Here is a 57,671-nt window from a genome sequence, read left to right on the forward strand (position 1 = left end):
GACTGGAGCCGCGACCGCTTCACCATGGACGACGGCCTCTCGCGCGCCGTGCAGACGATCTTCAAGCGGCTCTACGACTCGGGCCTGATCTACCGCGCCGAGCGCCTGGTGAACTGGTCGCCGGTGCTGCAGACCGGCATCTCCGACCTCGAGGTGGACCACAAGGAGGTCGACGGCGAGCTCGTGAGCATGCGGTTCGGCTCGCTGAACGACGACGAACCGCACGTGATCGTGGCCACCACCCGCGTGGAGACGATGCTCGGTGACACCGCCGTCGCGGTCCACCCGGACGACGAGCGGTACAAGGCGCTGATCGGCACCACGCTCTACCACCCGATCACCGGTCGCCAGATCCCGATCGTCGCCGACGACTACGTCGACCCCGAATTCGGTTCCGGCGCAGTGAAGATCACCCCTGCCCACGACCCCAACGACTTCGAACTCGGCCTGCGCCACGGCCTGCCGATGCCGACGATCATGGACAAGACCGGCCGGATCGCCGACAGCGGAACCGAATTCGACGGCATGGACCGCTTCGAGGCTCGCGTGAAGATCCGCGAGCGTCTCGAGGCCGAAGGGCGCATCGTCGGCCGCAAGTTCCCCTACAAGCACCAGGTCGGTCACTCGGAGCGCTCCGGCGAGCCGATCGAGCCGCGCCTGTCGATGCAGTGGTGGGTCAAGGTCGACACCCTGGCCAAGGCCGCCGGCGACGCCGTGCGCGAAGGCGATGTGAAGATCCACCCGGCCAGCCAGGAACCGCGCTGGTTCGACTGGGTCGACAACATGCACGACTGGTGCATCTCGCGGCAGCTGTGGTGGGGTCACCGCATCCCGATCTGGTACGGCCCCGAAGGCGAGATCGTGTGCCTGGGCCCCGGCGAGGAAGCGCCGGAGGGCTGGGTGCAGGACCCCGACGTGCTCGACACCTGGTTCTCCTCGGGTCTGTGGCCGTTCTCCACGATGGGCTGGCCCGACTCGACCCCCGAGCTGTCGAAGTTCTATCCCACCAGCGTGCTCGTCACCGGTTACGACATCCTGTTCTTCTGGGTGGCCCGGATGATGATGTTCGGCATGTACGTCAGCGACGATCCCGCGATCACAGCATCGCGGAGCGATTCCGTGAGGGGCGGTGGCCGGGCGACGGGTGGGCCCGCCGGTAAGGGCGGCCAGAAGCAGGTGCCGTTCGAAGACGTGTTCCTGCACGGCCTGATCCGCGACCAGTACGGCAAGAAGATGTCGAAGTCGCGCGGCAACGGCATCGACCCGCTCGACTGGATCAACTCCTACGGCGCCGACGCGCTGCGCTTCACCCTGGCCCGCGGCGCCCAGCCCGGCGGCGATCTGTCCGTCGGCGACGCGCACGCGCTGGCCTCGCGCAGCTTCGTCACCAAGCTGTTCAACGCCACCAAGTTCGCGCTGATGAACGGCGCGCGCACCGGCGAGGTGCCCCCGCGCGAGACCCTCACCGACGCCGACCGCTGGATCATCGACCGGCTCGACGCGGTGCGCGCCGAGGTCGACACCGCCTTCGACGCCTACGAATTCGGAAAGGCGTGCGAGGCGCTCTACCACTTCGCGTGGGACGAGCTGTGCGACTGGTACCTGGAGCTGTCCAAGGTGCAGTTCGCCGAGTCCGACGCACGCGCCGAGAGCACCGCGGTGGTGCTCGGCAGTGTGCTCGACGCGGTGCTGCGCCTGCTGCACCCGGTGATCCCGTTCGTCACCGAGACGCTGTGGAAGGCGCTCACCGGCGGCGAATCGTTGGTGATCGCCCCGTGGCCGCAGGCCGGCGGCGTCGCGGCAGACGAGGTCGCGGCCCAGCGCGTGGCCGATACGCAGCGGCTGATCACCGAGATCCGCCGGTTCCGCGGCGATCAGGGGCTGGCCGACAAGCAGAAGGTGAAGGCCACCCTCGTCGGGATCGACGAGGCCGGGCTCGGCGCGTTCGCCGACTCGGTGGCCAACCTGGCCCGTCTCACCGAACCGGGCGAGGACTTCGCCACCACCGCCGAAGTGCAGGTCCGGCTGTCCAACGCGACCGTCACCGTGCAGCTCGACACCTCCGGCGCGATCGACCTCGACGCCGAGCGCCGCAGGCTGGAGAAGGACCTCGCGGCCGCGCAGAAGGATCTCGACACCACCACCGCGAAACTCGGCAACGAGGCCTTCCTGGCCAAGGCGCCGCAGCCCGTGGTCGACAAGATCACCGGGCGACGTGATGTGGCCGCGGCCGAAGTCACGCGCATCGGCGCCCGCCTGGCGGAGCTGAGCGCCAAGTGAGCGACACGGGCCCCGGCGACCTCGACCCCGAAGACGCCGACTTCGGCGGCACCGACTACAGCGCGGCCCAGCTCAGCACCGGGCCGTCACCGGTCGACCTCGCTGAGATGGCCCTGGTCGAGGCCGAACTCGACAAGCGCTGGCCCGAAACCAAGATCGAGCCGTCGCTCACCAGGATCGCCACCCTGATGGATCTGCTGGGTAACCCGCAGAACAACTATCCGGCGATCCACATCGCGGGCACCAACGGCAAGACCTCGGTGACCAGGATGATCGACGCCCTGCTCACCGCCCTGCACCGACGCACCGGCCGGATCACCAGCCCGCACCTGCAGCTGGCGACCGAGCGGATCAGCATCGACAACGCGCCGATCTCGCCCGCCGACTACGTGGCGACCTATCACGAGCTCGCGCCCTATATCGGCATGATCGACCAGCGCTCCGCCGAATCCGACGGCCCGGCGATGAGCAAGTTCGAGGTGCTCACCGGCATGGCCTACGCCGCGTTCGCCGAGGCGCCGGTCGACGTGGCCGTCGTGGAAACCGGCATGGGCGGCACCTGGGACGCCACCAATGTGATCGACGCGCAGGTCGCGGTGATCACCCCGATCGGCCTCGATCACACCGACTACCTCGGCCCCGACCTCGAGTCGATCGCCAAGGAGAAGGCCGGGATCATCAAGCGCGCTCCCGAGGCGCTGATCCCGACCGACACCGTCGCGGTCATCGCCGAGCAGGAGCCCGAGGTGATGGACGTGCTGCTGCGCCGGGCCGTGGCCGAGGATGCCGCGGTGGCCCGCGAGGGCGCGGAGTTCCGGGTGCTGGAACGGGGCGTCGCCGTCGGCGGACAGCTGCTCACCCTGCAGGGACTCGGCGGGGTCTACGACGAAATCTTCCTGCCGCTGCACGGCGAGCACCAGGCCCGCAACGCGGCGCTGGCGCTGGCCGCGGTGGAGGCGTTCTTCGGCGCTGGCGCGGATCGCCAGCTCGATATCGAGGCCGTGCGAACCGGTTTCGCGACAGTGTCGAGCCCGGGGCGGATGGAACGGATGCGCAACGCGCCGACCATCTTCGTCGACGCCGCCCACAACCCCGCGGGTGCGCAGGCGCTGGCCGCGACGCTCACCGGCGAGTTCGACTTCCGCAAGCTCGTCGGAGTGGTCGCGGTGCTCGCCGACAAGGACGCCGCCGGGATTCTCGACGCGCTCGAACCGGTCTTCGACGAAATCGTCGTCACCAGCAACGGTTCACCGCGGGCCATGGATGTGGACGCACTCGCCGACCTGGCCGTGCAGCGCTTCGGCGACGAACGAGTGATCACCGCCGACACCCTGCCCGACGCGCTGGAGTCGGCGATCGCGCTGGCCGAGCAGGCGGGCGACGAGGGCGACGTGATCTCCGGCGCCGGCGTGGTGGTCACCGGGTCGGTCGTCACCGCGGGCGCCGCGCGCGCCCTGTTCGGAAAGGCTCCGGCATGAGTACTGTGCCTCCTCCCGCCAACGATCCGTGGAAGGGTCTGCGCGGAGTCATGGCGGGGACGTTGATCCTCGAGGCGATCGTGGTCCTGCTGGCGCTGCCGGTGGTCGCCGATGTCGGCGGCGGTGTCACCTGGTTGTCCGGGACCTACCTCGTGGTGCTCTCGGTGCTGATGATTCTTGGTGCGGGTGTGCAACGCAAGCCGTGGGCGATCCCGTTCAACCTGGGTCTGCAGGTGCTGCTGCTCGCGGGCGCGTTCATCCACCTGTCGATCGGCGTGATCGCGGTGGTGTTCATCGCGGTCTGGGCATTCATCCTCGTCCTGCGCTCGGACGTCCAGCGCCGCATGGACGCAGGTCTACTCCCCAGCCAGCGAATGCGTACGAAGTCCTGACGGCTGCTGGTACGCAGGTCTACTCCCCAGCCAGCGAATGCGTACGAAGTCCTGACGGCTGCTGGTACGCAGGTCTACTCCCCAGTCAGCGAATGGGCACCAAGTCCTGACCGCTCGAGGGCCCGATCGGCGTGCTGACACGGCCGACGCTAGGGTTACCCCGTGACTGAGCAGACGTTGGTACTCATCAAGCCGGACGGTGTCTCCCGTGGCCTCACCGGCGAGATCCTCGCGCGCATCGAGCGCAAGGGCCTCATTTTCCAGGCGCTGGAGCTGAAGAACGTGTCCGCGGAACTCGCGGCCGAGCACTACGCCGAACACGCCGAGCGGCCCTTCTTCGGCTCGCTCATCGAATTCATCACCTCCGGCCCGGTCGTCGCGGCCATCCTCGAAGGCCCGCGCGCGATCGCGGCGTTCCGTCAGCTCGCCGGTGGCACCGACCCGGTGGAGAAGGCCGTGCCCGGCACCATCCGCGGCGACTTCGGCTTGGAGACCCAGTTCAACCTGGTCCACGGATCCGACTCGCCCGAGTCCGCCAAGCGCGAGATCGCCCTCTGGTTCCCCGAATTTCCCGCCTGACTCCCAGCGGTCAGTAGCGCAGTAAAGCTAGTAGGACACCCGGTCAGGCGGTATCGAACTCCGCTCGACCGGGTCGCCCTCGCTCGCTGGATCCGCCGGATGAACGACGGCCGCGAGCGGGGCGGAGTTCGCGTGAGTTGCGCCGATGGCGATCCCCGCGCGAACCGTATGGGATACTGACTATGGATGTGTTCGACGCCGACCTGTCGCGCAGGTACGTGACGCGGCGGCGGACATGACCGGATTGACACCGCGGTTGATGCCGATCATCGCTGCCACGGACGGCCCTGTTGCTGGGGTTGCCCGCACCGGCACGCTGGATGAGCGCTCGAAAGCGCGGTGCCACGCCGTACAGCCAGGCGCCGTGTGACCGGTTGGCGCGCCAGACGATCGATCAAGGTGCGACCGGACACGCGGGGCGAGACCAGATGACCCTCGTACCATCGGGTACGAGGTGCACGGACGATGCCCCCGCGTCGGCCGCGTCACTCCCGTACCGGGGAAGGACGCGCCCGGGGGCCCGAGGAGACTTCGTGGCCGAAAAAGAGCCGCTGGACACAACACAACAGGATGCCGATCAATTGCCGGAGCGAATTCGAGTTCATGCACTGGCCAAACGGTTGGGAGTGACCAGCAAACGCATCCTGGCCAAACTGGCCGAGTTGGGCGCCGAGGCGCGCAGCGTTCAATCCAATGTCGACCGCTCGGTCGCCGAAACGGTGCGCGACGCGATCGCCGCCGCTGACGCCGAACCCGGCGCCCCCGACGAAGCACCAGCACCGACTACGCGCGCGAAGAAGCGCGCCGCGTCCACACCCGTCGCCGAGCAGCCGGCCGACACCTCAGCGGCGCCCGCGTCGCTGTTCTCCGCGCCGCACGTCGCGCGCACCGACGAGGTCTTCGCCGCGATGCGCGACGATGCGCACACCGATCTGTTCACCCACCGGGTGTCCGAGAACCCCGTGCAGGCCGAGCCGGTCACCTTCGAGGCGCCCGCCTCGGTGGGCATGCCGCTGTTCCTCCCGCCGGACGCCACCGCCGCCGAGGAGGCCCGCAAGCGCCGTCGCGCCGAGCGGACCCCGAAGAAGACCGAAGAGCCCGCCGCACCGCCGGTCGAAGAGCCCGTCGCGCCGAAGGCCGAGGAGCCCGAAGCCGAGGTCGACGACGAGTCCGCCGATCAGTCCGGTGACAACGACGCCGACGGCCAGCCGCGTCGCCGTCGCCGTGGCCGCCGTGGCCGTGGTCGCGGTCGTGGCGAGCAGTCCGCCGATGGTGAGGACAACGAGTCCGACACCGACGACGACGACACCGACGAGGCCGAGCAGCCGGCCGAGCAGGCCGGCGCCGAGGCCGAACAGGCCGACGACACCGAAGCCGAGACCGATGACGAAGACGGCTCCTCCGATGGCGCGAGCCGTCGTCGTCGCCGTCGTCGCCGCCGCAAGGTCGGTGGTGAGTCCGGCGACGCCGAGGCGGCCACCGAAGACGATCCGCCGAACACCGTCGTGCACGAGCGCGAACCCCGCAACAAGCGTCGCGAACGTTCCAGCGCGAACAATCCCGACGAAGTGCAGGGCATCTCCGGCTCCACCCGCCTGGAGGCCAAGCGTCAGCGCCGCCGCGACGGCCGGGAAGCCGGGCGTCGCCGTCCGCCGATCCTGACCGAGTCGGAGTTCCTGGCCCGCCGCGAGGCGGTCGACCGGGTGATGGTCGTGCGCGAGAAGGCGTTCGACCCCGCCGAACACGCGCCGGGCCACCAGACCACCACCCAGGTGGCGGTCCTGGAGGACAACATCCTCGTCGAGCACTTCGTGACCAGTTCCGGTCAGGCGTCGATGGTGGGCAATGTCTACCTCGGCAAGGTGCAGAACGTGCTGCCCAGCATGGAGGCGGCGTTCATCGACATCGGCCGCGGCCGCAACGGTGTGCTCTACGCCGGTGAGGTGAACTGGGAGGCCGCCGGTCTCGGTGGTCGTGAGCGCAAGATCGAGCAGGCGCTCAAGCCCGGCGATCAGGTGCTGGTGCAGGTGTCCAAGGACCCGGTCGGGCACAAGGGCGCCCGTCTGACCACCCAGATCTCGCTCGCCGGTCGCTTCCTGGTGTACGTGCCCGGTGGCACGTCGACCGGGATCAGCCGCAAGCTGCCCGACACCGAGCGCAAGCGTCTCAAGGAGATCCTGCGCGAGATCGTCCCGTCCGACGCCGGCGTGATCATCCGGACCGCGTCCGAGGGCGTCAGCGAGCCCGAGCTGGCTCGCGACGTCGAGCGGCTGCAGGCTGCCTGGCGCACCATCGAAGAGGCCGCCGCCAAGGAGACCAACGCACCGAAGGCGCTCTACGAAGAGCCCGACATGCTGGTCAAGGTCATCCGCGACCTGTTCAACGAGGACTTCGCCAAGCTGGTCATCGAGGGTGAGCGCGCGTGGAGCACCGTCGAGACCTACGTCCGCACCGTCGCGCCCGACCTGCTGGGGCGGGTCAACCGGCACGAGAACAACGGTGTCGACGTGTTCGACGCCTACCGGATCGACGAGCAGCTGGCCAAGGCGCTCGATCGCAAGGTGTGGCTGCCCTCGGGCGGCACCCTGGTGATCGACCGCACCGAGGCGATGACCGTCGTCGACGTCAACACCGGCAAGTTCACCGGCTCGGGCTCGTCGAACCTCGAAGAGACCGTCACCAAGAACAACCTGGAAGCGGCCGAAGAGATCGTGCGCCAGATGCGGCTGCGCGATATCGGCGGCATGATCGTCGTCGACTTCATCGACATGGTCCTCGAATCCAACCGTGACCTGGTGCTGCGTCGTCTCACCGAGGCACTCGGACGCGACCGCACCCGCCACCAGGTATCGGAGGTCACCTCGCTGGGCCTGGTCCAGATGACCCGCAAGAAGCTGGGCACCGGACTGGTCGAGGCGTTCTCCACCACCTGTGAGCACTGCCACGGGCGCGGCATTCTCGTGCACTCCTACCCGGTGGACTCCGGGTCCGGTGTCGAGGAACCGCGGGCGAAGGAGAGCGGTTCGCGCCGTCGCCGCGGCAAGGAACGCGACAAGCCGGCCACCACCGCCGCACCGGCGACAAACGGCACCGCACCGGCCGCCGAACACGCCGAGGAGGACATCGCGGTCAAGCGTGCCCACCCGGTCGTGCTCGCGATGGCAGGTCATCAGGACGACGAGCACGGCGACGAGCACACCGAGGCCGTCGAGGAAGCGCCCGCAGAGCCGACCAGGTCGCGTTCGCGGTCGCGTTCGCGCCGGGCGGGTCGTGGTGCCGCTGCCGCGAACACCGAGCAGAGCACCGAGGGTCCGCTCACCGGGGTCATCTCCGGCGAGGCGGAACCCGAGGCCGCCGAGGTCGAGGAGGAAACGGTGAGCTCGGCGCCCGCCGAGGCCGTCGCCGAGACCTCGGTCGTCGAGACCCCGCAGCCCGAACCGGCCGCGGTCGTCGAGACGCCGGAGCCCGAACCGGCTCCGGTCGCAGAGGAACCCGCACCGCGGGCGCCTCGTAGGCGTCGCGTAGCCCGGTCGACGGCAGCGCCCGCACCGGACAGCGCGGGAGCCGTGTTCGTCCTGTCGGCGAACGAGCAGCCGCCCGCAGCGGCTGTCGTGGACTTCGCCGCGGAGCCCGTCATCGTCCCGGAACGCAAGCCGCGCCGTCGTGCCGTGGGTCGTCCCGCGGGCGCTCCGGCCGCCGAATCGAAGTAACCCGACGCTTGCGTGCGCGGATCACCCCGCGCACGCAAGCTCTCGATTCGGGCCCTGACCGGCCGAATTGGGGGAGTGGATACCGCTCTGGTAACCTAGGTCGGTCGCTGCCCAGTGATTGAGCATCTGGCCGAACAGGCCGGGTGTATACCGCAGGCAGCAAACGTTCTTCCCCCGCTCTGCGGGGATGAGCCCAGAAATACGCGTCGCAGCTGCGGCGTGGACATGTGCAGGACCAATGTGAGTGGAGGAAGCCGACCGATGGCAGCGTACGCAATCGTCAAGACCGGCGGAAAGCAGTACAAGGTCGCGGTCGGTGACCTGGTGAAGGTCGAGAAGATCGAGGGTCCCGTCGGCACCGCCGTGGCGCTGACCCCGGTTCTCGTCGTCGACGGCGCCGATCTGACCACCGACGCCGACAAGCTGGCCAAGATCTCCGTGGCCGCTGAGGTCATCGACCAGACCAAGGGCCCGAAGATCCGGATCCACAAGTTCAAGAACAAGACCGGCTACCACAAGCGCCAGGGTCACCGTCAGCCGCTGACGGTCATCAAGGTCACCGGCATCAAGTAAGAATTTTCCCGAGGAGACGAAGCAATGGCACATAAGAAGGGCGCATCCAGCTCCCGGAACGGCCGCGATTCGAACGCCCAGCGCCTCGGCGTGAAGCGTTTCGGCGGCCAGAAGGTCAGCGCGGGCGAGATCCTGGTCCGTCAGCGTGGAACCCACTTCCACCCGGGCGTGAACGTCGGCCGTGGTGGCGACGACACGCTGTTCGCCCTCGAGGCGGGCGCGGTCGAGTTCGGCACCAAGCGTGGCCGCAAGACCGTGAACATCGTTGTACCGGAGCCGGTCCAGGCCTGACCGCCTGGAGCTTTCGCTCCCCACGGACACCAGAGCGGGTCAGGGATTTCCTGACCCGCTCTGTCGTGTTCGTCCACCCTTACCGAAAACGACAAGTCAGAAGGAGGAGGATCAACCCATGTCCAAATTCATCGACCGCGTCGTGCTGCATGTTCGTGCCGGTAGAGGTGGACACGGTTGCGCCTCGGTGCATCGTGAGAAGTTCAAGCCGCTCGGCGGCCCCGACGGCGGCAACGGCGGCAGCGGTGGCGACGTGATCCTGGAGGTCGACGCCAACGTCCACACCCTGCTCGATTTCCACTTCCATCCCAACGCCAAGGCAGGCAACGGCAAGCCGGGCGAGGGCAGCAACCGGGAGGGCAAGAACGGCGCCGATCTGGTGCTGCAGGTCCCCGACGGCACGGTCGTCGTCGATGACGACGGCAAGGTGGTCTGCGACCTCGTCGGCGCGGGCAACCGATTCATCATCGCTCGTGGCGGCCGCGGTGGCCTCGGCAACGCCTCGCTGGCGTCGAAGGCCCGCAAGGCGCCCGGTTTCGCGCTGCTCGGTGAAGAGGGCGACGAGGTCGATGTCGTTCTCGAGCTGAAGTCGGTCGCCGACGTCGGACTGGTCGGTTTCCCGTCCGCGGGCAAGTCGTCGCTGGTCTCGGTGCTGTCCGCGGCAAAGCCGAAGATCGCCGATTATCCGTTCACCACGCTGGTTCCCAACCTGGGCGTCGTGCTGTCCGGTGACACGACCTTCACCATCGCCGACGTGCCCGGCCTGATCCCCGGCGCGAGCGAAGGCCGCGGCCTCGGCCTGGACTTCCTGCGCCACATCGAACGCTGCGCGGTGCTCGCTCACGTCGTCGACTGTGCGACCCTGGAACCCGGCCGTGACCCGGTCTCCGACGTCGACGCGCTCGAAGCCGAGCTCGCCGCCTACAAGCCCGCTTTGTCCGGTGACGCCAGCCTCGGCGATCTGGCCGACCGCCCGCGCGTGGTGATCCTCAACAAGACCGACGTGCCCGATGCGGCCGAGCTGGCCGACATGGTGTCCGCCGAGTTCTCCGAACGTGGCTGGCCGGTGTTCGAGATCTCCGCCGTGAGCCGCGCGGGCCTGCGCCCGTTGACTTTCGCGCTGGCCGACATGGTGCGTCAGTATCGCGAGGATCACCCCAAGGCCGCGCCCAAGCGCACCATCATCCGCCCGATCGCGACCGACGAGACCGGTTTCAGCGTCATCGCCGATCCGGAGGAGGCGGGTGGTTTCATCGTGCGTGGCACTCGCCCCGAGCGCTGGATCCGGCAGACGGACTTCAACAACGACGAGGCCGTCGGCTATCTGGCCGACCGCTTGGCTCGCCTCGGTGTCGAAGCCGAGCTGGTCAAGCAGGGCGCGCAGCCGGGTTGCCCGGTCACCATCGCCGGTGTCACCTTCGAATGGGAGCCGATGATCTCGGCGGGCGTCGATATGCAGCCGACCGGCCGCGGTACCGACCTCCGGCTCGAGACCAACGACCGCATCGGTGCGGCCGAGCGCAAGCTCGCCTCGCAGGCGCGGCGCGGTCTGCTCGACGAAAACGGTGAGCGAAAAGAGTGAGAGTGGTCGCGTTCGGCGAAATTCGCTGTCGGACAAGACTATTGGATGGGCATACTGCGATGGGTTGGCGAGGTAGCTCGGTGATCACGGTGCAGGGAGTTGGACGATGCAGGTGGATTCGGAGCTGAGTCAGGGGCGCGCGGCGATCGTGTCGGCGCGCACCGTCGTGGTGAAGATCGGTTCGTCGGCGTTGACCAGCCTCGAAGGCGGGCTCGACACCGGTCGACTCGATCTGCTGGCCGACGCGGTCGAAGCCCGCATGCGGGCGGGATCGGACGTGGTGGTCGTGTCCTCGGGCGCGATCGGTGCGGGACTCGCGCCGCTCGGCCTGTCGAAGCGGCCCAAGGACCTGGCCACCAAGCAGGCCGCGGCCAGCGTCGGCCAGCTGGCCCTCGCCCACGCCTGGGGTACCTCGTTCGCCCGCTATGACCGCACCGTCGGCCAGATCCTGCTCTCTGCCGATGATTTCGCCCGTCGCGAGCATCACCGCAACGCCCAGCGCACCCTCGACCGGTTGCGTTCGCTCGGCGCGATCGCGGTGGTGAACGAGAACGACACCGTCGCCACCGAGGAGATCCGCTTCGGCGACAACGACCGCCTGGCCGCTCTGGTGGCGCACCTGGTGGGTGCCGAAGCGCTGATCCTGCTGTCGGATGTGGCCGGCCTCTACGACGGTGACCCGCGCAAGGGCGCCGCCAACTTCATCCCCGAGGTGCGCGGCAGCGCCGACCTCGACGGCGTCATCGCGGGCAGCGGTGGCGCGCTCGGCACCGGCGGCATGGCTTCCAAGCTCTCCGCCGCCCGCCTGGCCGCCGACGCGGGCATCCCCGTCCTGCTGGCCTCGGCCGCCGACGCCTCGTCCGCTCTCACCGACGGCCTGGTGGGTACCGCTTTCGCCGCTCGCCCGATCCGCCTGTCCGGCCGCAAGTTCTGGGTCCGCCACGCCGCCGACACCCGTGGCGCGGTGATGCTCGACGCGGGTGCGGTAGACGCGGTGGCGCAACGCCATTCGCTGCTGGCGGCAGGCATCACCGGCATTCGCGGCCGCTTCTTCGGCGGCGACGTGGTCGATCTGGTCGGCCCCGACGACGAGGTCGTCGCCCGTGGTGTCATCGAATACGACAGCACCGAACTCACCACCATGCTCGGTCGCTCGACCACCGACCTCCCCGACACCATGCAGCGCCCCGTCATCCACGCCGACGACCTCGTCAAGGTCTGATCCGCACCGACGAACTACCGCCGTGGTGGTACCACTCCAGGCTGCGCGGTGTCGGTAGGTGGTGCGGGCCGGACAGGTTCCGGCGGGCCCTCGGTCCCGGGAACCGGTCCGGTGACGCCCGGCTGACCTCCGGGGTCGGACATGTCGGGCATACCTGGCAGCGGAAGTGGTTGTGGCGCTTGGCGACCGGGCGGGGCAGGGGAGGCCGGTTGCTCCGAGGTCGGCGGGGGCACGTTCGGCTGCGGCGTCGGCTCGGTGACAGGCGGCTGTGGGGACGGCGAGACCGGCGGTGGCGCAGGGCTTTCCGTCGTCGGCGAAGCCTCCACAGTCGGTGGCTTCGGGGCAGGCGGATTCGAATCCTGCTGTGTCGGTAGCTGGTTCGGCGACGAAGGCGGCGGCGTGGGTGTCTCGCTGGGCGAACTCGTCGGCGGAGTTGTCGGGGCCTGGCTCTGCGGAGCGGGCGGTTCACTGGACGGTGCGGGTGGTTGGGGCGCTGGCGCTTCGGTGGGCGGCGCAGGCGTTTCCGAAGGAGGCACGGGCGCTTGGGTAGACGGCTCGCTCGGGGGCGCGGGCGCTTCGGAAGTAGGTACGGGCGCAGTGGGCGGCGCGGGCGCTTCGCTGGTGGGAACGGGCGTTCCGGTAGGTGGCTCGGTAGTGGGAGCGGGCGCTTGGGTAGTTGGCGCGGGCGGCTCGGTAGTGGGAGCAGGCGTGCCCGGTGTCGGAGACGGTGGAGTGGAGCCCTGGGGCGCAGGGCTTTCCGTCGGCGTCGGGGTCCGGTCTGTAGGTTCTTCGCCCGGCGTCGCAGTGGTGCCGGGCGCTGGGGTCTCAGTGGATCCCGGGTCCTGCGGCGATTCCGGCGAATTGCCCTGTGGCGTCGAGGGACTCGTGCCAGGGCTCGGCGTCGACCCGTTGCCCTGCGAGGGCGAGCCCCCTCGACCCGACGGCGCTTCCGGCTCCCCGGGCGCGATGGGCAACGCTGGAACACCCGTTCCGGCAAGCGAATACGCCGGCTTGTAGATCATGTTCATCGCCAGCACCGCTTCCTGGCGCAGCGCCTCGGCCGCCATCTGCGCGTCGATCACCTGCGCGGACTCGAGCAGGCGGGCGATCGCCCCGATCGGACCCGACCCGCCCGGCGCGACGACGGCCAGCTTCACGGTTTCGGCGGCCGCGGCGACACCACCGAGGCGGGCGCCGACTTCGGCCATCACCACAGCGAGTTCGTCGATGGAGGCGGCGAAACTGCGGGTGCTCGCGGCGGCGGCATCGGCGGCGGTTCCGGTCCAGCCGGTTTCGTTGATCACCCGGTCGGCGCCGGATTTGGTCAGCGGCATCGAGCTGGTGAGAGTAGCGGCGGTCTCCAGCCAGGTCATCGACGCGCCGAGAATGGCGCCGGCGTCGATCTGCTGGGCGCGCGTGTAGATCTGTTCGTGCGGCATGGATTCGAAATGTTCCATCGCACTGATGTAGGTGGGGTCGGTGCTCATCCGCGCACCCTCGTATCGACGGCGCGCAGGGCGGCGGCCGCGGCGGCGTCGGCCTCCTCGTAGAGGCCGGCGCTGAGCAGGAACGCCTCTTTCATCCGGTAGGCCGCCTCGATGTAGCGGTCGAGCAGTTCGGCGGCGTCACGTGCCTTGTGCGCGAAGCCCGCCTGCAACTGCTGGGCGGAGACGAAACCGCCGAAACCCTCTGTCTCGGCGGCATTCTCGAGCCCCTGACGCAACTGGGCGAGATGCTCGGCCTGCTGTTCGTAGAGGTCGGCGCACCGACGTGCGGCATCGGGGTCGAAACTGAATGTCCCCGCCGCGGCGGCACTGCGGAACCGGGAGATCTCGGCTCTGCTGCTCTCGATCGTCATCGCGTCTCCCCTCCAGATGAAGCGTGGAGTCCAGATTAGCCGGACCTTCTGCTGTGTGAACTGTGCGCAGGCACCAACCTTCGCTGTAACTGTGCCGCTAGTTGACCAGTGGACGCAGGCACCACGTGCACGGTTTCGCCCGCTCGCAGAAGGTATCGACCATCGTTGGCCACATCGATCCAGCTGTAGTGCACCGGCGGACTCGGCGCCGGACGGTCGAGCCCGGTTTCGATGCGGATGTGGCCCTCAGCGGTGTGCGGCCTGCGCAATAATCGTTGGATGCGTGGCACGGCGGGATGGGTCGCGAGCACCGCTTCCTCGTCGCGCACAGCGTCGGTCGCGGCCTCGCGCGCGGGTTCGCGACCGGGCGGAGTATCGGGCAGACAGGCCGCCACGCGGGCGCCGATCCCTGCGGTGTGCCCGATCGAGACACGCACGCTGCCACCGTAATCGGGCCGGGTACTCGGATCCTGCACCACCAGTACCGCATGGTCGTAGACCGCGCAGGCGAGTAGCCGGATTTCGCTGCCGGGAGTATGGGCGCCGCCCACCAGCACGACCCTGACGTGCGGTTCGGCGATGATCCGCAGGCAGGCGGCCAGATCGGGGTCGCCCCCGGGTAGTCGGTCGCGCAGTCCCGCGCGCAATCGGGCCGCGTCGTTCTCGGTGCGCGGTGACTCGAGCACGCGCAGCGGAAACGGCATGCGGTCCTGACCCGATTCCCGCCAGACGTGCGCGAATTCGTCAGCGGTGAAGGTCCATCCCATTGCCGATCCCATCCTTACCGAACCAGGACGAGGGACAGCCTAACCCGCGGTATCCGATTCCGGCGTGCCGATCAGGTCCCATCCGCCCGAATGGAATCTTTCGCCGCTCAGTAACCCCGCGCGGTGTCGATGATCGCCTCCAACGGCTCACCCACGACGAATCGCGCCACATTCGCGCCGACATGATCGGCGAACGCCGCCAACCGCAGCTGGGGTGGGTTCGAATCGTGCGGGGTGATGATCGCGTTCGGCAGGGTCCACAGCGGATGCCCGTCGGGCAGCGGTTCCGGGTCGGTGACGTCGAGTCCGGCGCCACCGATCAACCCGCCGGTGAGCGCGTCGACCAGCGCGTCGGTGTCGATCAGGCTGCCACGGGCCACATTGATCACCCACGACGACGGCTTGAGCCTGGCCAGTTCGTCCGCGCCGATGAGGTGGCGGGTCTGCGCAGTCGCCGGTGCCGCGACCACCACATGATCGGTATGCGACCACACCCGCGCGAGCTGATCGGTGGACACCGTCTCGACATCGGCGGGAATGCCGTGACCGCTCACCGGGCGTCCCGACCGGTTGACCGCGATCACGTGGGCGCCCAGCGGCGCCAGCATCGGGATCAACGCGCGCCCGATCCCGCCCGCGCCGACGATCGTCACGGTCTTGCCGCGCAGCGAGCCGATGTGCGGGAAGAACTCGCGCTGCTGCCACGATGTCGCGCGCAACTGCTCGGGCAGATACCGCACCCCGGCCAGCAACATCATCAGCGCGTGCTCGGCGACACTGTGCGAGAACGCCCCGGCCGCTGAGGTGAACAGCACATCCGGGTGTGCGGTGAACACGCCGGCGTCGAAGAAGTCCTCGATCCCCGCGGCGGGCAACTGCGCCCAGCGCACCGACGAGGGCAGGGCCGTCGGAAAGTCGCCGGGTTTGCCGGTCCAGATCAGTGCGTCGGCCTCCGCGAGCTCACCGACCCGAGCACCCGCCCCGACTACAGCTTTCTCGAGCAAGCGCGGCGCCGGCTGGTCCGGGGCGATCGCGATCGTGGTCGCGGAATCCTGCACTGAAGCCTCCTGGGTCGATCGGCTGTCTGCGCCGCACTGCGCGGCTCGAGCGCTGTCATCGGCGCCGCACACGGTCGCCGGACTCTGATTCTTCCTCGTCGCTGTCGACGGCGCAGCCGCACCCTCCCCGTGCGCGGACGGTTCACGCTTCGTCGAGGTCGACGGGCTCCTCGACGCCGTGCCGATCGGCCAGTTCCAGCAGGGGAGCGATGTCGAAGACGGCCTGGTCCATGTCGGCCTGCAGGTCGCCGAGCTCGGCGTAGCGGGCGGGCACGGTCTGGATGGTGAAGTCGCGCGGGGCGATGTCGTCGATCTCGGTCCAGCGAACCGGGGTCGACACGGTCGCCTCCGGGACGCCCCGCACGGAGTAGGCCGCGGCGATGGTGTGGTCGCGTGCGTTCTGGTTGTAGTCGACGAACAGCTGCGCGGGATCGCGGTCTTTGCGCCACCAGGCCGTCGTCACATCCTCGGGCGCGCGCCGCTGCACCTCCTGCGCGAACGCGAGCGCCGCTCGTCGGACCTGTCCGAACCCGTACTCCGGCGCGATCCGCACATACACGTGCAGCCCGGACCCACCGGAGGTCTTCGGCCAGCCGACGGCCCCGAGCTCGTCGAGTACCTCGTGCACCACCCCGGCGACCCGCCGCACCCGCGACCACGGGCAGTCCGGCATCGGATCGAGGTCGATGCGCCATTCGTCGGGTGACTCGGTATCGGAAGCCCGCGAATTCCACGGATGGAACTCCACCGTGGACATCTGCACCGCCCAGATCACGTCCGCGAGCTCGCGCACGCACAGCTCGTCGGCATGCCTGCCGTAGCGCGGGAAATGCACGCGCACCGTCGAAATCCAGTCCGGCGCACCGGCGGGCACCCGCTTCTGATGCACCTTTCCGCCAGGGAGACCTTTGGGGAATCGGTGCAGCATGCAGGGCCGATCCCGCAAGGCGTTGACGATCCCGTCCCCGACGCTCAGGTAGTACTGCGCCAGGTCGAGCTTGGTCACGCCGAGCGCGGGAAAGTACACCCGGTCGGGATTGCTGACCCGCACCGTGTGCTCACCCACCGAGAGTTCGACCGCGGGCGCCGCAGACTTGGCCACCCGCCCAACGATAGACGAGCAGGCCCGCTCCCGACGGGGGAGCGGACCTGCGTCGCGTGGTGCGTCGGACTGCTCGCTGTCAGCGGCTGTGCTCCGTCGGCGGCGTGTAGTAGCTCTCGGCGTAGGAGTGCCGCGCCCAGCGCGACTCGGTGTCCTCGTCGCTGTCACCACCGTGGCCGGGCCACCACGCACGGCGCCCGAGCAACGCGGTCACCGCGGGAGTGAAGAACAGCGCCATGACGAACGCGGCGATCGCGATACCCACCGAGATGGCGAAGCCCATCTGCGCCAGAGTGCTGTTGCCCGCCAACATCATCGAGGCGAACGTCCCCGCCAGGATGAGACCGGCCGCGGCCACCGTCGGACCCGTATGGCGCACGGCCAGCGCCGCCGCTTCCCGTGGTGTGTGCCCCTCGCGGGCTTCTTCCCGCAAACGGGCGACCATGAGGATGTTGTAGTCGGTGCCCAGCGCGACGACGAACAGGTACATGATCACCGGCAGCGTGAAGATCAGGCCGTTCTCACCCTGGATCCGCTGGAACACCAGCACCGTCGCACCCAGCGTCGCGGCGAAGCCGAGGAACACCGAGGCCATCAGGTACCAGGGGGCGACGAGACTGCGCAGCAGCAGCGCCAGTACGAGCATGATCAGGATCGCGGCCACCGGGAACACGATCGCGTAGTCGTGGTTCATCGCATCCTTGAAGTCCACGAAGACCGCGGTCATGCCGCCGACCGCCGCCGTGGCCCCCTCGGGCGCCGCCTGGTGCGCGACCTCACGCAGCGGACCGGCCACCGTGTCGAGTGCGGCATCGGATTCCGGTGTCTCGGTGAGCGTCACCTGGAAGCTCGCGATGGTCCGATCCGGCGACACCTGCGCCTGCCCGACCTGTCCGACGCCCTCGACCTGGGTCAACGCTGTCCGGTAGGTCGTGAGCTGGTCATCGCCCAGCGGCCCACCGGGCGAGTGCAACAGCACATCGGAGGGCTGGGTGGCGCCCGCGGGCATGCCTTTGAGTAGCTCGGTGGTGAAGACCACCGATTCGGAGGCGTCGGAGGTGGACCCCGAGCTCAGATCGAAGGTCGGGTTGAAGCCGATCGCGAACACCCCGAGCGCCACCAGCACGCCACCGGAGGCGACGGCGAACACGCCGGGCCGCCTGCCCATCGCCGCGCCGATCGCGCCGAATCGGGCGCCCCGCGGCTCGACCTGCCAGGCTTTCGACGGCCAGAACACCTTGGTACCCAGCAGCGAGACGATCGCGGGCACCAGTGTGAGGCCGGCCAGCAGCGCCACCGCGACCGCGATCGCCAGCGCCGGACCCAGCGCCCGGAACATCCCGAGGCTCGACAGCGTCAATGCCATGAACGCGATGATCACGGCGGCCGCCGCCGAGGTGATGGCCTCACCGACGCGGGCCACGGCATTGACCATCGCGGTCTTCGGCTCGTCGCCTGCCCGCAGCCGTTCCCGGTAGCGGAACATCAGGAACAGGATGTAGTCCGTACCGACACCGAACAGCACGACCAGCAGGATCGCGCTGATCGAGGTGTCGATGTCGAGGTCGAATGCCTTGGCGGCCATCGCGATCAGGCCGCTGACGGTACTCGAGATCGCACCGATGGTGATCACCGGCAGCAAGGCGATGACCGGGCTGCGGAAGATGATCAGCAGCAGCACCAGGATCAGGACGATCGTGGCGATGCCGATGATCGCCATGCCCTTCTCACCCTCTTCGGTCTGATCGAGGGTCTGCGCCGCCGTTCCGGTGATGCCTGCCTTCAACCCGGTATCACCCACCTGCTCCCGCAGCTGCTCGCGCAGGCTCTTCACCGCCTCGCCCTGTGTCTTGTCGGCGGCGTCGGTCAGCTTGGTCATCTGTACCGCGATGACCTGGACCAGACGGTTTTCCGACGGCGGCGTCACCTGAATGCCGGTGACGCCCTTGATGTTGCGTGCGGTGAGTGCGTCGGCGGTCGCGGTGACCGCGGCCGAGTCGTCCTCGGTCAGCGCCGCGCCGTCCGCGCGGACCACCACGATGAGAGCGGCAGGCGCGGCGTACTGCGGAAATGCCTGCTCCTGCAACTTCATCGCTTGAATCGACTCGTAATGCGATGGCAGGAACTCGGATTGGTCGGTGGTCGCGGTGAGCGTCGGGGCCGTCGACAACACGGCGACGATCGCGAGCACCCACAGGCCGATCACTTTCCATGGATGGTGAACGACGACGCGTCCCAGTCTGGCGAACATAGTGGTACGTCCTTTCCTGGCCTGCTGCTCAGACGTCGAGGTCGTGGTTCAGCGGGTGCTGGACGCGGTCGACGATCATCAGGTGGACCTTCGGCGAGACCAGTGGGCGCAGTGCGTCGAGCGAATCGACCACCTCGGTGGTGTAGTCGCCCCAGCTCTGCTCGCCTTTGCCGAGGATCGAGCGCCAGTTCTTCCAGTCCTCGGTCCAGTCGCCGAGCTCGTTGTAGTCCGACCACGCGGAGGTCTGCCTGTGCACCAGGTAGTTGCCCTTGCGGGTGAGGTAGACCCGGACGGTGTCGATGGCCTTGCGGGTTACCTGGCGTGATTCGCCGACCTGTCGGCCGGTGAAGCGCTGGGTGCGGCCGCCGCCGGGGCCGACCTTGACGATGATCGGGGCGAACCCGTCGGTGTCCGGGTCGGCGGTGTTCGGCTTGGTTGTGTCGACGACAGCCAGGTCGGTGTCGTGTGTGGGATTGGGTTCGGTGGTCATCGATCGCTCCGATTTCGATAAGGCAGTGCGCATATGGGCATGGGTGTACGAGCGGCGTGCCCCTCGTTGCGGGCCGTCGCCGTGGGTCTGTGTCGGTTAGTACGTGTGTTCCGCCTGACTCACTATAAGTAGATGTATACGTATAGATCAAGGGGCAAAAAAAGTCCGCACGGATCAACTCCGCGCGGACTGCTACTTTCGGGGCCGAACTACAGCTCGTAGACCCCGAACGCCCGGTTCTGGATGCACATCGGCATCACATGAACTCGGTCGGTCCATTCGAATCTGGCTGCCGCCTCGACGGTTTCGCGTTCGGCGATGCACACGCTCGCGGTACCGGGCATGGTCAGCGGATTGAGCACGGCCAGCGGGATGCCGGCGTGCACGCCGCTGTAGAGGCCGCCACTGAAGCACAACGGCGTGATGGCGATGCCGCGGATGGCGCTCTCGCGGTCGGCGGCAGCCTGGGCGCCGGGGACGCCGGCGCAGTCGAGGGGGTTCTCGTTCGACGCCTGGGCGGGAACGGTCAAGAGGGTGAATCCGGCCGCACAGCCCGCGGCAACGGCCATCAGGGTTCGAGCAAATGTGGTCCTGGTCATAGGCGCATTCAAGCACCGGACATGGTGGGCGCACACCATCTGGGCGGCGTGTTGGACTTTTGGCGTGGGGGTGGGTCAGGTAGGGGTCGCCAGGGCGAAGGGGAGGACCGCGTCGGCGCCGCTGGTGCGTAGGGCGTGGGCGGCGACGGTCATGGTCCAGCCGGTATCGGTGAGGGTGTCCACGAGCAGGATCGGCCCGTCGACCCCGGAGAGGTCGGGGACCTCCCACGAGTCGAACAGCCCGGCTACTCGATGGGCGGAGTTCGCCGCGGAGACCGGCGGCCGATCAGGTCTGGTGTGCAGGGTGCCGAGATCGTCGAGTTTGCCGATCTGGGCCAGACGCGCGGCAAGGCTGGTGGTGAGCTGGGGGTAGCGGGGGGATTCCAGGGCCAGCACCGAGGTGGGGCGGGTGGTCCAGGTCCAGTCGCGGAGCACGGCGATGCAGGCGTCGAAGACCGCGTCGGGGACCGGTGCGTCGGGGGCGTCGAGCAGGGCTCGCAAACGCATGCCCCAGCCGAGGTCGGTGAGTCGGCCGAGTACGCGGCCGGTCTCGGCGCCGCCGGAAATCTTGCCCGACAACGGGATTCCCAATTTCGACATGCCGCTCGGCCACTGCTTGCGGGGTGCGAGGTCGAGGCCGGGTCGGTCGAGGCGGGCTCGGGTGGCGGCGATCGCGGCGTCGTCGACGGTGGTGTCGGCGCGGGTGCCGGTGCAGTTGTCGCAGCGGCCGCAATCGAGTTCCGCTGTGGCCAGCCCGGCCAGGCCGGGGTCGTCGAGTTGGCGGCGCAGGAAGGTCATCCGGCAGGTAGACGTCGACTGGTAGTCGATCATCGCCTGTTGTTCGGCGTCGCGTGCCGCGGCCAAGCCCTCGTAGCGCTCGGTGTCGTAGGTCCAGTCCTGGCCGGTCGAGAGCCACCCACCGCGCACCCGCCGCACGGCACCGTCGACATCGAGCACCTTCAGCACCAACTCGAGCCTCGATCGGTTCAGCTCGACGAGCGGTTCGAGCGCCACCGTCGACATCGCCCTGTCGGTGTCCAGCGCGGCGAGCACCGAACGCACGATGTGCTCACGCGGGAAGGCCACGGACGCGAAGTAACTCCAGATCCGCGCGTCCTCGGGGCCGGGCAGCAGGACGACCTCGGCGCGCTCGGTGCCGCGGCCCGCACGCCCGACCTGCTGGTAGTACGCGATCGGCGAGGACGGGGCCCCGACGTGCACGACGAAACCGAGATCGGGCTTGTCGAAGCCCATGCCGAGTGCCGACGTCGCGATCAACGCTTTGACCTCGTTGTTCAACAGGGCGGCTTCGAGCAGCTCACGTTCGGCGGGGTCGGTTTGGCCGGTGTAGGCGGCGACGGTGTGGCCGTGTGAATTCAGCAGGTCTGCCAGATCGTTGGCCGCGGCGACGGTGAGGCAGTAGATGATGCCCGAACCCGGCATCCGGGTGAGCTGTTCACCCAGCCACGCCGTGCGCTGCACCGCGTCGTCGAACCGCACCACCGACAGGTGCAGCGACTCGCGATCCAGCGTGCCGCGCAATACCAGCGTGTCGGTGCCGATCTGTCCGGCCACATCGGTGACCACCCGGTCGTTGGCGGTCGCGGTGGTCGCCAGCACCGGCACATCGGATCCCAGATCGGCGATCAGCGTGCGAATGCGGCGGTAATCGGGCCGGAAGTCGTGCCCCCAGTCCGACACGCAGTGCGCCTCGTCGATGACGACCAGCCCGGCGTCGGCGGCCAGACGTGGCAGCACCTGATCGCGAAAGTCCGGATTGTTCAACCGTTCCGGACTCACCAACAGCACATCGACCTCGCCGTCGGCCACGCGCTGATGGATCTCGTCCCACTCGGTGACATTGCCCGAGTTGATCGTGGCCGCCACCACCCCGGCCCGCTCGGCGGCCGCCACCTGGTTGCGCATCAACGCCAGCAGCGGCGACACGATCACCGTCGGCCCGCGCCCCGCCCCCCGCAAGAGCTTGGCCGCGATGAAATAGACCGCCGACTTTCCCCACCCGGTCCGCTGCACCACCAGCGCCCGCCTGCGCTGCACCACCAGCGCTTCGATCGCGATCCACTGATCCTCCCGCAACCGCGCGTCGGGCCCGGCGAGCTCGCGGAGCAGCTCCTCGGCTCGTTCGCGCAGGTCAGGAGCCGTCAGGTCGAGCACATCGTTGCCTGCGGGTGAGGTCATGCGCCTATCGTGCCGCACCCCTCCGACAGGTTCGATCGGCAACACAGACAGGGGGCGTGCACGGGGCTGGCAGGATGGCCGCATCTGGTTTCGCGGGGAGTGACGAAGCGATCGGGGAATTCGGTATGACAGGCCGCACAAGCGACTCTGAAGTGGTGCTCAACCCGGAAATACCCGTAGTGGCGTACGCGATCGGCCTGCTCCGAACCGATGGCTCGCACGAGGGAAATCTGGATCGAAAAGGGCGTATCTCGCTCGAGCTCGCGGTCCGGGACGCGAGCGTCCTCACGCATCTAGCCGAAGCTCTTCCGTGCTATTCATCGATCGGTCATCGAATTCGGGCTACAAATTTCGCGGCCCGCTCGGAAACCGCCACCCTGCGGTTCTATGACCGTGCCACGAGGCGTGCCTTCGCGGAGCTCGGGGTGACAGTCGGTCGGAAGGCCACGGAGATCCGGCCGCCGCTGACGCCCTTTTCGGAGGCCGACTACCTGCGGGGGCTCCTGGATGGTGACGGCTCGATCGGATTCACCAGAAAGGGTGAGCCGTTCGTGAGCTTTGTGACCGCCAGCACGTCAGCTGCGGAGTTCTTTTGCCGCGCTGTGCGAAATGTCTGCGGGGTGGAGCGGAGCTTTCGCCCGAATCGTCGCGATGGTGTCGCCAACGTGATGGTGCTCGATCACGCTGCCGCCCGGCTCGCGGCTTGGGCGTGGTACTCGCCTGATGTCATAGGAATCGACCGGAAGCGCACCATCGCGGCTCGCGTTGCTCGTTGGACCCCGCCACCAGAGAAAGCAGGGCGTTATGGCGCCCTGCGGAAGTCGTGGACAGCAGCAGACGACGGAGTCGTCTCGGAGTTCGGGTCGGCGGAAGCCGCTGAGCTGCTGGGCCGCACCGTTTCCAGCGTATCGGCGCGGCGTTGGCGATTGCGGAATGGTGCTGCTTGACTCTGTGGGCTTCCTCGGTCACTCAGCGTGTAGCGCTGCCGTAATTTCTTCGCGATCGGGGATCGACGAGCTGGCCCCGAAGCGGGTGGTCGCCAGTGCGCCGGTGGTGTTCGCCCAGTTCAGTGCGGTAGTCGGGCCCTGGTTCCAGGTAGCGACCAGTCCGCCGGTGAACGCGTCACCGGCGCCCGTCGTGTCGACCACATCGATGGCGAGTCCCGTGACGGAGAGCTCGGTCCCGTCCTCGCCGCGATACACCGCCCCGTCACCGCCGAGCGTGCGCACCACGTGCGCGACCTGTGCCAGCTCGGCCGAATACTGCTCGTACTCCAGGGAATTCACGATCGCGAGGTCGACGGCAGTCCACAGTTCGGTGGGCAACGGCTGAACCGGCGAGGGATTCAGGGCGACGACAGTGCCCGACGCGCGAGCATGTCGGGCGGCGGCGAGCACGGTGTCGATCGGAATCTCCAACTGGCACAACAGGATGTCGGCCGCCGCGATCGCCGCGAGTTCGGCGGCCGACAGATCGGTCACCCGGCCGTTGGCTCCCGCCACCACGATGATGCTGTTCTCGCCGGTGTCGTCGACGATGATCGAGGCGATCCCGCTGGCACCGTCGACCCTGCGAACAAAGGTGGTATCGATGCCCGCGTCCGACAGCGTCGTCGTCAGATCCGCCCCGAACGCGTCATCGCCGATCGCACCGAGAAACCGCACCCGCGCCCCGGACCGCGCCGCCGCGATCGCCTGATTCGCGCCCTTCCCGCCGGGCACCGTCGCGAACTCGGTCCCGAGCACCGTCTCACCCGGTGCGGGCCTGCGCGAGACAGTCGTGACCAGGTCCATGTTGACGCTGCCCAGCACGACGACGGTCGGCGAATCGGTGCGATCCATAGCGCTGAATCTAGCGGTGACGGCGCCGCCCGACCTGCGGGGCGTCGTTGTGGATATCGGCGTCGACAGCTCCGCCGAACCTGTGGATAACTCGGTCCCGCCGCCGGTCGGAGCCGTATTCCGCGCGGCGGGCGGCGTCGAGTGCGCGCGGCGGGCTGCGTACGCTGATACCCATGACGGTAGAAGTGACCCCCGAGCTGGACATCCGCGCAGCGGTGCACGACGCCGCCCGCAGGGCTCGCGTCGCGTCCCGTGTGCTGGCTCAGCTGACCACGGCGCAGAAGAACGACGCCCTGCACGCGGCGGCCGACGCCCTGCTCGCCGCCGCCGATCGCGTGCTCGCGGCCAACGCCGCCGACATCGCGACCGCGCAAGCCGCCGGTACCGAGGAGAATCTGCTCGACCGGCTGCGGCTCACCAAGTCCCGCATCGACGGCATCGCCTCGGGTCTGCGTCAGGTCGCCACGCTGCCCGATCCGGTCGGCGTCGTCGTGCGCGGCTCCACCCTGCCCAACGGCCTCGAGATCCGCCAGACCCGCGTTCCGCTGGGCGTGGTCGGCATGGTCTACGAGGCACGGCCCAATGTCACCGTCGACGCCTTCGGCCTCGCCCTCAAGTCGGGCAACGCGGCGCTGCTGCGTGGGTCGTCCTCGGCCGCGAACTCCAACGCGGCGCTGGTCGAGGTATTGCGCGAAGCCCTTGTCGCCCAGGGCGTCCCGGCCGACGCCGTGCAGCTGCTGCCCAGCAACGACCGCTCCAGCGTCACCCACCTGATCCAGGCCCGCGGCCTCGTCGACGTGGTGATCCCGCGCGGCGGTGCGGGCCTGATCAACGCCGTCGTCCGCGACGCGCAGGTGCCCACCATCGAGACCGGCACCGGCAACTGCCACGTCTACGTGCACGCGGCCGCCGACCTGGACATGGCCGAGGCCATCGTGCTCAATGCCAAGACCCGCCGTCCCAGCGTCTGCAATGCCGCCGAGACCGTACTCATCGACGCCGCCGTCGCCGAGACCGCGCTGCCCCGCCTCAGCAAGGCACTCGACGACGCGGGCGTCACCATCCACGGTGATCTGCCCGGTCAGGTCCCGGCCACCGATGCCGACTGGGGCGAGGAGTACCTCACCATGGATATCGCGCTGAAGGTCGTCGACGACCTCGATGCCGCCGTCGAGCACATCAACACCTGGGGGACCGGCCACACCGAGGCCATCGTCACCGCCGACCTGGCCGCCGCCCGCGAGTTCACCGCTCGAGTGGACGCCGCCGCGGTGATGGTGAACGCGTCCACCGCGTTCACCGACGGTGAGCAGTTCGGCTTCGGCGCCGAGATCGGCATCTCCACGCAGAAGCTGCATGCCCGCGGCCCGATGGCACTGCCCGAACTCACCTCCACGAAGTGGATCGTGTGGGGCGACGGCCAGACTCGGCCGGTGTGATCATGACTCTCGTACAGGATCCGATCTTCACCTCGGTCGACGATGTCATCGACCGGCTCGCGACCACCGGCTACCTGGCCGACAAGGCAACGGCCACGTCGGTCTTCCTCGCCGATCGGCTGGGTAAGCCGCTGCTCATCGAAGGCCCCGCCGGTGTCGGCAAGACCGAACTGTCGCGAGCGGTGGCCCAGGTCGCCGACGCCGAACTGGTTCGCCTGCAGTGTTACGAAGGCGTCGACGAAGCCCGCGCGCTCTACGAGTGGAACCACGCCAAGCAGATCCTTCGAATTCAGGCGTCGAGTGAAAACGATTGGGCCGAAACCAAAGCCGACGTCTTCACCGAGGAGTTTCTGCTCTCGCGCCCGTTGCTCACCGCCATCCGCCGTACCGAGCCGACGGTGCTGCTGATCGATGAGACCGACAAGGCCGATGTCGAGATCGAGGGCCTGCTACTCGAGGTGCTCAGCGATTTCGCGGTGACCGTGCCCGAACTCGGCACCATCACCGCCACCCGCAAGCCGTTCGTAGTGCTCACCTCGAACGCCACCAGGGAACTGTCGGAGGCGCTCAAACGCCGCTGCCTGTATCTGCACCTGGACTTCCCCGACGAAGACCTCGAGCGCCGAATCCTGGCCAGCCGCGTACCGGAACTCCCGAACACCGTGGCCGAGCAACTGGTGCGGGTCGTGCACGTACTGCGCGGCATGCAACTCAAGAAGCTGCCCTCGGTCGCCGAAACGATCGACTGGGGCAATACCTTGCTCGCCCTCGGCGCCGCCGATCTCGACGACGCGACTGTGCGCGCCACGCTCGGCGTGGTGCTCAAGCACCGCAGCGATCACCAGCGCGCGCTGGCCGAGCTGAAACTGGCCTGATCATGACCGCACCGGCACCGCACGGACTCGGCGGCCACGTCGCCGGTTTCGTCGGTGCGCTCCGGGCCCGTGGCGTGCCGGTCGGCCCGTCGGAAACCGTCGACGCCGGTCGGGTGTTGACCGTGTTGGACCTGCTCGATCGTGAGGCCGTGCGCGAGGGGCTGGCCTGTGCGCTGCTGCGCAGACCCACCCATCGCGCCACCTTCGACGGACTGTTCGACCTGTGGTTTCCCGTCGCCGTCGGTGATCGCACCGGCGAGGCTCCAGACCTGCCGCGCACCCCCGACGGGCAGGTCGACCTCGCCGCGCTACGCGAGCAACTGGCCGAGTTGCTCGCCGCCGAGGACAGCGGCCCCCAACAGCAAGTGCTGGCCGGGCAGATAGTCGAGCAACTCGGGCAATACCAGTCGGCGCGCGGGCCGTCGTTCTCCGCGTACCAGGCGCTCAAAGACGTTGCGCCCCAGTCCTTGCTGGCCAAGATACTCGCGGGTCTCGGCCTGCCGCCGGATGCGAGTGAGCGAGACACCGAGGTCGCCCGTCGCGTCGCCAGGGAACGCATCGCGGGGTTCCGGGCCAGCGTGGAGGCAGAGACCAACCGGCGGGTGGCCGAGCAGATCGGGCGCGAACGCGTCGCGACCTATGGTGTCGCTCGTCAGGCCGAGGACGCCGACTTCCTCCGTGCTTCCGAACGCGAGCTCACCGAATTGCGGCGCGGCACTCAGCGTTTGGCTCGGATCCTGGCCTCCCGACTGGCGGTGCGGCGCAAACGGGCCAGGCGCGGCGAGATCGATCTGCGCAAAACCCTGCGCGCGTCGATGTCGACCGGTGGGGTGCCGATCGACCTGGTGAACCGTAAACCTCGCCCCGGCCGACCGGAACTGGTGCTGCTGTGCGATATCTCGGGCTCGGTGGCCGGGTTCAGTAACTTCACGCTGCTGCTGGTGAGCGCGTTGCGTGAGCAGTTCTCGCGGGTGCGGATCTTCGCCTTCGTCGACCGCACCGACGAGGTCACCGGTTTCTTCGAGCCGTACGCCGGCCTCGACGATGTGATGACCCGGATCTTCACCGAGTCGCGCATCATCGACGCCGACGGGCATTCCGATTACGGATACGCGCTGACCAGTTTCGCCGAGAACTTCGGCGAAGCCGTCACCAGCCGTAGCTCGCTGCTGGTCCTCGGCGACGGCCGCACCAACTACCGCAACCCGCAACTGGACACGCTGCGCGAACTGGTCGGTACCGCCCGGCACGCGCACTGGCTCAATCCCGAACCCAAGAATCTCTGGGGGACAGGCGATTCGGCGGCTCGCGACTACGGTTCGGTGATCGAGATGCACGAATGTCGATCCGCTCGGCAGCTGACCGAGGTGGTCTCCAGGTTGTTGCCCGTCTGAAGGAGCTGGCGATGAGTGTTGACGTCTTGGCCTACTGCCTGGCGAAACCGGGTGCCTGGGAAGACGAGCCGTGGGAGGGCGACACCGTCGCCAAGGTCGGCGACAAAGTGTTCGCGTTCCTCGGTGCGGGCACGTCGATCGGCCTCAAATGCGGCCGCGACCGCACCGAAGCCGACGAGTTGGTCAACATCTACCCCGACGATGTCACCGCGTCGGCCTACATCGGCCGCTACGGCTGGAACAGCATTCGCGTCGGCGGCGCGGTCCCCGACGACGAACTGCGCGAGCTGATCGACGCCTCCTACGACGCGGTCGTCGCCAAACTCCCGAAGTCGAAGCGCCCCACTGCCTGAGCTTTTCAGCCGACGTTAAGCGCCTCACATGGCACCACAACGAAGATCACGCCCATGTGGGCAGGGGCGTCGCGCGACGACGAACGATCCGATCGGCGGATTTCGGACGTAGGGAAGCTGCGATCGGGTCATTTCCTCGCCGGTTGGGCGTGGTTCGCTCGGTGACCGACCCGCTCACGAACGAGACCGATCGCCCGCGAGATGAACCCTGCATCATCGGCGGTCCTGCCGACTCGGTGGAAGATCCGGGACGTCGAACCATCGCAGCGCCGGATGCGGCCGTGGCCGGAGACCTGGGACGACAACACCCGCCGGGTCTGACGAGCGATGCTGTCGCAGCATGGGACGCAGCCGCCGCGAAAGGTGCCCCTCGAGGCCCCGCGCCCGGTTCGGGGGCACGGGCCGCGCGACGGCTGGCCGGGATCGCTGCGGCACGCCTTGCGGATGCCCCGGCCGCCGCGGAGGAACAGCTGCGGCGGGCGCTCGTCGTCGGCGCCGGTGAACTGGTTGGTCGAGAACTCGCCGCGATGCGCACCCAGCTGGTCACCGCCGTCGCCGCCCAGCCGGGGCGCGACCGTGAGGTGGCCCGTGCCGCCGCGTCGGCCGCCGCCAGTTGGCAGCCGATCTCGCAGGCCGATGCCGTCCATCTGTGGCTGGTCGCCGGGCGCGCCTGGCATCGGGCGGGCAGGCACGGCGAGGCGGTGGTCGCCTTCGACCGTCCGCTGCTGACCGGAACGGTCGGCTACCCACCCGCTGAGCTCGCGCGGGTCCGCGCCCAGTTCGCCGAATCACTGAATCACCTCGGCCGCTACCGCCAGGCCGCGTGGCAGTTCGCCGAGGCGGCCCGGCTGATCGCCGGTTCGCCCGCGCAGCGCCGCCGTCATGCCGATCTGGTGTGGTCGGCCGCGGTCGCCCGTGAGTGCTGTGGGCAGGAGTCCGAGGCGCTCGGGGGCTACCTGCGCGCCGCGGGGCTGTGGGGTGAACAGGACAAGATCGTGCCGAGGGCCCGCTGCTTGCGCGCCGCCGCCTGGCTGCAACTGCGCGGACCCGAGGGGCGCGTGCGCGGGCCGTGGTGGGTGACGATCGATGTGTTGCTGACCGAACTGAACCGCCGGGTCGCCGCCGATCCGGCCGCGCACCTCGTCGAAGAGCTGAAACACACCCGCGCCCAGTTCGCCCAGATGTGCGCGCAGGCGACCCGACCTCGCGAGCGCCGTGACGGCCCGGAGTAGTCCGGTCCGCCCCGGTCCGGTCGGCCGGATTAAGCTCAGACCTCATGCACGAAACAGCTCGGCCGCGTCGCAAGCTCGGCGTCATGGGCGGCACCTTCGACCCGATCCACCACGGCCACCTGGTCGCGGCGAGCGAGGTCGCGAACCGGTTCGAGCTCGACGAAGTGATCTTCGTCCCGACCGGTCAGCCGTGGCAGAAGGTCAACAAGCAGGTCAGCCCCGCCGAGGATCGCTACCTGATGACGGTCATCGCCACCGCGTCCAACCCGAGGTTCTCCGTCAGCCGGGCCGACATCGAACGCAACAAGGTCACCTACACGGTGGACACCCTGCGCGAGATGCAAAACACGCACCCCGACGCGGAGCTGTACTTCATCACCGGTGCGGACGCGCTGGCCAACATCCTGACATGGCAGGATTGGACCGAACTGTTCGAACTGGCGAAGTTCGTCGGGGTGAGCCGACCGGGTTACGAACTGAACACCGATCATCTCGAGGAGCATCTGCGGGACCTTCCCGCCGACGCCGTGACGATGGTCGAGATCCCCGCGCTGGCCATCTCGTCGAGCGAATGCCGCCGCCGCGCAGCGGATGGTCGGCCGGTCTGGTACCTCGTCCCCGACGGCGTGGTGCAGTACATATCGAAGCGGCACCTCTACGTGCCCGCAGGAACGGAAGGTAGCTGACGTTGAGCCACATGAGCGAGGGTCTGACCCCACAGGAGGAGACCGTATGAGTGCCTCTACCGAAGCGATCGAGATGGCAACGGTCGCCGCACTCGCTGCCGACGACAAGCTCGCCACCGATGTCGTCGTGCTCGACGTCTCCGAGCAGCTGGTGATCACCGACTGCTTCGTGATCGCCTCGGCGCCCAACGAGCGCCAGGTCAACGCGATCGTCGACAACATCGAGGACAAGCTGCGCGAAGCCGGTCACAAGCCGGTCCGTCGCGAAGGCACCCGTGAGGGTCGCTGGGCACTGCTCGACTATGTCGACATCGTCGTACACGTCCAGCACAACGACGAGCGCAATTTCTACGCACTCGAGCGCCTGTGGCGTGACTGCCCGGCAGTCCCCGTCGAGGGCATCGCCGCACTCCCGACTCCGGCAGCGGACGACGACGCGCAGGTAGAGGGAATCAACGAGTGAGTAAGTACGCCCATGTGCGCAACCTGATCCTGTTGCGGCACGGGCAGACCGAATGGAACGCGGCCGACCGGATGCAGGGCCAGATCGACACCGATCTCACCGAACTCGGTCGCCAACAGGCCAAAGAGGCTGCGCGCGAACTGGGTTCACGCAATGCCATCGCGATCCACGCCTCCGATCTGCGCCGCGCCAAGGAAACCGCGCAGGCGCTCGGCGACATCAGCGATCTGCCTGTCCTCACCGATCAGCGGCTGCGCGAGACCAACCTGGGTGACTGGGAAGGGCTGACCCACCTCGAAGTCGACGCCGACTACCCCGGCGCGCGTGTGCAGTGGCGTCTGGACGCCACCTACACACCGCCCGGTGGCGAGAGCAAGCTCGAGGTCGGTGCGCGGGCCCTGCCTGTGGTGCGCGAACTGTACAACGAGCGGCAGGATTGGCCCGGTCGGACTATCATCCTGGTTGCGCACGGCGGGCTGATCGCTGCTCTGACGGCCGCGTTGCTGGAACTGCCACCGGAGAACTGGCCTGCCCTCGGCGGGCTGGCCAATACCAGCTGGGTGCAGCTTTCCAGTCACGGCCCGGATGTCGATCGACCCGGCTGGCGCCTCGATGTTTGGAACGCAGCGGCGAAGGTAGCTCCCGATGTCCAATGAAGAGCCCGTCCGATCGGTACCTGATGAGATGTTCCAGCAGGTGACGGCCAAAGCCGGACGGCAATTGCCGGACGCGCTATTCGGTCCGCCACCTGCTCGCGCAGAGCGCGAGGAACCGATCCGTTCGGTACCGGACGAACTCTTCAAGCAGGTCACCGCGCGCAGCGAACGATCGCTGCCCGATGCCCTGTTCGGCCCGCTTCCCCCGCCGGTCGTCGCTGAACCCGAGCCGGTCGACTCGGCGGCAGCAGCCGTCGAGTCCGGCTCGGAGGCAGCGGATTCCGAGTCGCCGGTCGTCGATGTTCCCTCGGGCGACAGCGTCGATGCCGACAGCGCGGTGACCTCGGTCGGTGACGATGCCGAGGGTGGACTCGACGCGGTCGAGATCGCATCGAGTTCCGCTGTGCAGGAAGCCGAAGCCGGCGACGTGGACTCCGTTGTCGTAGATACGGATACCGACCAGTCGGCTGCGGACGCCATCGCAGCCGATGTGGCTGCGGACTCGGCTACCGTCGGCGATGTCTCCGCTGAGGATCCGGCGGTAGTCGCCGAGTCGCTCGCGGTTGCCACCGGATCGATCGATCCGGCTGTGCCACAAACACTCCGACCGGAATCGGCTGATCCGGTTCCGTCCGACGCCGAGGTCACTACCTCGGTCGACGATCCCGGAGCTGCTTCGGTCGAGGTCGCGGCACCCGCCGACGGAATCGATCCCGCCGCTGCACGCCTGGACGTGGACCTGGACTCCGCAGACAGCTTGGTGACGACTTCGCCTGCCGCAGACGCGAATCTCGTTGGCGCGGCGTCCACGAACGTGGTTGCACCGCAGGGCGAATCGGTTGCGGTGGCAACCGCCGGTTCTTTGCTCGTCGAGGAAGCCGGTTCGCCGAGGCCGGTGGAGTCCGCCGCACCGCGCCCCGTGCTGCTGGTGATCGCGGACTCGCTCGCCTATTACGGTCCGAAAGGCGGCCTGCCCGCCGATGATCCGCGGATCTGGCCGAATATGGTCGCCGCGGAACTGGATTGGGATGTCGAACTGATCGCGCGGATCGGCTGGACCTGTCGCGACGCGTACTGGGCACTGATCGGTGATCCGCGGGTATGGGCCGCGGTGCCGCGTGCCGGCGCGGTCGTGTTCGCCGTCGGCGGCATGGACACCCTGCCGTCTCCACTGCCCACCGCGCTGCGGGAGATGATCCGCTACATCCGTCCGCCGCGTCTGCGCCGTGGCGTGCGAGCGACTTACAACTGGTTGCAGCCGAAGCTATCGAAACTCGGTCGCCCGGTTGCCCTTCCGCCGAGGGTGAGCGTGGACTACCTGGAGCAGTCGCGGACTGCGTTGAACCATCTGCGGCCGGAGCTGCCTGTCGTGGCGGTGTTGCCGTCGGTGCACAAGTGCGACGCCTACGGGCGGGTGCACAGCGGCAGGGCACGGGCGGTCAAGGCCTTGCAGGCGTGGTCCGGTCGCACCTCGGTGCCGCTCGTCGACCTCGGCGAGGCCGTGCGTGACGACATCGAGTCGGGCTCGGCGAACCCGGACGGAATCCACTGGGGCTGGGCTGGGCACGCGGCAGTGGCGACGGCGATGACCAAGGCGCTGCAGGAGGTCCGGTAGTCCGTGGCCGTTGTGGTGGTCACCGATTCGGCGGCGGGATTGTCCGCTGATCTCGTCGCCGAGTTCGGTATCGAAGTGGTGCCGTTGCATGTGCTCGTCGGTGAGCGGGAGATCCGGGAGGGCGTCGATCCGATCGAGATCGACTACACGGCGGACTCGGTCACCACCTCGGCCGCTTCGCCCGGAGAACTGCGCGAAGCCTACGAACGCGCGTTGAGCCACAGCGATGGTGACGGGGTCGTCGCGGTGCATCTGTCGCGCCGGTTGTCGGCGACCTGGGAATCGGGTCGTCAGGCGGTGCGCGACATGGGCGCCGAAGATCGTGTGCGCGTGGTCGATTCGCTCGGTGCCGGTCTTGCCACCGGTCTGCCGGTGCTGGCCGCCGCGCGCAGAGCGATGGCAGGCGAGGCGCTGGACGATGTCTACGAGTGCGCGGTGTCGGCCGCGACCCGTTCTCGCACGTTCATCCTGGTCAACCGCACCGAGCAACTCCGCAAGGGCGGCAGGCTGAGCAGCGCCGCTGCGTTCTTCGGCAGCGAACTGGTGACGAAGCCGCTGCTGCAGCTGGTGGAGGGCAAGCTCGAAATGCGCGAGAAGGTACGCACCAGATCGCGCGCCTACACCAAGCTGGTAGCCGCCGCGGTGGACGCGGCCGCGTCCGACGGTGCGGCCCTCGGCATTCAGCATCTCGGTGCTCCCGAGGCCGCCGAGAACATTGCGGCGCAACTGCGTGAGCAGCTGCCGGAGGTCCGGGAACTCTATGTCGCCGAGTTCGGCCCCGCGCTCGGCGTGCACCTCGGTGTCGGCGCGGTCGCCGTCGCGGTGTTGCCGGGCGGATGTGTCTGAGCGGTGCCGGTTCAGAATCTCGCTGAGGGTAAACCCTTCGGTGCCGACGATCCGGTGCCTACCGTAGGTGGCATGGCTGGCACCACCTCTCCACGAACCGACCTCCCACTGCGGGTACTCGAAGTCGACTGGGACCATCCCGACGCCGAGACGCTGCGCGCGGAGATGTCGGCGGAGGTCGGCCCTCGCTACGCCTACCTCGAGCTCGCCGAGCGTGGGCTCGCGCCCAATGCGGTCGATCTTTCCAGCGTGCACCGAACCTTCGTCGCCTACGCGGCGGCAGAACCAGCCGGCCACGCCGCATTGCGGTGGAACTCCGATGATCTGGAACTCAAGCGGATGTTCGTCCGCCCCGCCTATCGCGGCACCGGAACCGCGACCGCGCTCCTGCACGCGGCCGAGGCGGCTGTCCGAGCGGCGGGCAGGCCCCGGATGATCCTGCAGACCGGGCATTTGCAGCCCGACGCGGTGCGTTTCTACGAACGCAGCGGGTATCACCGGATTCCGTTGTTCGCGCCGTATCACGTTCTGCCGTTGTCGAACTGTTTCGCGAGGAACCTGCACTGAAGTGGTGATCGCGTGGGGATCTACGATTCCCCGATGACCGGATACGACGACTTCGACCAGCTCGACGCCGCGAACCTGCCTCCCCGCAGGCAACACATCCTCGCCGTGATCAGGGATTCGGTGCTCGCCCACGGCTACGCGCCGAGCACACGGGAGATCGCCGACGCCGTGGGCCTGCGCTCCACATCCGCGGTCTCCCAACACCTGAAGGCGTTGGAGGAGGACGGTTTCCTGCGCCGTGCAGCCACCGTGGCTCGTCCCATCGACGTGCGCCTGTTCCTGCGTGGCGCACCCGCCGCCGACTCCGACGCCTCGGTGTCGGTGCCCGTCGTGGGCGACATCGCCGCGGGCGCCCCGATCCTGGCCGAGCACAACCCCGACGACGTCCTGACGCTGCCGCGTGAGCTGGTCGGCCGCGGTGAGGTTTTCGGTCTGCGGGTACGCGGTGACTCGATGATCGACGCCGCGATCTGTGACGGCGATCTCGTCGTGGTCCGTAGTCAACGAGAAGCCAACTCCGGCGACATCGTCGCCGCCATGATCGGTGAGGAGGCCACGGTCAAGGTGTATCGCCGCCGCAACGGCCACGTCCACCTCGAACCGCGCAACCCCGCCTACTCCGTGATCGACGGCGACGAAGCGGTCATCCTGGGGCGCGTCGTGTCGGTGATGCGCCGACTCTGAGGTCGCTACGCCGGGCCGAACCAGTCCAGCGACTGGCCGTGCGGCCCGGCGAAAGCCAACGGCTCGTCGTCGAGGGCGAGCACCAACCGGGCCGCTGCCGACTCGCGAGTCGGCAGCCGATCGACAAGCGAGGCGATCACCTCGGTGCCCTCCTGCGAAACCCAATGGCAGGGCAGATCCTGCACCGTCGCGCGGAAGTCCGCGCGCGCCTGCGGTGAGAGGTAGGTGAGCACGGCGCTGTGGAACACCACCACCGTGCTGTCGCGTGGTGCCTCGTGGACCAGCGTGGTGACCTGCTCGTTCAAGTCGCCGGTCGCGATGGTCGCGGGATCCGCGGCGGCGATCGCACAGGCCGCGCGCAGCCGAGTCAGTCGCTCGTCCTGACCCGGCCAAACGAGGGCAGACAACCACTGCTGGTCGTCCTCGTCGCCGGCATCGAGCGGGTTCAGGTCCACTCCTGCTCGATGGACAACTCGGGGGAGCCGGTCCGGGATCGCCACCGGACCGGTCGTCTCGCAGGTCAACACAACCGGCGACGGGCCGTCGGACGGATCCAACGCGGCTCCGTCGTAGCGGTAGCTGAAACGGTCGGGGTACAGGCACAGTCCGGCCGAGGCGCCGACCTCGATGAGTGACAGGGGCCCGGGTAGCCGGGCCAGTACCGGCAGTAAGGTCGCTGCCCGGCCCGCTTCGTTCGTCTGCGTTCGCCGGGTCAGTGCCGTGGCCGAGATCGCCGGCCAGTTCTCGCGCAGCTGTTCGCGGAACTCGCTGTAGGGAATCGCGATCGCGCCGTTCACTCGCGCGGCAGCCAGGATCAGGTTGGGTTGCTGCTTGTCCGTCGGCAATCCGGCGATCAGCGCCAGTGTCGCCGGATCCGTGCTGATATCCAGGGCCCGTCGGTGATAGAGCGGGGAATTGTCGCGCGCCTCGCGGAGTGCGAAGTCGCGGAATCGTTGTGCGAGTTCCATACGTACCTGAGTACTTCGAGTCGGCCATGAGCGCACGGTATCCACCCGGGCAGGCCGGAATTCGTGCGCGAGGGCCGCCGAGGGTGGGTTGTCCACAGGCTCGGAGTTATCCACAGGTTTCTTTCCGACCCAGGTCAGCGAGTTTTCGCCGGCCCGGCGCCGGCATAGCATCGCTGCTATGTCACGACACGAGGAGCACGAACGGGTACGGCGGCGGCTGGGTGGTCTGGCGGTCCGCGAGCGAGGACGACCGAGCAGTCAACCGCCGCACGAGTCCGGGAGGGGTTCCGAGACGATTGATTCGCGCGTCGACGACGATGCAGGGCAGTGGGACGAAGACGAACTCGCACCTTCGTCCGAGCCGCCGGGAGCGGTCGCGACACCCGGTTGGCTCGACGATGGTGCCTCGCTAGGGCGAAACCGGCTGGTGCCCGAGCGCTTTCGTGAAGCACGGCTGGATCCGGGTCGTCGTGGAGTGATAGTCCTCGGCCTGGTGGGAGTCATCGCCGTGGTGCTGACCGGCGTGATTGTGCTGCGCGATCAGCCCGTTGCGCGGGCGGTGCCACCGGTGCCGGCACTCCGGGCGGAGAGCATTGCGGTGCAAGCCGATCCGACCGTTGCGGTTGCGGCTGTGTCGGGCCGCGGGCCGAGTACGAGTGCTGAGGTTGTTGTCAGCGTTGTCGGTTTGGTCGAGCGGGCTGGGCTGCACCGACTGCCGGACGGTTCTCGGATCGCCGACGCTCTCGAGAAAGCCGGCGGGACCCGAGAAGGTGCTGATCTGGCAGGGCTGAACCTGGCCCAACGACTTTCCGACGGTGACCAGGTCGTCGTCGGTGCGACCGACCCCCAGGTCGGACAACCACGCCTCGGCAGCATCATGATCGGTGCCGGTCGCGCCTCCCCACCCGCGCCGAACAGTGCGGGTCCGAGCAGGGTGGGTTCTGATTCCGCAGGTCCCAGCACGGGGGGTGGTTCGGGCGCCGAATCCCGCATCGATCTGAACACCGCGACCGAAGCCGAATTGGACGCACTACCCGGAGTCGGCCCGGTCACCGCCAAAGCGATCCTCGCGTGGCGCTCTGCCAACGGCCGTTTCACCGATGTCGCTCAACTCGGCGAGGTCGACGGCATCGGCCCGGCGCGCTTGGCCCGCCTGCGCGAGCTGGTGACGACATGATGCCTCGGCGCTGTAGCGGACAACACGAAAGCTGCTGGACCGCGACCGATCACCAGATGGTCGCTGACGCAGCGGAGGCGACCGCATGACCTGCCCGATGTGGCCGTGCATGCGGCAGGAAAGTCTGCGCGCCACAGACCGATCCGCGAGAACGCTGGACGGCCGGGCTTCAGAGCCTGGCGAGCTTCCTGCGGCATGCGCGATCGGACTCGGCGAAACACAGTGCGCCGCACACATGTCCGCGGGGAATTCGGACAGCGGCAGGTCCAGACGTGACGACGTGGCCGGCGGATGAGAGCGGCGCTGGGCGAGGAGGCGGTTCGGGAGGAGTCAGCGGAGCGGCGAGCATCGAGGGCCGTGCCGCGAGTGAGGACCGGGAAGCTTCGGCGGACATGGGTAGCGCGGTTCTGGCACGCAGTGGGAAGACCGGAACGGGATCGGCGGATGAGCGCGGGGGCGCAGGGGGAGGCAGTCGGTGCCGAGGTGGAGCATCAGGTGCTCGATATGCGGCTGGTGCCCGCGGCGCTCGGGTGCTGGGTGGCGACGATCGTCGCGGTGACCGTGGGGTGGGTTGCGGGCTCGGTGTTGGCCGTAGGTGCCGTGGCGGTGGCGATCTGGCTGTGGGTGGTGCTGTTGTGGGCGATGGCGCATCGGCGGGAGCGATGGCGGGTTGTCGCGGTTACCGGGTTGGCGACGATGTTGCTCGGCGCAGGCTTCGCGGCTGCGGGTGCTTGGCAGGAGCATCATGTCCAGTCGCACCCGCTGCGAGAGTCGTTCGGTCGCTCGGTAAGTGTGTTCGCGGTCGTCACCGACGATGCGAAGCCGATGCGCGCCGGTGGGTTCGGTGGCGAGCGACGGTGGATTGTTCGCGCGGGTCTGCGCGAGTTCGGTCAGGGTCGGGAGTGGACACAGGCGAGCGGTTCGATCGTGGTGCTCGCGCAGGGAAGCGAATGGGCGGAGTTGTCGCCTGGACAGCTGGTGCGGTTCCGGGCAGAGGTCAGTGAGCCGAGCCGCGCGGATCTGACTGTTGCCACGCTGCGCGCCACCGATGCACCCGAGCGGATCGGCGAGCCGCCGTGGTGGCAGCGCGTTGCGGCGAACGTGCGATCGGACCTGGTCGAAGCCTCTGCCGCGGCACTGCCACCTACCGCGGCAGGATTGCTGCCCGCGCTCGTCGTGGGCGATACCGTCGCATTGTCAGAAGATGTGCGTGACGCGTTCGAAGTGGCTGGGCTGCAGCACCTTTGTGTTGTCAGCGGAGCCAATTTCACGATCCTGTTGACGGCTCTGTTGGCACTCACCCGACTGCTCACGGCAGGTCCACGGATCAGCGCCGCCGCGGCGGCGGGGGTCGTCGTACTGTTCGTCGTCATCGCGCGTCCCGACCCGAGTGTACTGCGCGCGGCAGCGATGGGTTCGGTGACAGTGCTGGCTCTGCTCACCGGACGCCGCAAACAGGCGCTACCCGCGCTGTGCGCGGCCGTGATCGGATTGCTCGCCGTCGCACCACAATTGGCGGTGAGCGCGGGATTCGCACTCTCCGTGATCGCTACGGCGGGCCTCATTCTGCTGGCGCCCAGCTGGGCGGACTGGTTGCGAGCGCGCGGATGGTGGCGCGCACCCGCGGAGATCGTCGGGGTATCGGCGGCCGCGTTCGTCGTCACCCTGCCGCTGATGGTCGCCCTGTCGGGGCGGGTGAGCCTGGTGGCGATCGTGGCGAACGCGCTCGTCGCACCGGTGGTGGGGCTGATCACGGTGATCGGTGCGGTGGGCGCGGTCGTGGCGTGCGGGTGGGGTGGTGGTGCGGTATGGGTGCTCTGGTGTGCCCGCCCACCGATGTGGTGGTTGCTCGGCGTCGCCGATCGCGCTGCTTCGGTGCCGGGCGCCGCGGTCACTGTGCCGGGAGGTGCTGCTGGGGGAGCGGTCGCGGCAGTGGTCGTCGTGGCGGTCGTGGCAGCCTTGCGCTGGTCGCACACCCGCAGATTCCTTGCCGTAGCGGCGTTGGGTGTATCGATAGTGCTGCTCCCGGTGCGCTTCGTGCAGCCGGGTTGGCCGCCACCAGGGTGGGTGCTCGCGATGTGCGACGTAGGCCAAGGCGATGGCCTGGCCTTGTCGGTCGCTCCTGGTGTCGCGGTCGTCATAGACGTCGGCCCCGATCCTCGCCCGATGCGGGCGTGCCTGGACCGGCTGAGAATCACCCACATCCCCCTACTCGTCCTCACCCACCCCCACGCCGACCACATCAACGGACTCGCAGGCGCCCTCCGCGGCCGCACCGTCGACGCGATTGCCACCGCCCCGGGCGAACTCCGACCGGCCATCGCCCGAACCTGCGCCGTCGCGAACCGAACCCACGAGCCGACGTCGGCCCCGGTACCGACACCGACCGCGTCCGGGGAACCGCACCTGGCTGCGGCCTCACACCAGAGGAAGGGAGCACCGACTGTGGGTGGCGATACGCGTCCGAGGACGGGGAGCGATCAGGTCGTCTGCCCGAGTGGAGCCCCGGGGGAGAGCTTGGCGAAGGGTGATAGGCGGTCAACGGACCACGGTGTTTCCCAGCGAGAATCGCACGGCCACAGTGACGACTCCGGTGGCGTCGAGCGGGTGGCGCAACTCGCTGGTGCGGCCGGTATTCCGCTCATGGAACTCCACGCAGGGCACGAAATGACCTTCGGGACAGTCGGACTACGTGTGCTGGCGCCGAGCAAGGAGGAGCCGACATCCTTGGCGGCCGATGAGGCCAACAATCGGTCGCTGGTGATGCGGGCTCGTACTCCGGCCGGGACGATCCTGTTCACCGGTGACATCGAGGCCGAGGCGCAGGACCGGATCGTGCGCGGCGGCGATGTCAGGGCGGACATTCTCAAGGTGCCGCATCACGGATCACGCACCACCACAGCGGAATTCCTCCGTGCTGTCCGCCCGCGCCTGGCCTTGGTCAGCGCCGGGTCAGGCAACACCTTCGGTCACCCGCATCCAACGGTGACCACCGCCCTTGCCGCGCTCGGCACCACCGTGGCTCGGACCGACGTCGACGGTGACGTCGTGATCGTGGGCCCCGCCTCCGAACTGCGGACTGTCACGTCCCGCCGACGCGCGCCACCTGCGCGCCACGGACCCGCGCCCCGATGGCGTCGGCATGGTTTCGGGGTGAATCGCCGGAGGTGGCGCGTGTCCGGGTTGTCGGTGGGCGTACGTAGGATCGCCTGGTGAGCGAACGCCCTGCCTCGGTGCACCTGGTCCTCGGCGACGAGGAACTGCTGGTCGAACGTGCGGTTGCGAAGGTGACCGCACAGGTGCGGGCCGGTGCGCCCGATCCGGATTCGGTGCCGGTCGATCGATTGCGCGCCGGTGACGCGAGCACCGCTGAGCTGGCCGAGTTGCTCAGTCCGTCGCTGTTCGCCGAAGACCGGGTGATCGTGCTCGAGTCGGCGGCCGAAGCGGGCAAGGACGCGGTCGCGGTGATCACCGAGGCCGCGGCCGATCCGCCCGACGGTGTGGTGCTCATGGTTCTGCACTCGGGCGGCGGCCGGGCCAAGGCGCTGGCGCCCGCACTGCAGAAGAAGGGCGCGACCGTCCACGAGTGCACGAAGCTCAACAAGGGCGCCGAGCGGGCGGAGTTCGTGCGGGGCGAGTTTCGGACGCTCGGGGTCAAGGTACCGACCGAAGTCGTGCAGGTCCTGCTCGAATCCGTCGGTTCGGAACTGCGCGAATTGGCCGCCGCCTGTTCGCAATTGGTGTCCGACACCGGTGGCAAGGTCGACGCGAACGCGGTCCGTCGCTACTACTCCGGCCGAGCCGAGGTCACCGGCTTCGACGTTGCCGATCTCGCCGTCGCCGGCGACCGTCCCGGCGCGATGGAGGCTCTGCGCTGGGCCACCGACCGCGGTGTCCCACATGTCCTGCTGGCCGACGCCCTCGCCGACTCCGTCCACACCATCGCCAAAGTCGGCTCGGCAGGCCGAGGCGACCCGTTCGCCCTCGCCCAGAAACTCGGCATGCCCCCCTGGAAGATCAAAAAAGCCCAGGCCCAAGCCCGCGGCTGGAACCCCACCACCATCGGCACCGCCCTACAGGTAGTCGCCACCCTCAACGCCGACGTGAAGGGCGGCGCCGCCGACGCCACCTACGCTGTGGAACACGCCCTCGCCCGCATCCTCGACCTCCGCACCACCGGCTGAGCCCAGGTGCCCCGCCTGATCCCCGAACTCATCTGCTCGGACCTACAGGGCAGCCTGGCTTTCTACCGCGTACTCGGGTTCCGCATCCGATACGAGCGGCCCGAAGAGCGATTCGTCTACCTCGAACGTGACGGCGTCGATCTCATGCTCGAACAACCGACCGACCACGACCGGCTCTACCCACGCGCACCGCTCGAGCATCCATACGGGCGAGGCATCAATCTGACTATCGACGTGGACGACGTCGCCGAACTGCACGCGGCGATCACCTCGACCGGCCGGGACCTCTACCTCCCGTTGGAAGACCGCTGGTACCGGCGGGCCACCGACGAGGTCGGGGTGCGCCAGTTCGCAGTGCAGGATCCGGACGGCTATCTGCTGCGGATTTCCCAGGATCTGGGTACCCGGCCCCACTGAACAGGCGCGCCGCACCTCCATCCAATCGGGATCGAATCGCGATACCAGGTCGCTATCGCGGCTGGCACAGTTGATCATGAGATGGTTGAGCCGAGTGGTAGCCGGGATGGAAGAGGCGGGCGCGGTCGACGCGGTCGGGGCTCGGCGGGGCGAACAGCGCGGCAGGTGGTGAAGGTTGTCGCGGCGGTGTTGTCGGCCGCGGTGGTGGTTGTCACGGCGTATGGGTGGTCGACAGCGGGGAGTTTCGACGCGGGGTTCTTGCGGTCGCGGGCGATCGGTGACGACGCACCGCATTCACTCGGAGGCGATCTCAATATCCTGTTGATCGGGTTGGACACCCGGCGCGATCAGAACGGCGACGAGCTGCCGTCCGAAGTCCTCGACCAACTGCACGCGGGCGACGGTGACGAGGGCGGATACAACGCCAATACCCTGATCCTGGTACACATTCCGGCCGCGATGGACAAGATCGTCGCGGTATCGATTCCCCGCGACGACTATGTGCCGGTCAGCGGCATCCCGGGCTACACCAACGCCAAGATCAAGGAGGCGTACGGGTTGAAGAAGGCCGCTGTGCAGGACCAGCTGATCGCGCGGGGCGTCACCGATCAGCGGAAGCTGGAACAGGCGGGTAGGGAGGCGGGGCGCGCCTCGACCGTGGCCGCGGTCCGGGATCTGACGGGGGTGCCGATCGACAGATTCGCCGAGGTCACCCTGGGGGGATTCTACGATCTGGCCGCCGCGCTCGGCGGCGTGGAGGTCTGCTTGAACAAGCCGGTGAAGGACGACGAGTTCTCCGGCGCCGATTTCCCCGCGGGCCGCCAGCAGCTGGATCCGGCACAGGCACTGGCCTTCGTCCGGCAGCGGCACGGGCTGGAGAACGGTGACCTGGACCGAACGCACCGGCAACAGGCGTTCCTGACCTCGGTGGCCAGGCAGCTACGTAGCGCGGGCACGCTCACCGACCCGGGCAAGCTCTCGGCGCTGATGGATGTGGCGCATCGCAACATCGTGCTGTCGGACGGTTGGAACATGACCGAATTCGTCCGCACCCTCGGCGCCGCCGACGATCCGCAGGTCGAATTCCGCACCCTGCCGGTGCTGCGCTACGACGTGATCAACGGCCAGGACGTGAACATCGTCGACCGGTCCGCGATCCGCCGCGAGATCGCCGCGGCCTTCGGTATGCCGGTACCGACTGCCACCACCGCCAAGCGCACCGGACAACGCACGGAACCGCCTGCCGCCTGGTCGTCGGAGTCGACCGCGGGCGCTTGGCGAACCAGCACGACCACCTCGGAGACGGAGACTCCCGACGCGGGCAAGCCGGTCCGCGGCGATATCACCTCGGGGCAGGTGCCCTGCGTGAACTGACTACTCGCCGGCGACGACGAGCGAGACGTCCACATCCTCGTCGTCGGCGTCGTCGAGATCGTCGTAGCGTCCCTCCCACTCGTCGTAGAGGGGAACTTCGTCCTCACGGGTGACGATCCACGCGGCGCCGTAACCACCCTCCTCGTCGGGCACCATCACATTTTCGACCTTGAGACCGATGCCGAGGATCTCCGCCGCGCGGATCACCTCGGCCAGGTCATCGCCTCGTACCACCGTCTGATTCGCGTACACCGTCAACATGGCGCGAATGGTAGCCGGTGGGAAGGAACGACAAAAGCCGCCGTGGTCATCGAGGCCACGGCGGCTGCGTCTTGCGAGGTATTACCAGCGAGCGCCAGGCTCGCCGACGATCAGATCTTGTTCAGAGCCAGCGCGAGCGCGGACTTCTTGTTGGCCGCCTGGTTGGCGTGGATGACGCCCTTGGACGCGGCCTTGTCGAGCTTGCGGCTCGCGAACTGCAGCTGCGCAGCAGCCTTTTCCTTGTCACCGCTGGAGGCAGCTTCACGGAAGTTGCGGATCGCGGTGCGCAGCGCGGACTTGACCGACTGGTTACGCTTGCGCGCTTCCTCGTTGGTACGGATCCGCTTCATCTGGGACTTGATGTTGGCCACGCCTGTATCCTCTGGTTTCCTGTCGCTGGGTGGTATTCCTTGAAAGCTCGTCGGGCGCGCGCCCACGATGCAGCAGATGGTGCTGAACTACGGGTAACACCGCGCCGAAGATCGAGGTTACCAGCTCGGCATCCCCCGGCGAAATCGGCCCTCGATCCACTCCGACCGGGGAGACGATGCCGATTTCGCCCGTTTCAGGTGATGCAAAGAATTTACCTGCGTCACACACGACCCTGCCGCCGGGTGATGCAGAGTTTTTGTCATGACCTCCACCACTGCGCCGAGTACGGCTCGATCTGCATCACCGGCCATGGTGAGAACGAACGGCCATCCGACAGCCACGCACACCGGATTGTTCGAGGGGTACGGCCCCGGCCGCTTCGCCGACGCGTTCGACGAGATGTTCGACGGGTCGGGAAAAGTACGGGCACCGTACAAGGGAATCCACGCCGCGATGGCGGCCAATGACGTCGATGACCTGGCCAAACGATCCGACGCGCTGGACCGCGCGTTCATCGACCAGGGCATCACCTTCTCCCTCTCCGGTCAGGAGCGGCCGTTCCCGCTGGATCTGGTGCCGCGGGTGATCGCCGCCGCGGAGTGGGCCAAGCTCGAACGCGGGATAAAACAGCGGGTCACCGCGATGGAGCTGTTCCTGGCCGACGTCTACGGCGAGCAGAACATCCTGCGTGATCAGGTGATCCCCAAGCGGCTGGTCACCTCGTGTGAACACTTCCATCGCGAGGCCGCGGGGCTGGTGCCGCCCAACGGCGTGCGTATCCACGTCTCCGGCATCGACCTGGTCCGCGACGAGAAGGGCGACTTCCGGGTACTGGAGGACAACCTGCGCTCGCCGTCGGGGGTGTCCTATGTGATGGAGAACCGGCGCACGATGGCCAGGGTCTTCCCCGATCTGTTCTCCTCGCACCGGGTGCGCGCGGTGGGCGACTATCCGGGCCACCTGCTGCGCGCGCTGCGGGCCTCGGCGGCGCCCAACGAGGTCGACCCGACGGTGGTGGTGCTCACGCCGGGCGTACACAACGCCGCCTACTTCGAGCATTCGCTGCTCGCCAGGCAGATGGGCGTCGAGCTGGTGGAGGGTCGCGACCTGTTCTGCCGCGACAACGTCGTCTACATGCGCACGACGGCGGGTGAACGTCAGGTCGACGTGATCTACCGGCGCATCGACGACACCTTCCTCGACCCGATGCACTTCCGCCCCGACTCCGTGCTCGGCGTCGCCGGGGTGCTCAACGCCGCGCGCGCGGGCAATGTGGTGATCTCGAGCGCGGTCGGCAACGGCGTCGGCGACGACAAGCTCATCTACACCTACGTGCCCAAGATCATCGAGTACTACCTCGGCGAGAAGCCGATCCTGCCCAATGTCGACACCTTCCGCTGCTGGCTCGACGACGAACGCGAGGAAGTGCTCGATCGGGTCGGCGAACTGGTGGTCAAACCGGTCGAGGGTTCCGGCGGCTACGGCATCGTGATCGGGCCCGACGCGTCGGCGCGCGAGCTGGAGGCGATCAAGCGCAAGATCAAGGCCGACCCGCGCGGCTGGATCGCTCAGCCGGTGGTGCAGCTCTCGACGGTGCCGACCAAGATCGGTGACGATCTCGCGCCTCGCCACGTGGACCTGCGTCCGTTCGCGGTCAACGACGGCGACGACATCTGGGTGCTGCCCGGCGGTCTCACTCGGGTCGCGCTGCCGGAAGGCTCGCTGGTGGTGAACTCCAGTCAGGGCGGCGGCAGCAAGGACACCTGGGTGCTGGCCGGGCGTACGGGGTCGGTCGACCGGGAACTGGCCGGACCCGAACTCGTCGGCGAACCGCCGCAAGCGGATTCGTTCGAGCTCGGTCGCGAACTCAGCACGCCGCAGGCCAATCAGCAACAGCAGCAACAGCAGCAGACACAGCGGTTGATCGGGGAATAGGGAAATGCTTGCTCGAAACGCCGAATCCCTCTACTGGATCGGTCGATACGTCGAGCGCGCCGACGATACAGCGCGCATCCTGGACGTGGCAGTCCACCAACTGCTCGAAGACGCCACCGTCGACGCGGACCGCACCTCCCGCGTGCTGCTGAAGGTGCTCGGGATCGAACCGCCCGAGGGCCTGAGCCTCGACGTGTGGTCGGTCACCGATCTCGTCGCCTACAGCCACGACCACGGTGTCTCGATCAGCGACTCCATCACCAAGGCCCGCGAGAACGCCCGCGGCGCACGCGAAGTCACCTCTAGCGAGATGTGGGAGTGCCTCAATGCCACCTACAACGGCATGGCCGCGGCGGAGCGGGCAGCGCGTGGCCTCGGCCCGCACGAGTTCTTCTCCTACATCAAGGGCAGGGCGGCGATGTTCACCGGACTGACCGACTCCACCCTGAGTCGCGACGACGGCTACCGCTTCCTGCTGCTCGGGCGCTCCATCGAACGTGTCGACATGATGGTGCGACTGCTGCTCTCGCGTGCCGGTGACAAGACCTCCTCACCCGCGTGGGTGACCGTGCTGCGCTCGGCGGGTGCGCACGACACCTACCTACGCACCCATCGCGGCGCCCTCGACGCCGCCAGGGTCGCCGAGTTCATCCTGATCGACCGCCTGTTCCCGCGTTCGGTGTTCCACACGCTGCGGGTCGCCGAGGCATGCTTGACCGAGCTCGACCAGCGTCCCGGCAGCCGCGTCGGCGCGCGGCACGAGGCGCAACGGGTGCTCGGACGCGCGCGCAGCGAACTCGAATTCCTGCCGCCGGGAGTGTTGTTGGAAGATCTGCAGAGCCGCCTGCTTGCCCTGCAGAAATCGTGCCGCGAGCTCAGTGAAGCCGTGTCACGCCAGTACTTCCATGCCGCCCCGTGGGTGGCGTGGACCGATGTGCGCAGCAAGCAGGACAGCCGCGTGCAGGTAGAGGGAGAGCTATGAGTTGGCGGATCAGGGTGGTGCACACCACCGGTTATGTCTACGACGCGCCTGTGACGCGCTCGTTCAACGAGGCCAGGCTCACCCCGCGCGCCGACAGCAGACAGAACGTGATCCTCAATCGCGTCGAAACCGTGCCCGCGACAAGGGCTTATCGCTATACCGACTACTGGGGCACCGCGGTCACGGCCTTCGACCTGCACGCGCCGCACACCGAACTCGAGGTGACCGGGTCCTCGGTGGTCGAGACCGAACCGTTCGCCGAACCCACCGAGGAACTGAGCTGGGACGAACTGCAGGGCGGGCGGGTGATCGACCGGTTCGACGAGATGCTCAGTCCCACTGCCTATGTGCCGCGCGATCGCAAACTGTCGACCGTGGCGCGCCAGCTCTCGCGCGGTGAGGAGCCGGCCAAGGCGGTGGTGCGCGCGGCCGAGTGGGTGCACAAGGAAATGGACTACATCGCGGGCACCACCTCGGTGCACACCTCGGCGTTGGAGGCCTTCGCCGAGCGTCGTGGCGTGTGCCAGGACTACGCCCACCTGACGCTGGTGTTGTTGCGCAGCATGGGAATTCCCAGTCGCTACGTATCCGGGTATCTGCATCCGAAGCCGGGCGCGGAGATCGGCGAGACCGTGGCGGGCCAGTCACACGCGTGGATCGAGGCGTGGACCGGGCAGTGGTGGGGATACGACCCGACCAACAATCTCGCCGTCAACGAACAGCACGTGTCGGTCGGTGTCGGACGTGACTACGCGGACGTGCCGCCGTTGAAAGGCGTGTTCTCGGGCGGCGGCTCGACGGACCTGGAGGTCGTTGTGGAGGTCACCCGCCTCGCGTAGTGTCCGAGAGGCTCGTGCGGACCCCGCTCGCCGCGGGGTTGATTCCTCCCGGAGAGGTGGCAGCCGATGTCTCCCACTGCACAGGAACTCGTCGAAATCGAAGTCGTCCCCGAGCCGAAGAAGTGGGCGGCCGAGGGGCTCGGCAGCTTCATCCTCGTGATCTGTGGCGTCGGCACCATGGTCTTGGCGGGCGATCGGGTCGGCTCGCTCGGCGTCGCCTTCGCCTTCGGGCTGTCGCTGATGTTCCTGGTCTACGCGATCGGGCCGATCTCGGGGTGTCACGTCAATCCGGCTGTCACGCTCGGGCACCTGCTGCTCGGGCGGATCAGCGCGATCGGTGCGGTCGGGTACGTCATCGCTCAGCTGGTCGGCGCGTTCCTCGCCGGACTCGTGCTGTTCGCGTTGGCCAACAATCTGCCCGCCTACGACCGCACCGTCGACGGTCTCGGCGCCAACGGCTGGGGTGCGCACAGCCCGTCGGCGGTGACCGGGCCTCTCGGTGAGGTCGTCGTGCAGAACGGGTACGGCTTGGCGGCCACCATCATCATCGAGGTGATGTTGACCGCGCTGCTGGTGTTCGTGGTGCTGGCCTCGACCGATCAGATCTCCGACGTGCCGCTGGCCGGGCTCTCGATCGGCGTCACCCTCACCGTGGTCTTCCTGGTCTCGTTGCCGATCGACAACACCTCGGTGAACCCGGCGCGCAGCCTCGGCGTCGCGCCGTATCAGGTCGGGGCGATGGGGCAGGTGTGGGCGTTCATCGTGTTCCCGCTGATCGGCGGGGCATTGGGGGCACTGCTCTACGGCCTGATCTTCGGCCGGTCCAAGGACGTGCTCACCTAGCGACCGAACAATCGACCCTCGATCCGGTGCACCCGGGTCGGGGGTCGATTGTCGTTCAGCTCCAGCTGTATTCGGCGACCAAGCGGTGCGCGACCAGGTCGAAGGTCTTGCGCTCGACGATCGCGCCCTCGCGCCGGATGCCGTCCTCCGGGACGTCGAGCACCCGGTCCAGCCGCACCCAGCTCGGCCTGCCGTCGTGATCCCACGGCCCGGTGCCGATCCCGACCCAGTTGTGGTCGTGTGCGCGGTCGGCCTTGGACGACAGCATCAGTCCGAGCAGGGTCTTGCGGTCGCGTCCGACCACCAGCACCGGTCGGTCCTTGCCATTGGTCGGGTCTTCTTCGAAGGGCACCCAGGTCCACACGATCTCGCCGGGGTCGGCGCGCCCGTCGAGCTGTGGGCAGTAGACGATCTGGCGGGCGCGATGAGCCGTCGGCACGGGGGTCGAGGCCGTCGGGCGAACCGCGACGGCGGGTCCGGACTTGGTCGCTAGGGCGTCCACCAGCTTCTCGAGCAGTCGCGGCCCCTGCTTGCGCACGATTTTGGGCCCCTGCTCCTTGGCGATGACGCCGAGCTGCTTGCCGAGACTGTTCCAACTGCTGGCCATCCCTGAAATATAACGCCGACCCACCCTTGGAGCGCACCGGTGGCACAGTCGCGGTGGCGCGCATGGGACGATGGGCGCAGTTCGCCTATACCCCGCGAGGAGTGGAGTGGCTTCCAGTTTTGCCGATACGACGTTCACCGATCCGTCCCGGATCCGGAACTTCTGCATCATCGCCCACATCGACCATGGCAAGTCGACCCTGGCCGATCGGATGTTGCAGCTGACCGGTGTGGTCGAGGAGCGGGCCATGCGCGCCCAGTACCTGGACCGGATGGATATCGAGCGTGAGCGCGGCATCACGATCAAGGCGCAGAACGTGCGGTTGCCGTGGCAGGTCGACGGCACCGACTACGTCCTGCATCTGATCGATACCCCGGGCCACGTCGACTTCACCTACGAGGTCTCCCGCGCGCTCGAGGCCTGTGAAGGCGCGATCCTGCTGGTCGACGCCGCCCAAGGCATCGAGGCGCAGACGCTGGCGAACCTGTATCTGGCGCTGGAGAAGGATCTCACGATCATTCCCGTGCTGAACAAGATCGATCTGCCCGCCGCGGATCCCGATCGCTACGCCGCCGAGCTGGCCCACATCGTCGGTTGCGAGCCGGGCGACGTGCTGCGCGTCTCGGGCAAGACCGGCGTCGGCGTGACCGAACTGCTGGACAAGGTGATCGAGGCCGTCCCCGCCCCCGTGGGCGACGCCGACGCACCGGCCCGCGCGATGATCTTCGACTCGGTCTACGACACCTACCGGGGCGTGGTCACCTACATCCGCGTGGTCGACGGCAAGATCTCCCCGCGCGAGAAGATCAAGATGATGTCGACCGGCGCGACCCACGAGTTGCTCGAGGTCGGCATCGTCTCGCCCGAACCCAAGCCCACCCAGGGGCTCGGCGTCGGCGAGGTCGGCTACCTGATCACCGGCGTGAAGGACGTGCGTCAGTCGAAGGTCGGCGATACCGTCACCAGCGCCCGCAACGGCGCCACCGAAGCTCTCACCGGCTACCGCGAGCCGCGCCCGATGGTGTACTCCGGTCTGTACCCGGTCGACGGGTCCGACTACCCAGATCTGCGTGACGCGCTGGACAAGCTGCAGCTCAACGATGCCGCGCTCACCTACGAGCCGGAAACCTCGGTGGCACTCGGCTTCGGTTTCCGCTGTGGCTTCCTCGGTCTGCTGCACATGGAGATCACCCGCGAGCGGTTGCAGCGCGAGTTCGGACTCGAGCTCATCTCCACCGCGCCCAACGTGGTGTACCGGGTGGAGATGGAGGACGGCACCGAACACGTCGTCACCAATCCGTCGTACTGGCCGGAGGGCAAGTCGCGGCACGTGTACGAACCCATCGTGAAGTGCACCGTCATCTCGCCGAGTGAGTTCATCGGCTCGATCATGGAGCTGTGCCAGCAGCGCCGCGGCGAGCTGGGCGGCATGGACTACCTGTCCGAGACCCGCGTCGAGCTGCGCTACACCATGCCGATGGCCGAGATCATCTTCGACTTCTTCGATCTGCTGAAGTCGCGCACCCGCGGCTACGCCAGCCTCGATTACGAAGAGGCGGGCGAGCAGGAAGCCGATCTGGTGAAGGTCGACATCCTGCTGCAGGGCGAGGCCGTCGACGCGTTCAGCGCGATCGTGCACCGCGACGCCGCACAGGCCTACGGCCACAAGATGACGAGCAAGCTGCGCGAACTGATCCCGCGTCAGCAGTTCGAGGTGCCGATCCAGGCCGCGATCGGCGCGAAGATCATTGCCCGCGAGAATATTCGGGCGATCCGCAAGGACGTTCTCGCCAAGTGCTACGGCGGCGATATCAGCCGTAAGCGCAAGCTGCTCGAAAAGCAGAAGGAGGGCAAGAAGCGCATGAAGACCATCGGTCGCGTCGAGGTCCCCCAGGAAGCCTTCGTGGCGGCACTGTCCTCGGATTCGGACAAGCCGAAGAAGTAGGCACGTCCCCAGCACGACTCTCAGGCGCCGGTGCTCACCGGCGCCTGAGCTATTTCCACCCGCAGGCGGACGCCGCCGAGCGGGCTGCGGTCGAGTTCGGCGGTGCCGGAATGCAGTTCGGCCTGCTGGCGAACCAGCGCGAGGCCGAGGCCGGAACCGGGGGAGCCGGGGCGTTTGGCAAAGCGGTCGAAAGCGGTAGGGGACAGGTGTTCCGGTATGCCGGCGCCGTTGTCGTCGATGGTGATCTCGGCGCCGTTTCCGGTGGCCCGCGCGGCGACGGTGACCTCGGTGGCGTGCCCGTGCAGCACCGCGTTGGCTACGGCATTGGTCACGATCAGCATGATCCCGCCGGGCAACCCGTGGACCGGAACCGGGTCACAGGCGGCGAGCGCGACCTCGACGCCGGGGTTCGCGCGGCACGCGTTCTGCACCGCGCGGTCGAGGGTTTCACACAGTTCGAAATCTTCGAACGCGTCATGATCGGTGAGCTCGCCGACGGCCAGACGTTCCAGATCTGTGAGGGTGCGCTCGATCTGGCCCTCGGCGGCCAGTACGTCGGCCAGCACGGCGCCGCGCTGGGCGGCGGGCAATTCGGTGCCCGCCAGCACCTGCAGGTCGGTGCGCATGGCGGTGAGTGGGGTGCGTAGTTCGTGGGCGCAGACGGCGGCGAAGTCGCGGGCACTCGCCAGCGCCTGTCGGGTCTCGCCGTGCGCGGTCTCGAGGCGCGCGAGCATCCGGTTGATCGCGTCGGAGAGTTCTTCGGCTTCCTTGGCTCCACGTCCGGACAGCGGCGGCAATTCGTCGAGTGTGTCTATTTCATGGGTGGCAGTGGCCAGCCTGCGCAGCGGGCGGGCGGCGAATCCGGCCAGCACCCAACCCAATACGGCGGCGGCGATCACCCCGGCCACGCCGATGCCGAGTCCGATCAGCTGGCTGCGCGTGATGGCGGCGTCGACGAGTTCGCGATCGGGGTCTAGCCGGACCACCAGCCCCGGCGCGCCCTGCACCTGCGCGAGCGACTGGTCCGTCGGGCTGCCGGGAACCACGATCGTGTGTTCACGGGGGAAGGGCGGTGCGAGGACCGGGGGTCCGGGTAAGGACGGAGCTCCTGGATTCTCCGGATCACCGTCGAATCGTTGCGCGACCTGCACCCGCATGCTGGACACGGTCTGATCGAGCTGGCTGGTACCCGCCACCTTCAGCAACGCGCCATAAGTCAGGCCGAGGGTGACCGCGACGATCGCGGCGACCACGGCCGATACCAGTGCTACCCGGACCCGCAACGACCACGAGGCCTTCACGGCTGATCCCGCAGCACGAATCCGACCCCGCGCACGGTGTGCACCACCCGTGCGACGCCGTCGGCCTCCAGCTTGCGGCGCAGATACGAGACGAATACATCGACCACATTGGTGTCGGTGCTGAAGTCGTAACCCCACACGGTCGACAGGATCTGTTCGCGCTCGAGCACGATCCCGGCATTGCGCGCCAGCATCGCCAGCAGTTCGAACTCGCGTTTGGTGAGGTCGACCGGCGCCGAACCCGCGTGCACCCGATGCCCGGCCAGATCGATCATCACCTCGCCGACCTGGATCGTGTCGGCCGTGCCGGCCGCCGTCACCGGTCTGCGACGCAACAGCGCGCGCAGCCGGGCGACCAACTCGCCCAGATCGAACGGTTTGGTGAGGTAGTCGTCGGCGCCGCGTTCGAGTGCCGCGATCCGATCGGTGACCGCACTGCGCGCGCTGAGCACACAGATCGGGATGTCGTTGCCCATCGCGCGCAAGGCGGTGACCACACCGACGCCGTCGAGTTCGGGCATGTTCACGTCGAGCACCATGGCGTCCGGCGCGGCCGACCCCACCAGGGTGAGCGCGCGAGCGCCGTCGGGTGCGGTGATCACGTCGAACCCGGAGAGTTCGAGGCCGCGCCGCAATGACGCGAGCACGCGGACCTCGTCGTCGACGACCAAGATCTGCTGTCCGGTCATGCACTCACCCTAGTGTCGGTCATTGTTGTCGCTGGTCAGAAAGGGTGCGCGGGGGTCGATTCGGCGGAGCCGCTACCCGGCGCGGGCACCGTCTCGGAGAACTCGCGCGGCGCGATCACGATGGTCCGCCCTCCGTCGGGGTCGATGCGCGTGCACTCGACCGGACCGTCCACCCGCGGCCCGAGGTTGCCCGGCGCGGGAAGCGACTGCCCCCGGCCCGGCTCACCGGGTGCGACGTGGCGGAATTCGACGCGCGGTCGGTCGGGGGCGGCGTCGTGGAAACCGGTGTCCGGCAGCGGCGGCAGGTCCGGCACGCCGTCGCCCGGATCGGTGCAGATGATCGTCGTGCGCTCACCGCCGTGCGACGGTGCGCCCGGATCGGCGGTCGCGATGCCCGCGGAGGTGGCGGTGATCACGGCGGCGCCACCGAGCAGCGCGAGGGCCGCGCGGCGATTGCCGGTCGAGAATACGGTCATGGTCGGGCTCCTGACTGGGAGTTTCACCGGCCCCTCGGCCGGCGAGCCCGACGTTATGGCGCCGAACTTCACACTCCGTTGAGCAATCGTTAAAGTTCTCTTGGGATGTCGGCGCCCCTGATTCCCCGGGCTCGCCGAAACATGTTGTTCGCCATAAGGTGAGTACCAACCGGCCTGCACGAAATGACAGGCCGACGTTCGGAAAATAGTGTTGGATGGGCCTCACTTCGCCGCTGTTGTGGTGGGGAACTACAGCGATGCGAGTGTTGGAGCTTTGATGACGCGTGATCTGCCTTTCGACGACGGTGCCGCGCGCGAAGAGGGGTCGGAGGGGTCGGACACGGCCTACCGGATCGCCAACGGCGTAGCCAGGGTGGCCAGGGCGGGCGCCTATGTCACCGGTGGTGCGTTGGTCGCCGCCAACGGGACTTCGCGTGAACCGGGCACCAGTAATGCCGACAGCCGGTACGCGGGCTGGTCGCAGCAGACCGTGCCCACCGACCCGAGCCCGGACGCACCGAGCCCGATCGTGACCTTCCCCGACCTGGCCGTCGAGCCCCTACCTGCACCCGTGGTGCCGCACACGCCGTTCTTCACGCCGACGAATCCCGATGTCTCGATGGTCGCCGCGCCGGACGAATCCGGCTGGCGCCCAGAAATTCCCGGCTCCGATGGTGATCGTGAGTTCCGGATCCCCGCCAATGACGAGTCGTCCAGCGGCATCGGCATTCCCGGCTACGGGCATACACCGGCCGGCCCCGGATACAACGACAACCCGCACCCGCTACCTGGGACCACGCCGGACCCGGGCTTCGACCTCCCCGGTTTCGAGGGTCTGCCCGGTGGCGGCGATTTCCCCGGTTTCGACCTGCCCGGCGTCGGCAACGGCCTGCCCGGTTTCGACGGTCTGCCGGGCGGCGGCATCGGCATTCCGGGCTACGACGGGCTGCCCGGACAGGGTTTCGGCATTCCCGGCTATGACAGCGTCGGTATGCCCGGTGGCAGCCCGGGCGGCTCCAACGGCATGTTCGACGGAATCGGCAATCTGGACGGCATGTTCGACGGTGTCGGCGCGATGGTGACCACCGACTGGCAGGTCGACGTCCACGTGGGGCTCGATGGAGTATGGGCGACCTCGCAGATGAAGGTCGACGTGCAGGTCGGCCAGGTCGGCGATCAGCTCGACGACTACGGCCAGTGGCTCGGCGACGGACTGAAGGTTCCCGGCGACCCGGCGGCCGCCTCGCCGACCGGGCCCGGCCTCGGCGGTTCCTCGTCCAGTGGTACCGGCCTCGGCAACTCGTCGGGTGCCCCCGGCCTGCCCGGATCCTCATCCTCGGGCATCGGTCTGCCGGGTACGCCCGCGGCCCCCGCCCCTGCCGTCGCCGGGCCCGCGGCCCCTGCTGTCGTGGCGCCTGCCCCCGCACCCGTCGCCGCGGCACCGTTCGCCCCGGCTCCCGCGCCGATTGCCCCCGCTCCGGCCCCGATCGCACCCGCCGCGCCCGCGCCGGTGGCTGTCAGCCCCGTGGTCAGCACGCCGTTGCAGACCACCATCCAGCCCGAAGCCGCGTCCACCCCGATCGCGAATGTGTTCGGCCACCAGGGTGTTTCGCCGCTCACCGCGCCCGCGGCCTCGGTGCCCGCGCTGTTCACCCCGGCCACGCCGACGAAACCCGTTGTGCTGCCCGATGTCACCGGTGGCTCTCACCCCTCGACCACCGTGCCGGTCACCGTCCCGTCCAAGGTCCCGACGGTCGATCTCGACACCCCGACCACGGTGAAGCTGCCCGGTTCGTCCACGGTCCCGACCGTGCCCGAAATCACCAAGGTGCCGGTGCCGACCACCGTCTCGCCGACCGGTCCGGCCAAGCCCACCGTCCCCGACGACGACCTCACCACCACGCCGGGCACCTCCGGCGGCGTGACGACACCCTCGACCGGCACGAGCACCCCGACCGTCGACGTGCCGAGCCAGACCACGCCGCACACGACCGTGCCGGTACCCACCACCCAGTCGACCGCTCCCACGAAGCAACCGACCATCGATGCGCCGACCAAGCAGCCCACCGTCGACATCGATCCGCCGTCGGTGGTCACCCCGCCGCCGGTCACCGTGCATCCCACCGTCGCGCCGGTAAAACCCCCGGTCATCGAGACCAAGCCGATCGCCGCCGAGTTCGACCAGCACGACGGCGGTTACCATGGCGTTTCGGCCGGACTGTTCGATACGGGCATCGGTGGTGGCGATTTGCTCGCTGCCGCGTTTCCCGTCGAGCACCATGGGTATGACTTCGTGGTCTGACACGACGATTTCGGCCGTGTCGATGTGACGAGAGTGAGGAACAGTTGTCTGCCGCAGCCGGACTGCAGACCGCGACGGTGAAGCATCCGGATGTGATGGCTCCCGTTGTCGCGCTGGTCGACGAACTGCGGGAACTGGTCCGCTCGGGCGGCCGCAACGACCTCGATGCGCGCCTCGGCATGGTGCGGGCCAGGCTCAGTGATCCACGGGTCCGGATCGTCGTCGTCGGTGAGCCGCAGGCGGGGATGAGCACGCTGGTCAACAGCATGGTCGGATCCCCGGTCAGTGCCACCGAGGGCAAGCCCAGCGTTCCGGTGATCGTCGAATACGGCCAGGCGCCGAAAGCGACGCTGGTGAAATCGGCGCCGGGCAGCCGGGTCGAACGGGTACCCGTCGATCCGCTGAATCCGCTGCCCGCGCTGACCGCCCTCGGCGTGCTGCGCGCCGAATTCGCCGAGCCGAGCGCCCTGCTTGCCGACGGTCTCGTCGTGATGGACGCCCCCGGTTCGACCGCTCACGAGGCGGCCGCCTGGTCGATGATCGCCGCCGCCGACGTGGTCCTCTACGCCGCGGATGCCGCCGCCGAACTCACCGAAGCTCAGCTGGACTACCTACGTCGGGTCGAGCAGGTGTGTCCGTCGGTGGTCTGCGTGCTCACCAAGATCGACCGCAACCCGCACTGGTCGCTGACCCAGCGGCGCAATCGCACACTGCTCGACGGTGCCGGGCTGAACTTCGCGGTGGCTCCCGTTTCCGCTCGGCTGCATCGCGAGGCCACCGAGCGCGGCGACCAGCAGCGCGATGCCGAGTCGGGGGTGCCCCAGCTCATCGACCACCTGCGTGAATATGTTGTCGCCCAGGCTGATTCGGTGGCTGTGACGGCCGCGGTCCGCGATATCGCGCTGATCACCGACCAGCTCACCGTCACCCTGCGGGCCGAGTCGGATACGCTGCGCGACCCGCGCAGGCGCGCCGAGATCACCCAGCGCCTGGCCGCCGCGCGCACCACCGCCGATCAGCTGCGCCAGCGCACCGCCACCTGGCAGGTCACTCTCGTCGACGGCAGCTCCGAGCTCAGTGCCGATATCGAACACGATCTGCGGCACCGCTTGCGCACACTGGTCCGCGAGGCCGAGGCCGAGATCACCCGCACCGACCCTGCCCGCAAGTGGTCCGATTTCGCCTCCGAACTCGACGCGCGCATCTGCGAGGCGGTCGAGGAGAACTTCGTGATGGCGCACTACCGCGCCGTCGAGCTCACCGAGCAGGTGGCCTCGAAGTTCCCGCCCGACAACCGGACCCCGCCGCTGCCCGAACTGCGACTGACCAACCCCGGCGAGGTGCTGGAGCCGGTACAGCCGCTGGAACCGCTGGAAAGTGCCAAAGCCGGTGTGGGGCAGCAGCTGCTCACCGCACTGCGTGGCTCCTACGGCGGCATCCTGATGGTCGGTCTGGCCACCAGCCTGCTCGGCATGTCGCTGGTCAACTGGTACTCCGCGGGCGCGGGTGTGCTGCTCGGCGTCAACGCGCTTTGGGACGACCGCAAGAACCGCAAGCATCGCAGGCAGGCCGAGGCCAAGGTGGCCGTCGCCCGGCTGGCCGATGACGTGATCTTCCAGGTGGGTAAGGAATCGCGTAACCGCCTGCGCGCGCTACAGCGGGTGCTGCGCGACCACTACACCGAGATCGCCGCCGAAGTGGGCCGCACCGCCGACGAGGCCCTGCGCGCCGCCGAGGAAACCGGCCTACGCTACGGCGACCATCGCGAACTGCGCATCACCGAGATCGACGCGGGCCTGCGCACCGTGGCAGGGCTGCGAGCCCGCGCCGAACGTCTCGGGTATTGATCCCTTACGACCGGTTGGCCGGTGTGTGTGCCGGTTGGAACTGACCCGCGTTGCGCTGATCCTCGGCCCG

Annotated in this window: 53 protein-coding genes (2 of these 53 cut by a window edge); 34 read left to right on the top strand and 19 right to left on the bottom strand. The window is 68.2% G+C overall.

What is annotated here, in order from left to right:
- From OHS03_RS01135 to proB, 9 genes are all read left to right on the top strand, one after another.
- On the top strand, positions 1–2,280 hold the 3' portion of the coding sequence (locus OHS03_RS01135) for a valine--tRNA ligase (RefSeq protein WP_328660028.1). It extends 450 nt beyond the left edge of the window; the window shows 2,280 of its 2,730 coding nt (coding positions 451–2,730); its start codon lies off the left edge, out of view; the stop codon is at positions 2,278–2,280.
- A 107-nt stretch (positions 2,281–2,387) separates the two neighbouring features.
- On the top strand, positions 2,388–3,758 hold the full coding sequence (gene folC / locus OHS03_RS01140; RefSeq protein ID WP_056821848.1) for a bifunctional tetrahydrofolate synthase/dihydrofolate synthase: 1,371 nt from the start codon (positions 2,388–2,390) through the stop codon (positions 3,756–3,758).
- Positions 3,755–4,150, top strand: a complete 396-nt coding sequence (locus tag OHS03_RS01145) for a DUF4233 domain-containing protein (RefSeq protein WP_328660030.1) — start codon at positions 3,755–3,757, stop codon at positions 4,148–4,150. Before folC ends, OHS03_RS01145 begins: the two co-directional genes overlap by 4 nt.
- Positions 4,151–4,312: 162 nt before the next feature.
- Positions 4,313–4,729, top strand: coding sequence for a nucleoside-diphosphate kinase (gene ndk, locus OHS03_RS01150; RefSeq protein ID WP_056821502.1), 417 nt, complete (start codon positions 4,313–4,315; stop codon positions 4,727–4,729).
- A gap of 533 nt (positions 4,730–5,262) precedes the next feature.
- Positions 5,263–8,439: a translation initiation factor IF-2 N-terminal domain-containing protein gene (locus OHS03_RS01155; protein ID WP_328660032.1), complete on the top strand. Its 3,177-nt coding sequence runs from the start codon at positions 5,263–5,265 to the stop codon at positions 8,437–8,439.
- A gap of 261 nt (positions 8,440–8,700) precedes the next feature.
- Positions 8,701–9,012, top strand: a complete 312-nt coding sequence (rplU, locus tag OHS03_RS01160; protein ID WP_056821499.1) for a 50S ribosomal protein L21 — start codon at positions 8,701–8,703, stop codon at positions 9,010–9,012.
- 24 nt (positions 9,013–9,036) lie between these two features.
- Positions 9,037–9,303 (top strand): 50S ribosomal protein L27, encoded by a 267-nt coding sequence (rpmA, locus tag OHS03_RS01165; RefSeq protein WP_056821498.1) that lies wholly within the window; start codon positions 9,037–9,039, stop codon positions 9,301–9,303.
- 118 nt (positions 9,304–9,421) lie between these two features.
- Entirely contained in the window at positions 9,422–10,885 is a 1,464-nt protein-coding gene (obgE, locus tag OHS03_RS01170) for a GTPase ObgE (protein ID WP_328660034.1), read from the top strand.
- A 106-nt stretch (positions 10,886–10,991) separates the two neighbouring features.
- A complete protein-coding gene (gene proB / locus OHS03_RS01175; protein WP_328660035.1) occupies positions 10,992–12,107 on the top strand; it encodes a glutamate 5-kinase in 1,116 nt (371 codons plus the stop codon).
- A gap of 14 nt (positions 12,108–12,121) precedes the next feature.
- Here the strand turns inward: proB and OHS03_RS01180 are convergent, their stop codons facing one another.
- The 9 genes from OHS03_RS01180 to OHS03_RS01220 all read right to left on the bottom strand — a co-directional run bounded on the left by OHS03_RS01180 (position 12,122) and on the right by OHS03_RS01220 (position 22,431).
- Positions 12,122–13,594, bottom strand: coding sequence for a hypothetical protein (locus OHS03_RS01180; protein WP_328660037.1), 1,473 nt, complete (start codon positions 13,592–13,594; stop codon positions 12,122–12,124).
- Positions 13,591–13,965, bottom strand: coding sequence for a hypothetical protein (locus tag OHS03_RS01185; RefSeq protein ID WP_062985269.1), 375 nt, complete (start codon positions 13,963–13,965; stop codon positions 13,591–13,593). Before OHS03_RS01185 ends, OHS03_RS01180 begins: the two co-directional genes overlap by 4 nt.
- 35 nt (positions 13,966–14,000) lie before the next feature.
- Positions 14,001–14,732, bottom strand: a complete 732-nt coding sequence (locus OHS03_RS01190) for an ESX secretion-associated protein EspG (protein WP_328660040.1) — start codon at positions 14,730–14,732, stop codon at positions 14,001–14,003.
- A gap of 107 nt (positions 14,733–14,839) precedes the next feature.
- Positions 14,840–15,790 carry a D-isomer specific 2-hydroxyacid dehydrogenase family protein gene (locus tag OHS03_RS01195; RefSeq protein ID WP_328660042.1) on the bottom strand — a complete coding sequence of 317 codons (951 nt, stop codon included), beginning with the start codon at positions 15,788–15,790 and terminating at the stop codon, positions 14,840–14,842.
- 142 nt (positions 15,791–15,932) lie between these two features.
- A complete protein-coding gene (ligD, locus tag OHS03_RS01200) occupies positions 15,933–16,892 on the bottom strand; it encodes a non-homologous end-joining DNA ligase (protein WP_328660044.1) in 960 nt (319 codons plus the stop codon).
- 79 nt (positions 16,893–16,971) lie between these two features.
- Complete coding sequence (locus OHS03_RS01205) at positions 16,972–19,143, bottom strand: MMPL family transporter (RefSeq protein WP_328660046.1); 2,172 nt, start codon at positions 19,141–19,143, stop codon at positions 16,972–16,974.
- 28 nt (positions 19,144–19,171) lie between these two features.
- On the bottom strand, positions 19,172–19,633 hold the full coding sequence (locus tag OHS03_RS01210; RefSeq protein WP_328660047.1) for an EXLDI protein: 462 nt from the start codon (positions 19,631–19,633) through the stop codon (positions 19,172–19,174).
- A 209-nt stretch (positions 19,634–19,842) separates the two neighbouring features.
- Positions 19,843–20,232 carry a hypothetical protein gene (locus tag OHS03_RS01215; RefSeq protein WP_245661366.1) on the bottom strand — a complete coding sequence of 130 codons (390 nt, stop codon included), beginning with the start codon at positions 20,230–20,232 and terminating at the stop codon, positions 19,843–19,845.
- A 75-nt stretch (positions 20,233–20,307) separates the two neighbouring features.
- On the bottom strand, positions 20,308–22,431 hold the full coding sequence (locus OHS03_RS01220) for a RecQ family ATP-dependent DNA helicase (protein ID WP_328660049.1): 2,124 nt from the start codon (positions 22,429–22,431) through the stop codon (positions 20,308–20,310).
- 74 nt (positions 22,432–22,505) lie between these two features.
- Here OHS03_RS01220 and OHS03_RS01225 point away from each other — a divergent pair, with 74 nt between their 5' ends.
- Entirely contained in the window at positions 22,506–23,378 is an 873-nt protein-coding gene (locus tag OHS03_RS01225; RefSeq protein ID WP_328660050.1) for a hypothetical protein, read from the top strand.
- 18 nt (positions 23,379–23,396) lie between these two features.
- Here OHS03_RS01225 and OHS03_RS01230 read toward each other — a convergent pair whose 3' ends face one another.
- Together OHS03_RS01230 and OHS03_RS01235 are read right to left on the bottom strand one after the other, a co-directional pair.
- A complete protein-coding gene (locus tag OHS03_RS01230) occupies positions 23,397–24,272 on the bottom strand; it encodes a ribokinase (RefSeq protein ID WP_328660052.1) in 876 nt (291 codons plus the stop codon).
- A gap of 10 nt (positions 24,273–24,282) precedes the next feature.
- Positions 24,283–24,447, bottom strand: a complete 165-nt coding sequence (locus OHS03_RS01235; RefSeq protein WP_328660054.1) for a hypothetical protein — start codon at positions 24,445–24,447, stop codon at positions 24,283–24,285.
- Between OHS03_RS01235 and OHS03_RS01240 the strand changes: the two genes are divergently transcribed.
- The 12 genes from OHS03_RS01240 (at position 24,446) to lexA (ending at position 35,082) form a co-directional block, all read left to right on the top strand.
- A complete protein-coding gene (locus tag OHS03_RS01240; RefSeq protein ID WP_328660055.1) occupies positions 24,446–25,711 on the top strand; it encodes a glutamate-5-semialdehyde dehydrogenase in 1,266 nt (421 codons plus the stop codon). The two genes, OHS03_RS01235 and OHS03_RS01240, sit on opposite strands and share 2 nt — an antisense overlap.
- Before the next feature lie 2 nt (positions 25,712–25,713).
- Positions 25,714–26,586, top strand: coding sequence for an AAA family ATPase (locus tag OHS03_RS01245; protein ID WP_056821846.1), 873 nt, complete (start codon positions 25,714–25,716; stop codon positions 26,584–26,586).
- A gap of 2 nt (positions 26,587–26,588) precedes the next feature.
- Positions 26,589–27,980: a vWA domain-containing protein gene (locus OHS03_RS01250; protein ID WP_328660057.1), complete on the top strand. Its 1,392-nt coding sequence runs from the start codon at positions 26,589–26,591 to the stop codon at positions 27,978–27,980.
- Between the two features lie 11 nt (positions 27,981–27,991).
- Positions 27,992–28,333 (top strand): MmcQ/YjbR family DNA-binding protein, encoded by a 342-nt coding sequence (locus tag OHS03_RS01255; protein ID WP_328660059.1) that lies wholly within the window; start codon positions 27,992–27,994, stop codon positions 28,331–28,333.
- Between the two features lie 281 nt (positions 28,334–28,614).
- Positions 28,615–29,565 carry a hypothetical protein gene (locus OHS03_RS01260; RefSeq protein WP_328660061.1) on the top strand — a complete coding sequence of 317 codons (951 nt, stop codon included), beginning with the start codon at positions 28,615–28,617 and terminating at the stop codon, positions 29,563–29,565.
- A 44-nt stretch (positions 29,566–29,609) separates the two neighbouring features.
- Positions 29,610–30,251 (top strand): nicotinate-nucleotide adenylyltransferase, encoded by a 642-nt coding sequence (gene nadD, locus OHS03_RS01265; RefSeq protein ID WP_056821473.1) that lies wholly within the window; start codon positions 29,610–29,612, stop codon positions 30,249–30,251.
- A gap of 46 nt (positions 30,252–30,297) precedes the next feature.
- On the top strand, positions 30,298–30,714 hold the full coding sequence (gene rsfS, locus OHS03_RS01270; RefSeq protein ID WP_056821472.1) for a ribosome silencing factor: 417 nt from the start codon (positions 30,298–30,300) through the stop codon (positions 30,712–30,714).
- On the top strand, positions 30,711–31,370 hold the full coding sequence (locus tag OHS03_RS01275; protein ID WP_056821470.1) for a histidine phosphatase family protein: 660 nt from the start codon (positions 30,711–30,713) through the stop codon (positions 31,368–31,370). The genes rsfS and OHS03_RS01275 overlap by 4 nt, the downstream gene beginning before the upstream one ends.
- Positions 31,360–32,985, top strand: a complete 1,626-nt coding sequence (gene octT, locus OHS03_RS01280) for a diglucosylglycerate octanoyltransferase (protein ID WP_328660064.1) — start codon at positions 31,360–31,362, stop codon at positions 32,983–32,985. The genes OHS03_RS01275 and octT overlap by 11 nt, the downstream gene beginning before the upstream one ends.
- A 3-nt stretch (positions 32,986–32,988) precedes the next feature.
- Positions 32,989–33,831, top strand: a complete 843-nt coding sequence (locus OHS03_RS01285) for a DegV family protein (RefSeq protein ID WP_062985289.1) — start codon at positions 32,989–32,991, stop codon at positions 33,829–33,831.
- Positions 33,832–33,903: 72 nt separating this feature from the next.
- Positions 33,904–34,398 carry a GNAT family N-acetyltransferase gene (locus OHS03_RS01290; protein ID WP_056821468.1) on the top strand — a complete coding sequence of 165 codons (495 nt, stop codon included), beginning with the start codon at positions 33,904–33,906 and terminating at the stop codon, positions 34,396–34,398.
- Between the two features lie 33 nt (positions 34,399–34,431).
- Positions 34,432–35,082, top strand: coding sequence for a transcriptional repressor LexA (gene lexA, locus OHS03_RS01295; protein ID WP_056821840.1), 651 nt, complete (start codon positions 34,432–34,434; stop codon positions 35,080–35,082).
- A 5-nt stretch (positions 35,083–35,087) separates the two neighbouring features.
- Here lexA and OHS03_RS01300 read toward each other — a convergent pair whose 3' ends face one another.
- On the bottom strand, positions 35,088–36,050 hold the full coding sequence (locus tag OHS03_RS01300; protein ID WP_328660066.1) for a DUF2332 domain-containing protein: 963 nt from the start codon (positions 36,048–36,050) through the stop codon (positions 35,088–35,090).
- 178 nt (positions 36,051–36,228) lie between these two features.
- Here OHS03_RS01300 and OHS03_RS01305 point away from each other — a divergent pair, with 178 nt between their 5' ends.
- From OHS03_RS01305 to OHS03_RS01325, 5 genes are all read left to right on the top strand, one after another.
- Positions 36,229–37,227 carry a ComEA family DNA-binding protein gene (locus OHS03_RS01305; protein ID WP_328660068.1) on the top strand — a complete coding sequence of 333 codons (999 nt, stop codon included), beginning with the start codon at positions 36,229–36,231 and terminating at the stop codon, positions 37,225–37,227.
- 444 nt (positions 37,228–37,671) lie between these two features.
- Positions 37,672–40,443: a ComEC/Rec2 family competence protein gene (locus OHS03_RS01310; protein WP_328660070.1), complete on the top strand. Its 2,772-nt coding sequence runs from the start codon at positions 37,672–37,674 to the stop codon at positions 40,441–40,443.
- Positions 40,440–41,411 carry a DNA polymerase III subunit delta gene (holA, locus tag OHS03_RS01315; RefSeq protein ID WP_328660071.1) on the top strand — a complete coding sequence of 324 codons (972 nt, stop codon included), beginning with the start codon at positions 40,440–40,442 and terminating at the stop codon, positions 41,409–41,411. The genes OHS03_RS01310 and holA overlap by 4 nt, the downstream gene beginning before the upstream one ends.
- Before the next feature lie 6 nt (positions 41,412–41,417).
- Entirely contained in the window at positions 41,418–41,828 is a 411-nt protein-coding gene (locus OHS03_RS01320) for a bleomycin resistance protein (RefSeq protein WP_328660073.1), read from the top strand.
- Between the two features lie 165 nt (positions 41,829–41,993).
- Positions 41,994–43,202, top strand: coding sequence for an LCP family protein (locus OHS03_RS01325; protein ID WP_407942447.1), 1,209 nt, complete (start codon positions 41,994–41,996; stop codon positions 43,200–43,202).
- Here OHS03_RS01325 and OHS03_RS01330 read toward each other — a convergent pair whose 3' ends face one another.
- Both OHS03_RS01330 and rpsT read right to left on the bottom strand, forming a co-directional pair.
- Positions 43,203–43,463 (bottom strand): hypothetical protein, encoded by a 261-nt coding sequence (locus OHS03_RS01330; protein WP_328660077.1) that lies wholly within the window; start codon positions 43,461–43,463, stop codon positions 43,203–43,205.
- Between the two features lie 110 nt (positions 43,464–43,573).
- Positions 43,574–43,834: a 30S ribosomal protein S20 gene (rpsT, locus tag OHS03_RS01335; RefSeq protein WP_063056037.1), complete on the bottom strand. Its 261-nt coding sequence runs from the start codon at positions 43,832–43,834 to the stop codon at positions 43,574–43,576.
- A gap of 310 nt (positions 43,835–44,144) precedes the next feature.
- Here rpsT and OHS03_RS01340 point away from each other — a divergent pair, with 310 nt between their 5' ends.
- The 4 genes from OHS03_RS01340 to OHS03_RS01355 all read left to right on the top strand — a co-directional run bounded on the left by OHS03_RS01340 (position 44,145) and on the right by OHS03_RS01355 (position 48,434).
- The gene (locus OHS03_RS01340) at positions 44,145–45,770 is read left to right on the top strand and encodes a circularly permuted type 2 ATP-grasp protein (RefSeq protein WP_328664039.1); all 1,626 of its coding nucleotides are present in this window, start codon (positions 44,145–44,147) and stop codon (positions 45,768–45,770) included.
- A gap of 4 nt (positions 45,771–45,774) precedes the next feature.
- Positions 45,775–46,752 carry an alpha-E domain-containing protein gene (locus tag OHS03_RS01345; RefSeq protein ID WP_056821459.1) on the top strand — a complete coding sequence of 326 codons (978 nt, stop codon included), beginning with the start codon at positions 45,775–45,777 and terminating at the stop codon, positions 46,750–46,752.
- Positions 46,749–47,591, top strand: a complete 843-nt coding sequence (locus tag OHS03_RS01350; protein WP_056821458.1) for a transglutaminase family protein — start codon at positions 46,749–46,751, stop codon at positions 47,589–47,591. Before OHS03_RS01345 ends, OHS03_RS01350 begins: the two co-directional genes overlap by 4 nt.
- A 66-nt stretch (positions 47,592–47,657) precedes the next feature.
- Positions 47,658–48,434 carry an aquaporin gene (locus OHS03_RS01355; RefSeq protein WP_056821457.1) on the top strand — a complete coding sequence of 259 codons (777 nt, stop codon included), beginning with the start codon at positions 47,658–47,660 and terminating at the stop codon, positions 48,432–48,434.
- Between the two features lie 55 nt (positions 48,435–48,489).
- On the opposite strand, the gene OHS03_RS01360 is transcribed toward OHS03_RS01355, so the two are convergent.
- Positions 48,490–49,041 carry a type II toxin-antitoxin system PemK/MazF family toxin gene (locus OHS03_RS01360; RefSeq protein WP_056821455.1) on the bottom strand — a complete coding sequence of 184 codons (552 nt, stop codon included), beginning with the start codon at positions 49,039–49,041 and terminating at the stop codon, positions 48,490–48,492.
- Between the two features lie 70 nt (positions 49,042–49,111).
- Here OHS03_RS01360 and lepA point away from each other — a divergent pair, with 70 nt between their 5' ends.
- Positions 49,112–50,986, top strand: a complete 1,875-nt coding sequence (gene lepA, locus OHS03_RS01365) for a translation elongation factor 4 (RefSeq protein ID WP_378711386.1) — start codon at positions 49,112–49,114, stop codon at positions 50,984–50,986.
- Between the two features lie 20 nt (positions 50,987–51,006).
- Here lepA and OHS03_RS01370 read toward each other — a convergent pair whose 3' ends face one another.
- From OHS03_RS01370 to OHS03_RS01380, 3 genes are read right to left on the bottom strand one after another with little or no spacing between them, the layout of a single operon-like run.
- A complete protein-coding gene (locus OHS03_RS01370) occupies positions 51,007–52,287 on the bottom strand; it encodes a HAMP domain-containing sensor histidine kinase (protein WP_328660081.1) in 1,281 nt (426 codons plus the stop codon).
- Entirely contained in the window at positions 52,284–52,976 is a 693-nt protein-coding gene (locus OHS03_RS01375) for a response regulator transcription factor (protein WP_056821450.1), read from the bottom strand. The genes OHS03_RS01370 and OHS03_RS01375 overlap by 4 nt, the downstream gene beginning before the upstream one ends.
- A gap of 35 nt (positions 52,977–53,011) precedes the next feature.
- The gene (locus OHS03_RS01380) at positions 53,012–53,452 is read right to left on the bottom strand and encodes a hypothetical protein (protein WP_328660083.1); all 441 of its coding nucleotides are present in this window, start codon (positions 53,450–53,452) and stop codon (positions 53,012–53,014) included.
- A 277-nt stretch (positions 53,453–53,729) separates the two neighbouring features.
- Here OHS03_RS01380 and OHS03_RS01385 point away from each other — a divergent pair, with 277 nt between their 5' ends.
- Both OHS03_RS01385 and OHS03_RS01390 read left to right on the top strand, forming a co-directional pair.
- On the top strand, positions 53,730–55,754 hold the full coding sequence (locus OHS03_RS01385) for a hypothetical protein (protein WP_328660085.1): 2,025 nt from the start codon (positions 53,730–53,732) through the stop codon (positions 55,752–55,754).
- 44 nt (positions 55,755–55,798) lie between these two features.
- Entirely contained in the window at positions 55,799–57,601 is a 1,803-nt protein-coding gene (locus tag OHS03_RS01390; RefSeq protein WP_328660086.1) for a P-loop NTPase family protein, read from the top strand.
- Positions 57,602–57,605: 4 nt separating this feature from the next.
- Here the strand turns inward: OHS03_RS01390 and OHS03_RS01395 are convergent, their stop codons facing one another.
- Positions 57,606–57,671, bottom strand: the 3' portion of a protein-coding gene (locus OHS03_RS01395) for a glycoside hydrolase family 15 protein (RefSeq protein ID WP_328660088.1). The gene runs 1,902 nt beyond the window's last position; the window shows 66 of its 1,968 coding nt (coding positions 1,903–1,968); its start codon lies off the right edge, out of view; it ends in the stop codon at positions 57,606–57,608.

It is taken from the genome of Nocardia salmonicida, from assembly GCF_036142455.1.
GTDB classification, from domain to species: Bacteria; Actinomycetota; Actinomycetes; order Mycobacteriales; family Mycobacteriaceae; genus Nocardia; species Nocardia salmonicida.

Excerpts from the sequence above, each read along its gene's own strand:
- folC (WP_056821848.1), top strand. The coding sequence starts at position 2,388 with ATGGCCCTGGTCGAGGCCGAACTCGACAAGCGCTGGCCCGAAACCAAG.
- OHS03_RS01145 (WP_328660030.1), top strand. The coding sequence starts at position 3,755 with ATGAGTACTGTGCCTCCTCCCGCCAACGATCCGTGGAAGGGTCTGCGC.
- rplU (WP_056821499.1), top strand. The coding sequence starts at position 8,701 with ATGGCAGCGTACGCAATCGTCAAGACCGGCGGAAAGCAGTACAAGGTC.
- rpmA (WP_056821498.1), top strand. The coding sequence starts at position 9,037 with ATGGCACATAAGAAGGGCGCATCCAGCTCCCGGAACGGCCGCGATTCG.
- obgE (WP_328660034.1), top strand. The coding sequence starts at position 9,422 with ATGTCCAAATTCATCGACCGCGTCGTGCTGCATGTTCGTGCCGGTAGA.
- proB (WP_328660035.1), top strand. The coding sequence starts at position 10,992 with ATGCAGGTGGATTCGGAGCTGAGTCAGGGGCGCGCGGCGATCGTGTCG.
- OHS03_RS01180 (WP_328660037.1), bottom strand. The coding sequence starts at position 13,594 with ATGAGCACCGACCCCACCTACATCAGTGCGATGGAACATTTCGAATCC.
- OHS03_RS01185 (WP_062985269.1), bottom strand. The coding sequence starts at position 13,965 with ATGACGATCGAGAGCAGCAGAGCCGAGATCTCCCGGTTCCGCAGTGCC.
- OHS03_RS01190 (WP_328660040.1), bottom strand. The coding sequence starts at position 14,732 with ATGGGATGGACCTTCACCGCTGACGAATTCGCGCACGTCTGGCGGGAA.
- OHS03_RS01205 (WP_328660046.1), bottom strand. The coding sequence starts at position 19,143 with ATGTTCGCCAGACTGGGACGCGTCGTCGTTCACCATCCATGGAAAGTG.
- OHS03_RS01210 (WP_328660047.1), bottom strand. The coding sequence starts at position 19,633 with ATGACCACCGAACCCAATCCCACACACGACACCGACCTGGCTGTCGTC.
- OHS03_RS01215 (WP_245661366.1), bottom strand. The coding sequence starts at position 20,232 with ATGACCAGGACCACATTTGCTCGAACCCTGATGGCCGTTGCCGCGGGC.
- OHS03_RS01220 (WP_328660049.1), bottom strand. The coding sequence starts at position 22,431 with ATGACCTCACCCGCAGGCAACGATGTGCTCGACCTGACGGCTCCTGAC.
- OHS03_RS01225 (WP_328660050.1), top strand. The coding sequence starts at position 22,506 with ATGGCCGCATCTGGTTTCGCGGGGAGTGACGAAGCGATCGGGGAATTC.
- OHS03_RS01230 (WP_328660052.1), bottom strand. The coding sequence starts at position 24,272 with ATGGATCGCACCGATTCGCCGACCGTCGTCGTGCTGGGCAGCGTCAAC.
- OHS03_RS01240 (WP_328660055.1), top strand. The coding sequence starts at position 24,446 with ATGACGGTAGAAGTGACCCCCGAGCTGGACATCCGCGCAGCGGTGCAC.
- OHS03_RS01235 (WP_328660054.1), bottom strand. The coding sequence starts at position 24,447 with ATGGGTATCAGCGTACGCAGCCCGCCGCGCGCACTCGACGCCGCCCGC.
- OHS03_RS01245 (WP_056821846.1), top strand. The coding sequence starts at position 25,714 with ATGACTCTCGTACAGGATCCGATCTTCACCTCGGTCGACGATGTCATC.
- OHS03_RS01250 (WP_328660057.1), top strand. The coding sequence starts at position 26,589 with ATGACCGCACCGGCACCGCACGGACTCGGCGGCCACGTCGCCGGTTTC.
- OHS03_RS01255 (WP_328660059.1), top strand. The coding sequence starts at position 27,992 with ATGAGTGTTGACGTCTTGGCCTACTGCCTGGCGAAACCGGGTGCCTGG.
- nadD (WP_056821473.1), top strand. The coding sequence starts at position 29,610 with ATGCACGAAACAGCTCGGCCGCGTCGCAAGCTCGGCGTCATGGGCGGC.
- rsfS (WP_056821472.1), top strand. The coding sequence starts at position 30,298 with ATGAGTGCCTCTACCGAAGCGATCGAGATGGCAACGGTCGCCGCACTC.
- octT (WP_328660064.1), top strand. The coding sequence starts at position 31,360 with ATGTCCAATGAAGAGCCCGTCCGATCGGTACCTGATGAGATGTTCCAG.
- OHS03_RS01290 (WP_056821468.1), top strand. The coding sequence starts at position 33,904 with ATGGCTGGCACCACCTCTCCACGAACCGACCTCCCACTGCGGGTACTC.
- lexA (WP_056821840.1), top strand. The coding sequence starts at position 34,432 with ATGACCGGATACGACGACTTCGACCAGCTCGACGCCGCGAACCTGCCT.
- OHS03_RS01300 (WP_328660066.1), bottom strand. The coding sequence starts at position 36,050 with ATGGAACTCGCACAACGATTCCGCGACTTCGCACTCCGCGAGGCGCGC.
- OHS03_RS01305 (WP_328660068.1), top strand. The coding sequence starts at position 36,229 with ATGTCACGACACGAGGAGCACGAACGGGTACGGCGGCGGCTGGGTGGT.
- OHS03_RS01310 (WP_328660070.1), top strand. The coding sequence starts at position 37,672 with ATGAGCGCGGGGGCGCAGGGGGAGGCAGTCGGTGCCGAGGTGGAGCAT.
- OHS03_RS01330 (WP_328660077.1), bottom strand. The coding sequence starts at position 43,463 with ATGTTGACGGTGTACGCGAATCAGACGGTGGTACGAGGCGATGACCTG.
- OHS03_RS01340 (WP_328664039.1), top strand. The coding sequence starts at position 44,145 with ATGGTGAGAACGAACGGCCATCCGACAGCCACGCACACCGGATTGTTC.
- OHS03_RS01345 (WP_056821459.1), top strand. The coding sequence starts at position 45,775 with ATGCTTGCTCGAAACGCCGAATCCCTCTACTGGATCGGTCGATACGTC.
- OHS03_RS01350 (WP_056821458.1), top strand. The coding sequence starts at position 46,749 with ATGAGTTGGCGGATCAGGGTGGTGCACACCACCGGTTATGTCTACGAC.
- OHS03_RS01355 (WP_056821457.1), top strand. The coding sequence starts at position 47,658 with ATGTCTCCCACTGCACAGGAACTCGTCGAAATCGAAGTCGTCCCCGAG.
- OHS03_RS01360 (WP_056821455.1), bottom strand. The coding sequence starts at position 49,041 with ATGGCCAGCAGTTGGAACAGTCTCGGCAAGCAGCTCGGCGTCATCGCC.
- lepA (WP_378711386.1), top strand. The coding sequence starts at position 49,112 with ATGGGCGCAGTTCGCCTATACCCCGCGAGGAGTGGAGTGGCTTCCAGT.
- OHS03_RS01375 (WP_056821450.1), bottom strand. The coding sequence starts at position 52,976 with ATGACCGGACAGCAGATCTTGGTCGTCGACGACGAGGTCCGCGTGCTC.
- OHS03_RS01380 (WP_328660083.1), bottom strand. The coding sequence starts at position 53,452 with ATGACCGTATTCTCGACCGGCAATCGCCGCGCGGCCCTCGCGCTGCTC.
- OHS03_RS01385 (WP_328660085.1), top strand. The coding sequence starts at position 53,730 with ATGACGCGTGATCTGCCTTTCGACGACGGTGCCGCGCGCGAAGAGGGG.